Genomic DNA, 57,671 nt, shown 5'->3' on the forward strand with positions numbered 1-57,671 from the left:
GGGGGGGGGGGGGGGCGGGGCGGGCCCCCCGGGCCCGCGCGCGCGGGGCCGCCCGGCGGGCGTCAGTGCGACAGGGTCGCGGTGGCCGGGGTCCAGCGGACGCCCTTCCAGGTGCCGTCGGCGGTGGTGCTGCGACCGACCACGACGCCGTGGTTGTTGATCGCGACCGGCGTGCTGTAGGCGCCGCCCAGCGAGTCGAGGTAGGTGACCTGCCCGTCGCGCCAGATGAACGCGCGGGTCGACGAGTGGTCCGGCGACGAGGTGTGCCCGAGGATGTCGCCGCGCTCGTTGATCGCGGTCGCCACGGACGGCGCGGGCACGCCGAGGTCGACCTGCTTGCCGCCGGCCGGCCACAGCACCGCGCGGGACATTCCGTTGTCCAGCACCCAGCCGACCGCGTCGCCGCGCTCGTTGAGGGACTGCTCGCCGTGGGCGAGCCGGCCGCTCTCCGACAGGACGGTCAGCTCCTCGCCGTCCCAGCGCAGCGCCACCATGCCCCGGTTGGCGACGATCACACCGGCCTCGTTGATCGCCTCCGGGCCGTACGTGCCGTAGCCCGGACCGGGTGCCAGCTCGGTGCACACGCCGTCGGTGCAGCGGAGCGCGGCGAACTCCTGGAAGGAGGCGTAGGCGTAGCTCGTCGCGACGACACCGGCGTTGTTGATCGCGTACGCCGACACGTGATCACCGGCCACCGGCAGCTCCAGGTGCCGCTCCCCGTCCCACACAGTGGCGTGTTGCTCGCCCCGGGCCGACGTGGCGTACGACATCGGCACGCTGCCGTCGTCGTTGATCACCTGCGCCAGCGCCCACGCGGCTCCGGGCGGCGAGATGGCCTGCCGCTGACCGCCGAACCAGACCCACGGCTTCTGCGTGTCCGGCACGCCGTCGGAGGTCAACCCGAGCACCTGGCCGGCCTGGTTGATCGCGCCGGCCAGACCGGGGCCGAGATCCGTCGCACCGCCGCGCGGCGACCACAGGATCGCGCGCGTCGGCGCGTTGCCCTGCGCACTGCCGACGACCTGGCCGAGGTCGTTGACACCGGTGGGGTAGTAACTGGGGTTGCCGGGCAGGCCCGCGACGCCCGCCAGTTCGGCGATGACGTGCGTGGCGGACGCGACCGCCGCGGGAGTGGTGGCCAGTGGCAGGGCTGTCGCGAGCGCCAACACGGCCAGCGACGCGCGTAAGTCGGGCATGATCGCTCCGTTGCGAGTATGTCCTGAAGTGGTACTGGATCGATCAACAGTAACCCCGGCGCGCCCCCGACGGTGACGGCCGGACAGCGCAACGGTCCACGGAAACCCTTGCGCCGCACGGAGGTTCGCGGATCGCCGAGTCCTGACGCGGCGCTCGGCCGGGCGACGGCGCAGGACCGTCGGATCAATGCCGGTCGGGCGCCCTGATATCGGCGATGCCACTTTTCAAACCTGTCCACCAACCGGCCGTTGACGTTGTGAAAACTTCTCTGCACCAAGCAAGAGGACACACCGGGTTGATCGGTTCAGTTGCTCAAGGAGCCCGCGTCTCGCCTTCGTACCCGCGGTACGTCCGTGCCGTCAGAGGACAGCACAACGTCCTGAAGTAGCCGATAAGAGGACGCAAGCCTCCTGGTTGCAACCGCGCGGTCCGGCTACGGACTGAGAGCCCGTTGTCTATACCTTGCTCGCCACCACCATGTAGTTCTCGGCCTCAAGGTTAAACGTGCTCATTTCCGTCTGGAGTCCGACCCGGTGCAACTCGACTTCGAGTTCTTCGTATCGGTACGGCCAGCTCGACAGCAGTTCCGAGCGGGCAATAACCGACCCAGCCGTATCCACTTGCGCGATCGCAATCTCGATGTGGTGCTCGTCCTCCCAGTTCGGCGCAATGTCCCAGCGGTAGACCACGACGGCATCGCGACCGTTCCGGCGGACGAGTCGGTCACTGATGTCCAGTCGGGAACCTCTGGCCCTCACGAGTTCCCAAGTGCGGGAGGTGAGTACCAAGCGCCCGCCATGGCGCAGAAGCCGTGACATCGACTCCAGAGCAGCAACTCTGCCTCGCGCGCCCTCGGCATGGTGCAGCGAGTTGCCAACGCAGAACACCATGTCGAAGGTGTCGTCATCGAAATGGTCGGGCAACTCATGCCAGTCCGCCCGCACTGTCCGGACAGATGCCCTGAACTCCTCAGACAACTCCGCAGTCCGACGAACCATCGCTTCGCTGGCGTCAGTTGCGACAACGTGCATGCCAAGACCGGCGAGGCCAACCGCCAACTGTCCGGTTCCGCACGAACAATCGAGGACGTGCGCGTTCGACGGCAGGAGACTGAGGACGTCATCGAACGACGAAGCGAACTCGGCCGGAGCCAGCTTTGCATCTGAGATGAGCCACTCGTACACCTCGGCAAGCGCGTTATAGCCACTCACAACTACTACCTCCGTCACGCGGCAGACTCACGGTGGTCATCAGTACATCAGCGGGGCAAGTCGGTCACCAATGGTTTTCGCAAGGGCAACGCGTCCGCGCATGCCGCTGAGGGCGCTTCGCCAGCTCTCAGGCGGATCGTCCCCGGCAGGACTTGGCCAGCCGGGGACGATCGGTCTGGCTCGGTTATTGGACTGTGCCGACGACGGGCATGCCGAGGTCGACCTGGCGGGTGATCCGGGTGAGCCGCAGCGCGTCGGCACGCTTGTCGCGCAGGCACTGGAGCGTGAGGTCGACCCCCTCGATCTCACCCAGCCAACCGCGGCCGGTGCTGCCGATCGTGGCGATCACGAGGGCGGCCCGGTCCGACCGCTGCCCCAGTTCGCGGGCCAGGGCGTCCAGGCCCAGGGCGCCGTCCGCACCGGTGTCGACCGGCACGTGCGGCAGGCGCAGCATCCGGGCGATCTTGGGGACGGAGTAGTGCGCTTCCGCCGAGGCGTACAGCACCGCGTCCGGGTACCGCTCCCGGCCGACGTAGGCGGCGAACAGGTTGGCCTCCGTGCCACCGTGCGCCACGTGCCCCGAGACCTCCCCCGGTACGCCGGCCGCGAGATCGGCGAAGAAGGCGACGACGGCGTCCTCGAACGGCTTGGAATCCAACCCGTACTCGCTGCTCTGGCCGGGACTGCCGGCGTTGTTGAGGTGCAGCGACAGGAAATCGGCCAGAACGCCGTAGTCGAAATCGAGGTTCACCGGGAACCCGAGCATCGTTTCCTGCCGCTTCCGGACCGACTCGGCGAACCGCCGCAGCAGCTCCACGTCGCCGTCTTCCGTGCCGCCGGCGCTGTGCTCCGGTATTCGCAACTCCGCAGGTGTGAGCATGGTGGCTCTCTTCGCGCGGCGGGTGTGTTCGGGGTGGTCACCACGAGCTTGTCGGCGCTTCCCCGCGTCCGACGGTACGAGCACTCCGTCGGTGCCACAACTCGCGTTCTCGATGTGCGAGTACCGTTTCCGGGTGGACGATTCCCTTTCACGGGGAAACGTCGTACCGGACCGCCCGCAGAAACGGGTGAAGCGCGACCGGGTGAACCGCGCAGGGGCCCGTTTCCGCCTCATCGGGCCGGGAACCCGCCCACGGCCGGGCACCGCGTCTACGTCACCGACGAGTCGTCCAACACCGTCTCCGTGATCGACACCGCCGGCAACAACCGATCAGGACCACCAAGGTCGGGAACCCGCCCCTCGATGTCTCGCCCCGGTGGCCGGGCCGACGTCGCCAACACCGGCTCCGGCACCGTGTCGGTCATCGACGCCAAGAGCGGCGAGCCCGCCGACCCGTTCGCCGTCGGCAAGCGGCCCGAAGGCGTGGCCGTCACGTCCTGACCCGGTGCCCGGCTTCCACTTCGCGCTGCCCGCGCCGGTCCTCGGCCTCGCGGCCCTGACGTCCGTACGACCACGCGACCCGCGCCATCGCGCGCCCGACGGGGTCGCGCACTTGGCCTGTCACCTGCACAGGTGCAACAGTCCGACGAGGGAGTCGTTCCGCTTGCGGGCCGGGATCACCGGACCCATGCTCTGTCGGGGAAGACGGCCGGCTGGCAGTCGCGACGCCGGTCGCGTCCGCCGCGCCCGCGACGAATCGGTCTTCTCCACGAGGAGTGACGAGGTCCATGCCCCACCTGGGTCCGTCCGAGCCGCGCGCCGCCGAGGGCGTCACCGTGGTCATGTCCGTTCAGCGGAACGAGGGCGACCTGGCCGCGGCGGTGGACGACCTGGTGTCCACGTTGGACCGCGTGGGTGAGAGGCACTGCGTGCTCCTCGTGCTGGCCGACGACAGCACCGTCACCACCGGGGACGTCGCGGACGGGTTGGCCGACCGCTACCCGGACCGCGTCAAGGCGGTCCGCCACGAGCCGCGGCGGGGCGGGGAGGCGTTGCCGCGCACGGCCTTGGCGGCGGCCCTCGCGGAAACCGATCATCGGCGGATCTTCCTGACCGACGGCCGCTTCGCCGCCGCGCACCTGCCCACCCTGCTGGCGGTGGCGCGCGAGGAACGGGCCGACCTCGTTGTCGGGTACCGGCGCGACCGCGTCGACCTGCCGCGGCGCGGGATGTCGTGGCTGCGGGCGGTAGTGTGCCTGGTCCTGCCTCGCCGTCGCCGCCCGGGTTCGGCTTGTCACCTCGTCGACCGGCGCACGCTGACCGACCTGGACCTGACCGCGCGGTCGGCGCGGGTGGAACTGCTCGCCGAGCTGCGCCGGCGTGACGCGAGGATCCTGACCGTCCCCGTCCGGCACGTGCCGGACGGCGACCACGGTGGCCCGCTCACGGGCCTGCCCGACGTCCGGGAAGGGCTTGCTCCGCCCGGGTCCGGTCCGCCGCGTGGCCGGCACGCCCCGCGACCCGGTGCTGCGCGCGGTGGTGCTGGCCGCGGTGGTGCTGTCGGTGGGCGCGTGCGCCGTGGTGGCCTCGAAGGGGATGACGCTGGCGTATCCGGACGCGGTGTCGCACTTGCTGATCACCCGCCGGGTGCTCGACGGGTCCACGCCGGGCGCCGCCCAGCTCGGCGGGGTCTGGTTGCCGCTGTCGCACCTGCTGGCACTGCCGCTCGTCGTGGACGAGTCCTGGTACCACGCGGGCGTGCTGCCGAGCGCGATGTCGATGTGCGCCTACGTCGCCGCGGCGGGCTGGCTGTACCGCATCGGCCTCGCGCTCACCGGGCGGCGCGGCGGCGGGATGACGACGGCGCTGGTGTTCTGCGCCAACCCCAACGTCCTGTACCTGCAGAGCACGCCGATGACGGAAGCGCTGCTGCTGGCGTGCCTGGCCGCCGCGACCTGGCACCTGCTGCGCTGGTGCCGGGACGACGGCTACCGCCACCTGCTCGCGACCGCCGTCGCCGTCCTCGGCGCGACGCTGGTGCGTTACGAGGGGTGGGCTTTCCTGGCGGCCGTGGCGGTGGTCGTCGGGGTGTGTTCCCGGCGGCGGTCGAGGACGAAGCCGGACCGGTCGGCACTCGTGCGGGCCGACCTGGTGTTCTTCTGCTGCCTGGCGGTCAGCGGCGCGGTCGGCTGGGCGGTGTGGAACGCCGCGATCTTCGGCGACCCGCTGAACTTCGTGCGCGGCGAGTTCGCCAAGCCCGCGCTGTGGGTCCACGCGGACGAGGCGGCGGTCGGTGACTGGGCCGCGTCGCTGTGGACCTACCTGCACGCCATGCGGTACGACCTCGGCCCGGTGGTGCTGGTGCTGTCCGGGGCCGGACTGGTCTGCTTCGCCTGGCGGACCAGGTTGCGCGACGAAGCACTGGCGCCGTTGCCGCTGCTGGTGTTCCTGCCGTTCTTCGTCGGCGCGCTCCACTCCGGACAACGACCGCTGCACGTGCCCGAGATCGGCGGCGACCTCTACAACGTCCGGTTCGCGCTCGTCATGGTGCTGCCCGCCGCGGTGTTCACCGGCTACCTCGTCGTGCTGGCGGACCGGGCGCTGCTCCGATCCCTGCCCGCGGTCGCGGCGCTGGTGGGCTGCGCTCACCACGCACTGACCGGAACGGCGACGCTGAACGAGGCCGGCGCCTTCCGCACGAGCGCCGCCGAACGCGTCAACGCCCAAGCCGCGGCTTGGCTGCGCGAGCACTACGACGGCGGTCGGGTGCTGATGCAGTCGTGGAGCAACGAAACCGTCAGCTTCAAGTCCCGGGTGCCCGCGGACCAGGTGGTCTACGAGGGCAGCTTCCGCCAGTGGGAGGCCGCGCTCCACGACCCCGTGGGGCAGGGGATCCGCTGGATCCACCTGCGTCGCACGCCCGGCGGTGAGGACGAGGTGTGGCGACGCCTGCACGACAGCCCGCTGATGCACGACGAGTACGAGCCGGCCTATGCCGATGACCACCACATCTTCTACCGGCGCGTCGAGGCCGGAGTACCGGGGCGGCACACCCCATGAGCGATCCCCGAGCGGGGCGGCAGACCATCGCCTACGTCTTCCCGGTCTACAACGAGGCGGAGAACATCGAGCTGCTGCACCTGACGGTGTGCCGGGTGACGCAGCCGCTCGCCGACCGCTACGACTTCACGTTCATCTACGTGGACGACGGCAGCAAGGACGACTCCGCGAGCCGCCTGCAGGCGCTGGCCGACGGGGACGACCGCGTCACCGTGATCGAGCTGGCGCGCAACTTCGGCCACCAGACCGCGGTCACCGCGGGCTTGGACCTCGCGGACGCCGACGCCGTGATCATCATGGACAGTGACTTGCAGGACCCGCCGCGGGTGAGCCTGGACCTGATCGAGAAGTGGCGGCAGGGCTACGAGGTGGTGTACGCGCAACGCCGCTCCCGCGGCGACTCGACGTTCAAGAAGGTCACCGCGAGCGCGTTCTACTGGGTGCTGCGCAAGATCGCCTCAGTCGACATCCCGCGCGACACCGGCGACTTCCGGCTACTGGACCGCAAGGTGGTCGACGAGCTGCGCCGGTTCCGCGAGCGCGACCGGTTCCTGCGCGGCCTGGTCAGCTACATCGGCTTCCGCCAGACCGGGGTGCTGTTCGACCGCGACGAGCGGCACGCGGGCACCACCGGCTACCCCCTGGGCAAGATGCTCCGACTGGCCGCCGACGGCCTCCTCGGCTTCTCCGTCGCCCCGCTCAAGCTGATCAGCCGGCTCGGGTACGGCATCTCCCTGCTGAGCTTCCTCGGCATCCTCTACACGGTCGGGGTGAAGGTCCTGGCGCCCGAGACCGCGGTGCCCGGGTGGGCGTTCACCGCCATCGCGATGTTCTTCCTCAGCGGTGTGCAGATCACCATGCAGGGTGTGCTGGGCAGCTACATCGGCCGGACCTACGCCGAAGCCCAAGGGCGACCGCTCTACACCGTCTCATCGGTGCGCACGGCCGCCGGTCGACGCGCACCGGCGCAGACCACGCCGGACCGGGGCGCGCAGTCGGACGACCGGGTCCTGAACCGGTGAAGCCGAGCACCGCCACCCGCCTGCGCTTCGGCGTGGTCGGTGTCGTGAACACCCTCGTGGACCTCCTCGGCTACACCTGGCTCGCGCTGGCGGGCGTACCCCTGCTCGCGGCGAATCTGATCTCCACCTCGACGGGCATGGTGGTGAGCTTCGCGCTCAACCGGTCGTTCACCTTCCACGCCCGGTCCGGCGACCTGCGCGCCCAGCTCGCGCTGTTCGTCCTGTGCACGACGTCCGGGCTGTGGGTCGTCCAACCGCTGGTGATCACCGGGACCGGGCACCTGTTCGCCGGTCCGGGATCCCTGACCGCGGTCACGGGACCCAAGCTGGCGGGCCTGGCGGTCGGGCTGGTGTGGAACTACGTCCTGTACCGCAAGGTCGTCTTCCGCCCTCGGCGACCGGTCGGAGAAGGGAGCCACAGCACGCATGACGACCAGGTCTCCACGACACCGGGCGGGCCGTCCCGTCCTTCCTGAGCGGTACAGCGCCTTCCGGCTCCTCGGCCGCGGACAGGCGATCGCGCTCGCGGTGACATCCGCCGTCCTGGCGTGCGCGCTCCTGGCCGGGACCTTCACCACGACCGCACCCCGACCGCTGTGGTGGGCGCAGGCGTTCGTGACCGCGACGACGGTCGTCTACGTGGTGGTGATCTGCTTCCGGTGCCTGCTGGTGGCCGCCGGTCCCGGCGCGCGGATCATCCGGGTGCGCGCCGAGGACCTGACCGCCGCGCAGCACCTGCCGCCCTACACCGTGCTCCTCCCCCTGCACCGGGAGGAGGTGGTGCTGGCGGGCCTGGTCGACACCGTCCACCGGCTCGACTACCCCGCTCACCGGCTGCAGGTGCTGCTGCTGGTCGAACAGGACGACGACATCACCCGCCCGGCGCTGGACCGCCTGGAGCTGCCGCCGGAGTTCGAGGTGGTGCTCGTGCCCGAGGGCGGTCCGCGCACCAAGCCCAACGCGTGCAACGCGGGCCTGGCCCGCGCCACCGGCGAGCTGTGCGTGATCTACGATGCGGAGGACCGACCCGAGGTCGACCAGCTGCGCAAAGCGGCGGCCGCGTTCGAGGCGCAACCCGACCGGGTCGTGTGCGTGCAGGCCGAGCTGGCCTACTGGAACCCCTGGACGAACTGGCTGACCCGCAACTTCGCCGCCGAGTACGCGTTGACCTTCGCCTTGGCGCTGCGCGGGCTGGACCGCTTCGGGCTGCCGATCCCGCTCGGCGGGACGTCCAACCACTTCCGGGTCGACGCCCTGCGTGCGCTCGGCGGCTGGGACCCGCACAACGTCACCGAGGACGCCGACCTGGGCGTGCGCATCGCGCGCCGCGGCTGGGACGTGCGGATCTTCGACTCGGTCACCTACGAGGAGGCCAACAGCGAGCTGGGCAACTGGATCCGCCAGCGCAGCCGCTGGATCAAGGGCTACTGCCAGACCTGGCTGGTGCACATGCGCAACCCGTGGCGGCTGCTGCGGGAGCTGGGGCCGCGGGGGTTCGTCGGCTTCCAGCTGACGTTCGGCTTCACCACCGTCACCACGCCGGTCAACCCGCTGTTCTGGTCGCTGACGTGCCTGTACCTGGTGGCGGGACCGGAGCGGATCGAGCCGCTGTTCCCACCGGCGGTGCTCTACGCGGGCACGGCCGCCATGCTGGGCGGCAACCTCGCCGTGCTGTACCAGTTCATGGCCGGGTGCATGGAACGCGGCCTGCACCGCGCCGTGCCGACCATGCTCACCGTCCCCCTGTACTGGGCGCTGATGAGCGTCGCCGCGTACAAGGCGCTGGTCCAGCTCCTGCGCCCCGACAAGCGCCACCACTGGGAACTCACGCGGCACGGCCTGGTCGGCGATCACCAGGCCGACCGCGTTCACGCCAACCAGATCCGGTAGGCCACCACCGAGTGGGCGGGCACGCGGGCGCGCAGCTCGTCGCTCGTCGACGTCTCCGCCTTGGTCCACAGGTCGAACACCCGGTACTCCGCCGCGGACGGCAGGCCGATCGCGGCGGCGGTGGTGCCCATCTCGCGCTCGGCCGACGCCCGGTTGAACAGCACCACCGCGGCCGACCCGTCCGACATCGGCTTCGCCCACACCTCCTGCTCGCCGTCGTCGCGCAGCCGGTGCCCCTGCCGCCCGCCCCAGTCCTGGTTCACCGCGATGAGGTCGCGGTTGAGCAAGATCTCCCTGGTCGCCGGGTCCATCACCCTCAGGTCGTTGCCCGCGATCAACGGCGCGTTCAGCAGCGCCCACATGGTGAAGTGCGCCCGGTACTCGTGCCCGGTCATGCCGCCGTTGCCGACCTCGAGCATGTCCGGGTCGTTCCAGCCGTTGGGCCCCGAGTGCTCCTCCAGCCCGACCTGCAGGTCCAGCAACGCCGTCCAGCTCGCCCAGGTGTCGGCGATGTCGCGGGTCGTGCGCCACAGGTGACCGCCCGCCTGGCGGCCCCAGCCCTCCCACGGGCGCTCGTGCCCCCACTCGCAGATGCCGAGCACGATCGGCCTGCCCGACTCGCGCAGCGCGCGCCCCATCTTCCCGTACCGCTCGGCCGCCGGGCTGCCGTCGTTGTTGCAGTTGTCGTACTTGAGGTAGTCGACCCCCCACTCGGCGAAGCTGCGCGCGTCGACCTGCTCGTGCCCGAGGCTGCCGGGGTAGCCCGCGCACGTCTTCGACCCCGCGTCGGCGTAGACGCCGAACTTCAACCCGCGCTCGTGCACGTAGTCCGCCACCGGCTTGAGGCCGTCGGGGAACTTCGCCGGGTCCGGAACCAACAGCCCCCGCTCGTCCCGCTCACGCGCCATCCAGCAGTCGTCCAGGTTCAGGTAGGTGTAGCCGGCGTCCCGCATCCCCGACGCCACCATCACGTCCGCGGTCTCACGGATCATCCGATCCCCGATGTCGCAGCCGAACCGGTTCCACGAGTTCCAGCCCATCGGAGGCGTCGGCGCCAGGCCCGCCGACGCGGAGCGGGCCGCGAGCGGTGCCACCGCGACGACCGCGGACACCAGCAGTCCCGCGACCGCCACCTGGGCCACCGACCGACGCACGACACCTCCGGAGAAGACGACGTGGATTCCATGGAACCAGGAACACCCGGGAGCGGGAACCCGAGGCTCGGATTTTCACCGTGCCGTGGGCATTACCGCCCCGGTGGAACGGTCCCTGCTGGTGGGCGGCGGGCCGTTCGTGCCGGGATCGCGGCGTACGCGCAGCACGACCGGCCGGCGCGGGTCCGCACGGCCGATCCGCCGGGCGGCGATCACCGACCGGAAGCGGGACCGACCCGTGCGGCGACCCGTTGGAGGATGGTGGTCATCCCACCGACCTCGTCCTCGGCCGAGGTGCCGCCAGCTTCCCGTCCCCACACGGCACTCGTCGGTGCCGCACCTCCCGACCATCCACAATAGACTTCGCGGTGAAACCAGCCGCCGGCTCCGACGTCGTGCCCCGCGCCGGCTGAGCCGCCATTGGGGTGATCGTGCCCGGACCCCCGGCGTCGGGAAGCGCGTGCCGGCATCCTGCCCCGGTGCCCGACTCGTGGAGATCCGTGATCTTCGGTCCGAGCCCTCGCGCCCGCCGCGGCGGTGCCGGATGGTGTGGACATGGTGCGCGTCCTGCTGGTCGACGACCAGGTCCCGTACCGCCGGCTGCTGGCGCGGCTGTTGCGGGCCGGCGGGTTTGACGTGGTGGCCGAGGCCGGGACGGGGCACGAAGCCCTCCTGCTCGCGGCGGCGACCGCGCCCGAGCTGGTCCTGCTCGACGTGCTGCTGCCGGACCTCGACGGGTTCGAGGTCGCGCGCCGGCTGGAAGTGGACCCGGCACGGCCGGCGGTGGTGCTCGTGTCCAGCCGGCACCGGGAGGACTTCGGCGAGTTCACCGGATTGGCGCTGGTGCGCGGCTTCATCGGCAAGGACGAGTTGACCGTCGAACGGCTCACCGAACTCCTCGCTGAGGGCTGATGGTCGGACCGTTCGCCCTGTCGTGGGCGTCGTCCGCGCTGTCGGGTCTCGTCGCGGTGGTCGACGTCGTGCTCGCGGCGACCGCCGGGCGCCAGCCCGCCCTGTGGTACGTGTGGGAGATCGGCTCGCCGCTGGTGTGGGTCGGAGTGGGCGTGCTCGCGGTGGTGATCCGCCCCGACCGGCGGGTCGGGCTGCTGATGCAGCTGCTCGGCCTCATCCTGCTGGTCGACGCGCCGGCCGGCTTCGCCCTCTCGACGACGCGGACATGGGCCGCGGTCGACCTCGTCGTCGCACGGGCCGCGCAACCGTTCCAGGTCGTCGTGTTCGCGCACCTGCTCCTGTCCTACCCCGAGGGCCGGTTGCGCCGACCGCTGCCCCGCGCGTTCGTCGCCGCCCTCTACGCCTACGCCGCCGTCGTCGGCGCCGCGGCCGCGGTCACGACCATCCGGACGATCACCGGGCAGCCGTGGACCGGGACGGACCCGGTGGCCGGTTTCGCGGGCGGCGGGTCGTCCACCGCGATCAACGCGGGCTGGCTGGCGTTCGCGGTGGTCTACCCGGTGCTGCTCGGTCTCAAGGTCCGGCAGGCCAGCCCTGGCAGGCGCAAGACTCTGGCGTACCCGCTGACCTGCGGTTTCATCGTGATCACGTTGTTCGCGCTGACCATGGTGCTGGTCGTGGTCGGCTCGGTGCCCGCGGCCAACCCGTTGTCGGACGCGTTGCCCTACCTCGCCGTGCTGACCATGCCCGGCGCGTTCCTGCTCGGCCTGCTGCGCGAGCGGCTGCGGTACGGCTCGGTCACGGACTTCCTGCGCGCGGTCGAGCACACGCCCATCGGGCGGTTGCAGCCCGCGCTGCGCGAGGCCCTGCGCGACCCGACGCTGCGGCTGGTGTTCTCGCAGGACGGCCGGTACGTCGACGAGCACGGCGAGCACGTGCCCATCGACAACGACCGGGCCGTGCTGCCCATCGGGGGCGACCCGCCGATCGGGCTGCTCCTGCACGACCCGGCGCTGAACGACGAGCCGAAGCTGGTGCGGGCCGCGTCCGTCGCGACCCGCCTCGCCCTGGACAACGCCCGCCTGCACGCCGTCGTGCGGCAGCAGCTCGCCGAGGCCCGGGCGTCCCGGCGGCGCATCGTGGAAGCCGCCGCCGCCGAGCGCAGACGGCTCGAACGGGACCTGCACGACGGGGCACAGCAACGGATCCTGGCCGTGGGCATCGCGTTGCGGCTGCTCCAGCAGCAGCTCGACCCCACCGACCGGGCCGTCACCGAGGCGTTGGAGGAGGCGCACCGCGAGCTGGCCGACGCCATCTCCGAGCTGCGCGAGCTGGCCCGCGGCATTCACCCGGCGGTGTTGACCGAGCAGGGTCTGTCCGCCGCCGTGCGCGCGTTGGCGCGACGCCAGCCGCTCCCGGTCGCGGTGGACGACGCACTGCCCCACCGGGTGCCGCAGCCGGTGGAGACGGCAGCCTACTTCGTGGTCAGCGAGGCGTTGAACAACGTCGTCAAGCACGCGCACGCGACCCGGGCGCGCGTCCGGCTCTCCCTGCGGGCCGACGTGTTGCGGGTCGAAGTGGTGGACGACGGCATCGGCGGCGCGGGGCGCGAGGTGGCCGACGGCAACGGCGCGGACACCCGGGCGGGCAGCGGGCTGCGCGGCCTCGCCGACCGGGTGGCGGCGTTCGACGGCACGCTGTCCATCGCGGACGCCGCCCCGACCGGAACCCGGCTGATCGTGGAGCTGACGTGCGACTAGTCATCGTGGACGACGCCTGGCTGATCCGGGAGGGTCTGGCCCGGGTGCTGACCGCCCACGGGCACACCGTGGTCGGCATCGCCGGGCAGGCCGACGACGTGCCGGCGCTGGTCCAGGCCACGTCGCCCGACCTCGTCATCCTCGACATCAAGATGCCGCCCACGTACACCGACGAGGGACTGCGGCTGGCCGGTGCCCTGCGCCGCCGACAACCGGACCTGCCGCTGCTCCTGCTGTCGCAGTACGCCGAGCCCGGCTACGCCACCGCGCTGCTCGACCTCACCGGCTCACGGCGCTGCGGCTACGTGCTCAAGGAACACGTCCTCGACGCCTCCGAGCTCGACTCGACGCTGGCCCGGCTCGCGGCGGGCGAGGTGGTGATCGACGCGGCCGTGATCGAGGACGTGCTCGGCGACCGGTTCGGCGCGCTCACCAAGCGGGAACGGGAGGTCTTGGCGCTGATGGCGCAGGGGCTGACGGACCGCGGGATCGCCGAGCGCCTGTTCGTCTCCCTCAACACGGTCTGCACGCACGTCCAGCGCGTGCTGCACAAGCTCGACCTTCCCGACGGCGCCGCCGACAACCGGCGCGTGCTGGCCGTGCTGACCTACCTGGACCGGATGCCGGGGAACTGACCCGGCCCCGGACATCACGGTTTTCCGGGACGCCGGCACCACCTCCGCGCTGCCACGATTCGGGCTCGTCCCCGCCGGGCAGAAGGAAGCCGCGATGTCCCGCACACCCCAGGCAGAGCAGGCCGCGCCGCCCGAGCCCTCGTCGCGCGCCGTGACGCGGCGGGCGACCGCGCTGGCCGGACTCGGCTCGGTGGCCGACGTCGCGGCGGTGGCCCAGCTCGTCACGACCGGTTCCGCCTCCGGTGTGCTCGTGGCCGGGTTGCTGTCCGTGCTGGCCGGGTTCCTGGGGCTGGTCCAGCTCGCCGGACGCCCGGTCGGCCGGGGCGCGGCGGCGATGGCGCTGGTGATCGCGATCGGGGCGGGCATGGCCGGCGCCGCGGTCCAGGCCTACTGGACGGGTGGGGGCACCACCACGCCGCCGTCCACCACCGCCGCGACCACGAAGGCGCACCCGACCACGACCGCGTCCACGTCGACGGGCGCCGCCACTCCCGGTTCGGCGTCGACTGCACCGGTCACCACCGCCGGGTCCGGCGAGGTCGTGCGCACCGGGACCGCGTCCCTGCGCGACCAGGACTACCTCGACGTGGAGACCGGCGTGATCGGCGAGGTCAAGCCAGGGGCGAGCGACCTCTGGTACGTCGGCGGCTACCGGGAGCTGTGGACCGCCGGCGGCGGTGAGCAGCCCATCGCGCCGATCACCGGCCAACCCGATGCCGCCGCGTGCGCCGACGAGCTGGCCCGGCGCGGTTACGACCAGGTCGCGATCGGTCCGATGAGCCCCGGGGCGTGGGTGTGCGCCCGCACCGCCGAGGACAACGTGGTGGCCGTCCAGGTCACCGCCATCCCCACCGGCGACCAGCCGCTCGCCATCACCTACACCGTCTGGCACAAGTGATCAGGAGGAGCCCCATGGCCCTGTCCCGTCGCCACCTGCTCAAGGGCGCAGCCGTCGCGGGCGGCACGCTCGCCCTGGCCAGGACCGGCACCGCGCTCGGCGGTGACTTCGGTTCCGCGTCGTGGCAGACCGCCATGAGGGGTGTGCCCGTCAACGGCCTCGCCTTCCGCCTCGGCACCGGCGGGGACGACCTGCGCGGCCCGGAGGGACTCGAACCCGCCAGCGCGATCACCGCGTCGGTGGTGATCAGCAGCTTTGCCGGGCGCACCACGATCACCGGGCAGCTCAACGGCGGGGACGAGGGCTGGGCACCGTGGACGGTGCACGACAAGTGGTTGTCCTTCGCGCGGGCCGGTGCCAAGCCGGTGCTGGCGGAGAACGTCCAGAGCGTGCACCTGCACTGGACGCCCAACCACGTCTGGTCGCCGGACAACTGGGACATGGCCGATATCTCGATCTTCCACCCCAGGGGTGACGACGTCGGCGACCCCGCCTTCACCGGAACGATCCCCGTGAGCCGGTTCGCGCTGATGTTCTCCGGCAGCGGCCGGCCGTGGCACCACAGGTTCAAGGAGAACATCGACAGCGAGGGCGGCCCCGACTACTCCACGACGAACCCCGGCTGGAACCCCGTGGGGCCGCAGCGGAACTGGCGGTGGTGCAATCGCTGCCAGGGCCTCTTCTTCGGCGGCAACAACACGACCGGTGCCTGCCCGGCCGGTGGCGGGCACAACTCGGGTGGCAGCGCCAACTACTTCATGACCAACTACGTGGAACCGCGACCGATCAACGTCCAGTCGAACTGGCGGTGGTGCAACCGGTGCCAGGGTCTCTTCTTCGGCGGCTGGGCGGGCCGGTGCCCGCTGGGTGGTGGGCACAACTGGGCGGGCAGCTCCGACTACACGGTGTTCGTCAACGACGGCGTCAACGTCAGCAAGCAGGCGGGCTGGCGATCGTGCTCGAAGTGCGGCGGCCTGTACTTCGCGGGCAACCCCACGGCCGGCGTCTGCCCGGCGGGTGGCGGCCACGACCCCGGTGCCAGTTGGCAGTACGTCATGGCGTTCACCGCACTCGCCTGACACCTCCATCGGTCCCGTTCGAATCCGGCGAGCCGGCTCGGGTCTGCCGCCACCCATTGAGCGGTGAGGGGCAGTCGCGACCGCGACCGCCCCTCACCGCGGTCTGTTACCACGCTCGGCGACGTCGCCGGCCGACGGCCGATCACGCGTGGTTCTGGGCGTTCACCACCTTCACGGTCAGCTCGCCCCGGTCCTGCACCACGTCCTCGTCACTGTTGTGCATCTTGTGCACGAAGGTCCTGACTTCCCCCTCGGGCACGACGATCGAGTGGCTGCCCGTGTGGTCGAGGTCGTCCCCGCTCTCCGTGGTGTCCTCGTACAGCTTGCCGTGCACGGCGACCGAGATCGCCTTGTCGTCCGCCAGCTGCACGACGACCTCGTACTCGACGCGCATCTCGCCGCCCCACTTGTACTCCTCGTCGAGCTTGTTCACCGGCTTGTCCGGGCTCACGTCCAGCTCGTGGTACCTGGGTCCGTCGGAGTAGGTCTCGTTGTCACCGGCGGACTCGTGGTCGCTGCCCCAGAAGTCGAGGTGGACCTGGGCCATCCGGAACTGCTCGGGCGGCGGGTCGAGCACCAGGTCACCGAGCTCGGTGTCCTCCGCCTCGTGGACGACCTCGACCTCCGCCGAGTGGTGGACGCCCTTGACGACCCGCCACGCCGTGAGCGCGTACTCCCCGAACGGCACGTCGGCGAACTCGAACGCGCCGTCGGCGTCGGTCTTGTCCGCGACCGCCGCGCCACCGGGCAGCTCGACGTGCGCCCCGGCCACCGCTTTCCCGTCGAGCAGCACCCTGCCGCGCACGGTCCCCCTGCTCAGCACCTTCTGCCAGCGGCTGATCCGGCGCACCTCCGTGCGCGCCGCCCGGTACTGCACCGGTTCGACGTGGCCGTAGAGCCCGCCCGTGTCCGGCCCGTCCCACCAGAGGAGGTCGTCGGGGGACACGGCGTTGGCGTCGCCCGTGGTGCGCCAGAGCTCAGAGTCCTTGCCTCCGGCACCGTCGTTGGCGAAGGCGTTCAGCAGCTGGTTGGCGACGTCGTCGGCGCCGTCGGTGAGCAGCACCCCGAACCACCCGCCGTCGTCGTAGGCCAGGTTGTAGATCGTGTCGTAGAGCCACTGCCCGGCCTTCAGCCGCTCCGCGGCGGTGTACTCGTACAGCCCGTCGACGGTGTCGTGCCGCACCTGGGCCCCCGTCTCGACGTCCTTCGGCTCCAGGTCCGCCTGCTGCACGAGTGGTCCCGGGCCTTCCAGCCGGGTCTTGGCCTTCCGGTGGGTGAGCCAGATGAACGAGGAGCACACGGTGGGGAAGGTGCCCGCGGCCCATCCTGCCTCGGGCGGTGCGATCTCGGTCAACCCGATCTCCGCGTTGGTGTAGCAGTAGAACCGGTAGTGGCTCTTCGACTGCTTCAGGCCGCTGCTCTGATCGGTCTCGGGCGCGGTGACGCCTGCGGCGCGGGCCTGCTCGGCGACGTCTCGCAGCGCCTGCCGCACCGTAACGTCCTCCGCCTCGGGGTCCGGCTTGACCACGAGGGGCGGCACGATCTCGAAGTTGCCGTCGAAGGACGCGCCGACCTGGTGCGGTTCGAAGGACGAGATGCTGTAGGGCATGCCTTCGGGCGAGATGAAGTCCTCCCCGTGGATGGCCGCCCCGACACCCTGCGTCACCACGCCGGGCCACAGGTACTTGAGCACCTCGGGGTCGAAGCCGTCGCTGCCGGCGTTGTTCAGCAGGCGTTCCTCGCTCGCGGTCGAGTGGGTCACCTCCTGGTAGTTCCTGGTCATGATCCCGGAGTGGCTGTACTTCTGCGGCAGGCTGACCTGGCGCATCATCCCGCCGATCAGACCGGTGCCGCCGGGGGAGATGACGAGGTCGCCCTTGAGCGCGTTGACGAACCGCTCCGGGATCTTCACCTCTTCGGTGTCGTCGGTGAGCATGCAGACGAGCTGTCCCGCCTCGGCCTGCTCCCGCTCCTCATCGGTGATGTTCTCCGGGTCGCACCAACTCCCCTCGGCGACGCTCCGCGGGCCGATCAGGGCCTGCACCGACGGGCGGGAGCCGGAACCCCGCTGTTGCTCCAGCTCCCGCACCGGGCCGAAGACCGCGTCCAGCACTCGAACGACCGCAGCGCGCGCCTGCGGCGGGTCCAAGGCCGTGGACACGGTCTTCAGGTCGACGGCGAGCGTGCCGGTGACCCCGTCCAGCATGATGTCGGACAGCGGAACGTGGCCCATCAGCCCGTCACGCGGCACGACCCGGGCGAGGTAGGGGCGCACGAGCTGGTCCCACGGCCAGGGCCGCGCCCAGTCGTCGGGCACCACGGGCAGCACCGCGGGGGTCGCCCGTTCTCCCAGAGGCACGTCGAAGGTGGCTGAGAGCCGCACCGGCAACTCGCCGACGTGCCCGGCGTACCAGACCGTGAAGCCCGGGGCGCCGGCAGGCACCACCCCGTCGATCGGGGTGTGCACGCCCACCTTGGCGCTGGATCCGGGCGACACGGTGACGGGTGCCCGGAGCGGGGTGAACGGAGGAGGGACGACCAGGGCGTCCGGGTCTTCGTGGAGCGGCGCGACCGCCATCCGGTCCAGCACAGCTCGCCGTCCTCGACGTTGAACACCGTGAAGCTCGCGGCGAACAACGTGTAGACCTTGTGCGCGAAGACGTCGGCCTTGACGTGCGGCACCGCGGTACCGCGGCGGCGGCACAGGTGGTACGCCGAGTGCACGGTCAGCGTCCTGGCCACCTCGACGCCCGAGTGGGCGACGGCGCACCGCACGTGGAACTGCCCGATCCCCGCGCCGACGTGGTCGATGCCCGCGAAGAAGTCGTGGCGCACCACCGACGACCTCGTCACCAGGAGGTCCGACCCGTCGCCGAAGTCCCACTCGTACCGGGGCTCCCCGGACAGCTGCTCGCCCGCCGTGTGTTCCGGGGCGTTGTCGAACCCGACCGCGAGTTCGACCTCGTAGGGGTTCTCCAACGACTGCCGCGCACGGAGCAGCGGCAGGTGCGGCCGCGCGCCGTTCACCGGCACGAACGACAGCGGTTGCCCGGCCACCTCCAGGTGCACCGTCCGCTGCTCGGTCCGGCCGTCCCGCTCGGCGGTCACGGTCACCCGCCGGGTGCCCTCGCCGGCGAACTGCAGGTACCTCACGTCCCCCGGCAGACCGCGGATCGCGACCCGCGCACCCGTGGTCTCCAGCGGTCGACCGTCCGGGTCGAGCACCCGGACCTCCACGCATTCCCCGGGCCGCGGTTGCGGCGGCGTGCAGGTGATCGAGCCGATCATGTTCTCTGCCATGCCTCTCCCCTGTCCTGTCCGTCTTCTCGGCCAGGGAAAGGCTGCCCGCGCCGCGTCCGCCGAACATCCGTGCGTTCACGGAGATGTGTCGGCGGGGACGCGCTCACCCGGGTCGGCTCCTCGGACGCCCACCGCGGCGAGCTCGACCCGGCCCGACACGCCCAGCTTGGTCAACACGTGCTTGAGGTGGGTCTCGACCGCGCCTCCGCCTCGTCCAGCCGCCCGCACAGGACCAGCAGCGGCGCGAGGTCGGTCGGCATCCCGCTCGGCCGGGCGCAGCGTCGCGACCACCGGCAGACCCGCGAGCCTGCGGCAGAAGCCGCGCAGCGCCAGCAGCGCCGCCGGGTCCGCCCGGTGCAGGTCGTCGACGGCGATCAGCATCGGCCCCGCGGCCGCACGCGCACTCACCGCCGCCACCAACGACTCGACGACGCGGTACGCCCCCTCACCTCCGACCGGATGCCGCGGCACGGGCACCACGGCGTCCGCTGGCACCGCGGCCAGCGCCCCGAAGGGCACGGGCCGTCCCAGTTCGGCGGCCGAGCCGCACGAGGTCCGAAACCCCAGCCGCACGGCTTCCTCGATGATCTGGGCCAGCAGCCTGCTCTTGCCGATCCCCGGTTCGCCGCGGATGAGCAGGACCGCCCCGGCTCCCCGAACCGCGTGATCAAGCACGTACCGCGCCCGCAATGTCGCTGTCCCGGCACACGAACGGCCCGGCGCCCGACTGCGGCGCTCCCCACCTGAGTGCGTCTCCGTCACGTCCGTTCAGGGAGGGCGGTCACCGCTCCGGATACGTCTTCGCCCAGCGATCACCGGTTCGACTGATCGGCCGCCCGGCCGACCTCACCCGGCCGCACCACACTGGGTCACCTGGCACCCGATCGGGCGACGCTCGACCGGACGCTGCCCGGCCGGCATCCGCAAGCGCCACGCTGATCAGCGAGGTGTCGCGCGGTCGGGGTTCGCGCCCGGTAGCCGAACCCTGCGACGCGACAGGCGTGACGGCCTCACCGACAAGCCCTCGAGCAGAGGGCTACCAGGCGTCTCTCAGCAACGACGGTCCCGGCTCGTCATCGTCGTCGTCCCGGGCAGTCCCGCACGGCGGCGGTGTCGGCTCGGCCTCGACGTCCAGGTTCGCGAGCCCGGCGATGTACTCGTCGAGGAATGCCGCCCCTTGCCCGACGAGCGCGGCGCGTTCGGTTTCGGGCAGGCGTTGGAACTCGTCGATCGCGGCGAAGGCCTTGTCCGCCACGGACTCCACCGCCCACTGCTGGGTGAGCAGGTCGCGCGGGGCCGAGCGGCCGGCGACGACGTCCTTCGCGAAGTCGGAGATGGCGCCGTCGTCCGCCGCGGCGAGCACGCGGAACATGTTGTGCTGCGCCTGCACGCCGTCTGCGGTCGCGAACGGGTTCGTCATCACGCTCCCGGGTGGTCGAAGTGGGACCACGGCCAGATCGCGCGCACGCCGTCGCCCTGCGCCCGTGCGGCCTGCACGACGGCGGCGAACCCGTGCACGAGTGCCCGGACCTGGTCGACCGCGGACTGGATCTGGTTGGCGATGCCGATGATCGAGCCGAGGAACTTCGCCGCGCCACCGGTCGCGACGTCCGCGATCGTGCCGATGAACTTGACCACCGCGTTGCCCCTCATCGCGGTGAGCAGCGCGACGATGGCGTCGATCAACGTTTCCAGCAGGACGCCGATCGTCTGGTACAGGTGGAAGGCGGACTCGGCCAGCAGCGAGACCTTCCTGGCCACGTCGTGGCAGTACTTCGCGTGCTCCGCGCAGCCGAGGGCGAACTCGTCGAGCCACCGCTCGGCCGCCGCCGCCGCGTTGCCGTCCCAGGCGTCCTGGATGGCATAACGGCCGCGCTGGACGTTCTTGGCGATGCCGTCGAACGCGGTGCCCGTGTCGGCGATGACGACGCTCTCCCGGTAGATGCCGTTCCAGTCGCCGCTGTAGACCTCGGTGATGCGGTCCAGCGGGCTCCACCCGAGGATCTTCTGCGCGATCTTGTCGGCCGTCGCGGCCACCGAGCCGAAGTCGCCGACCTCGAGCCACTTGCCGAGCTTGTCCTCGACCCCCATCGGCCACTTGTCCCGCAGCACTTCGTTCTCGATGCTCGTCTCGCCGGGGCCGTTGTAGTACCTGGTCTCGACCACGTCGCCGAATCCGCTGGACGCGACGCCCGGCGGCAGTTCGCTCGCCTCGACGTTCCTCGGGTACGTCGGCACCGCCGGGTACACCCGGTCCAGCCGGCCGGCCTCGTCGCGGTCCGTGGTGCGGTAGAACTCGGCCGCTTTGGTCAGTTCGACCGCCGACGAGCCGGCGAGGCTCAGTGCGCGCCGGGTGTTGTCCTGCGCGTGGAAGCGCAGGTTCTCCAGGTGGCCGGAGAGCTCCAGGAAAAGCCCCTGACCCAGGTCGTCGACCTGGTTGTGCTCCAGTGCCTTCAGGTGCGCGGCGATGCCGGAGCTCTGGCGCTGCACGAGCCCGCCCAGCAGCTCGACGGCCTTAGGTGCGACCTTGAAGGAGTCCCCCACAGCCAGATCATGGCACAGCGGCGACAGCGCGTGCGCGTGCAGCACCGGATCACCGCCCGGTGCTCTAACCGCAGGTCGGGTCGTGCGGCCGGCTCTTGGCACCCCACAGGGCCGCTCCGGTCTTCCCGCACGGCGGGAGACATGATCGTGGAGCCGAGCGTGTTCTCCACCTGCTCCCGCCGCGTGACCAGGTCCGACATCACCAGCACCAGCACGTCGGCGAAGGCGTCGTAGTGGCCGAGCACGGCCCCGTGACCCACGATCGCGCGTTTGTAGACGCCGTCCAAGTCGACCCCGACGTGGCCGTACGCGACGAGGCGTGCGCGGGGTCGTCCTCGCGGCAGATGGCATCGCCCGCGGTGAACGGGATCTCGTCAGGCCGGACTCGTAGGCGCTGTGCGCGCTGCCCCAGTGGTAGGGATTGGTGCCGGCGTAGGTGGCGACCTCCCGGTCGGACCAGGTCTCCGCCTCGCGGCCGAGCGACGCGCCCAGCAGCATCACCAGGACCGGCTTGCGGTGGGACTTCCCCATGCTCCGGCACGCCGACGCGCGGCGGCTGCTGCCACCGGAGCGCCCCTGCCCCGCTCCCCATCGCCCGCCGGATCCAAGCCGACGCCCGACTCCTTGGAGGCCCGCGTCGAAGCCGCCGCGGGTGCGGCCCCGATTCCGCCGCGGAACACGGGTTGACCTGGAGCGCGCTCCAGCCACTAGCGTCGCGGCCGTCGATGGCGGAGCAGGTGGAGAACGGAGCACGACGTGCGACTGGGTGTGCACATCAACCGGTTCAACCAGGGTGCGGCGCGGCTCGGTCCCGAGTTGGCCGCCGCCGGCGCGGCGGCCGAGGAGGCCGGGGTCGCGTGGCTGTCGGTCATGGACCACTTCTTCCAGATGGAGCACAACGACGCCGCCGAGGACCCGATGCTGGAGAGCTACACCACGCTCGGGTTCCTCGCCGCGCACACCTCCACCGTCCGCCTCGGCGCGCTCGTCACCGGCGTCACCTACCGCCACCCCGGCCTGCTGGCGAAGAACGTCACCACGCTGGACGTGTTGTCGGGCGGTCGCGCGACCCTGGGCATCGGCGCCGCCTGGTACGAACGCGAGCACCAAGGGCTGGGCGTGCCGTTCCCGCCGTTGGGCGAGCGCTTCGAGCGCCTGGAGGAAGCGCTGCGGATCTGCCTGCGGATGTGGGACCCGGCGGACAACGGCCCGTTCGAAGGCGAGCACTACCGGCTGGCCGAGACCCTGTGCGTGCCCGCGCCGGTGAGCTCGCCGCACCCCGAGGTCATGATCGGCGGCAACGGCGAGCGGAAGACCTTGCGACTGGTCGCCCGCTACGCCGACGCCTGCAACCTCCTGCTCGCGTCACCCGCCGAGGCGCCGCACAAGCTCGACGTGCTGCACCGGCACTGCGACGACCTGGGTCGCGACTACGACGCCATCCGCAAGACCGTGGTGCACCTCGGGGACCTGCCCGAGGACGCCGAGGCGTGTGCCCAGACCGTGGCGGGCTACGCGGGCATGGGCATCGACACCGTCATCCTGCGATCGCCGGACGGCGACCAGGCGGCGTGGATCGAGCGGGTGATCGCCCCGACCACCGGCCGCCTGGCCGAACTCGCCTGACGGGTCACGACCGCCGAGGGGCGGCGGCAACGCCGCCCCCGACGCTTACGGACGTCAGCGGCGGGGTTCGATCTTCAGGTCGCCCGCGGTCACCGCGCGGACGTGGTCGCCGGCGAGCGGGTCGTGCGGGTAACCGAGGACGGGACGCGTCGTGCGGGAGGTCGCCGCGGAGCAGGACCGCACGCCCGGGCCAGGTCACCCTGGCGTGGACCCCGCGGAACCCGGCCGTGGCCGAGCCCTGCCGAGGCCTCCAGCGAGGAATGACCGAGTTCGACGAGCACTTCGACAAGCGCAAGGTTGGACTCGGCTCCTGCGGGCGCCCCTACAGCACGCCCTGCCAGCACGAACACGCCTGCTTAACCGAAATGATCTTGATGTTGATCACAGTTCCACTCGACGGACCTTCGTTACGGAGCGTTACTGGAATCTGACGACAGCGTGAGGCTTGGGCGTGTCGCGGCCCCCATGCACGATGAAGGGATGCCGTCGGTGGGGATCGTTTGCGATGATGCCCCGGTGGACCAGGTGGTGGTTGGTCGAGATGGGCACGCCCTCATCCTGCGCGATGTCGTCCGCGGAAGCGGAGGGGAGATCTGGTCCGTGGACGTCGAGGTCGTCGACGCCGGACTGCGCGCCGAGTCGACTGTGACGTCCCACTATGCCGTGGGCTTCGACGATCTCGTCGAGTTCTTCGCCGGAATGATGGAAAGCTGGCGCGGGTGGGACGGCGACCGGGTTTACGAGTCTCTTGAGCATGAACTCCGGCTCGTGGGACAACATCTCGGGAGCAGAGTCCGCATAGGTGTCGAACTAGCCCAGGCGTCCGATCCCGACGGCTGGTGCGTCCGAGCGACCTTCACGGTGGACGCAGGTGAACAACTCAGCACCGCCGCCCATGACCTCGCGACGCTCCTCGGACCACATCCCTGAACATCGGCGACGCACCGGTCATTTGCGTAGGTTGGATCATCCGAGAGCAGAGTGGAAGTCGGGAATTCCCAGATGGACTGACGTTTGTGGGTCGTCATCGCGCGCATGGCTTCGAGTTTCTGGACGGCGGCTATCGTGGTCTCGATCGCGGCGACTTCCCCCAGCCAGCCCTGCTCTTTGGCCTCCTGCAGGCGGTCGACGAGGTTGACGTGGATCTTTTCCAGTCGCGGCAATCGGGTCGGGTCAACCCGAAGGAGTGGGCACCTGACACAGGCTTCTCTGAACTGACGTCGGTGCACTCAAACGACGACCGCCGGCCGTCCGAGATCGGCAGAACGAGCTGTCTGCGGCGTGTAAGGATGTCGTGGGAGGTCAGATGGAGCCACAAGCGCGGCGCAGGTACGACGTCGTTCACTGCTCGGTGGTCGGCCATGCTCGGTACGGGCTTCTGGTCGAATCCGAGGACGGCGAGCACGGATTCGTGGACAGCTCGTACATCACGGACAAGCCGGGCGAGCCGTGGCCCGCAGTGGGTCGGCGGTTGCGGTGCGTGGTCTTGGGCTATACGAAGGACGGCAGGCTCCGAGTCGCGGCGACGCCCCTGTACGTTGAGATGGTGGCCGCAGCAGACGACCCTGTGACGGCAGTGGATGAGTGGAGTCTGCTGACGGATAGGGGGCGGCGGCACGAGTGAAGTGTCCGCCCCCGTCCGGCATGCCGGTGCATTGTGTGTCGTCAGCTCTGCGTTGATGTGGATGTTGTTCGGCCGGCGAGTGAGGTGAAGTCGGGCATGCCGAGCGCGACCGCGCCGGTGGGGCGTTGGAGCGCGGTGTCAATCTGGGAGATCTTGTCTCTGGCTCCCGTCAGGCTGACTTGCGGTCCTTCGACCTCCCCGAGCCATCCTTCGCGTTTGGCCTCGATAACACGGGCCTCCAGATTGTCACGGATCTCCTCCAGCCGTGATCGTTGCGCCGGGTCAGGCCGTGGTAGTGAAAATCTGACGCAAGCATGCTCATGGACGCAAGGCGATCCGAATGCTCGCGCGCAGATCCCGACGGACACCTTCTGTTTTTCGAAGTGTGCGAAGAAGGAGTCCCGTTCTGGATCGGTCGGGGTCCGAGTTCTGGGCTCACGAGCAGAAGTCGCTCCGTGTCGGTCTTGGACGGCGCGATCTGGAGCAGCGGCACGAGTTCGCCGGTGGAGGGCAGGCGGTATTCGGTGATGCTGTGGTGGCTCAGCTCCAGCATCTCCTCGCAGCGGATCCCGGTCAGGCGCAGGACTTCGATGGTGAAGAAGGACCAGAACGACTCCTCGTCCTCGAAGGACAGGTTGCGCCGCTTGCCGGTGGTCGTGTCCTCGGCCCAAACGTGCCGGCCGATGGATGTGGGGGCGATCGCCCTGCGCAGCGCGCCGTCGGTACCGGGGATCGGTGGGCCGGGCCGGGTGTCCTGGGCTGCCCGCAGCCGTCGCTCCGCGGCGAGGCGGCGTTCGTGGGCCGTTCGTGCCAGAACGGGCAGGACGGGCAGGACGGGCAGCCGCTCGCGGGTGCGCTGGTCCATGCGGGCCTTGCGGTGCTTGAGTTCCTTGGCGCGGCCGATCTCGGCGTCGCTGATCGGGCAGGACACGGCCCACGGCGCCCAGTGGGCGATGTCCAGGTAGAAGGCCCGCACCCGGAGCAACTCGTCCTTGGCGTTGATGCGAGGGCTGGAGATCTCGATCTGCTCGCCGGCGGCGTTGGTGGTGATGCGTTTCTTCGTGCTCAGGTCCTCCTTCCAAGCCCGCATCGTCTCCGGTGGCAGGCGCAGCGTGTCGATGCCCGGCGCGAGGGCCTCGATCCGGGCCCAGAACAGGCCGGCCAGGGTCCGGGAGATCGCATCGATACTGGCGAAGTCCAGAGACGGCTGCCGTTCCCGCAGGTAGTCCACGATCAGGTCACGGACCGGCCCGCACCGCAGCGGATAGCGGTCCACCAACTCCTCGATGCTCAGCCGGCCCGCCGCCAGCCCGAAGGCGCGGACCGCGTGGGGTGCGTCCTCGGGGAAGATGCCCAGCGCACGCAGCCGCAGGCAGAAGTCGACCTTCTTCTGGCCGCCGCGCACGTGCACGCGGCGTTGTGTGTCGGCCAGCTCGACGCAGTCGCCGACGGTGGACTCGTGTCCGGTGAACAGCAACGCAATGGACAGCCCGCGGCCTCGGTGTCGGACACTCCATCGGTGGCGCAGAGCCGGGAGATCACGTCGTCGCCGGGGTCGGACCGCTTGCGGAGTGATCTAGGCCGCCCACCCCGACTGAACGACCTCGCCACGACGCCGGGCCGGCGGTTCACCCAGGCGCGAATTGTCCACTGAGGACGCACCGGTGTGCCCGGCGGACCACGCGGTCCGCCGGGCGCACCCCGTGCTCACGGGTTCGGGACCAACGCCCACCCGGTGTAGTAGTCGGCGGCGATGGCGGTCGCACCGGACAGCCCCTGCACCGGAACCGGGACCGTCGAGTGCGTGTACGTCTGGTCGTTGGCGAGCGTTTCGAAGATGTCCTCGCCCCAGCCCGCGACGGTGCCGCCGGCACGCAGCGCGAGGGCGCCGCGGCCGAAGCTGGCGATCTGCGTCACGTCCGAGAGGTTCGACACCTGGACCGGGACCGCGGACGCGCACGCGGGCGAGAAGTCCGTGCACGCGACCCCGTTGCCGAGGACACCGCCGTAGCTCGAGCCCCAAGCCCACACGGTGCCGTCGCCGCGCAGCGCGTAACCGTTGTAGCGGCCCGCGTCGATCCCCGTCACGCCGGTCAGCCCGGAAACCCGCACCGGGACGCGGGAAGCGCAGAGCCCACCGCCGGACGGCTCGCACGGCTGACCGTTGCCGAGCTGCGCGTAGTAGTTGGAACCCCACGCCCAGACCGTGCCGTCGCCGCGCAGGGCGTAGACGCCGTCGCTGCCGCTGTCGCCCGACACCGCGGTGACCCCGGTCAGCCCGGACACCTGGACGGGCACCAACGAGTGCCCTCCGCTCGAACCGTTGCCGAGCTCGCCTTGGCTGTTGAAACCCCACGCCCAGACGGTGCCGTCGGCGCGGACCGCATAGCCGGTGCCCCAGGAGCTGCCGATGGCGACGACGTCGGTCAGACCGGGGATCGGCGCGGCCACCGAGGAGTCGTCGGTACCGCCGTTGCCGAGCTGGCCCGTGCCGTTCCAGCCCCAGGCCCACACCGTGCGGTCCTCGCGCAGCGCGTAGCCGGTGAGCTGACCGGCGGCGATGGCGGTGACGCCGGTCAGCCCGAGCACGCGAACCGGCACCGCGGACCCACCGCCGTTGCCGGCCTTCCACCCGTTGCCGAGCTGCCCCGAGTCGTTCTTCCCCCACGCCACCACCGTGCCGTCGGCGCGCAACACGTACTGGGTACCCCACATGCTGCCGGCGATCGCCCGTACCCCGGTCAGCCTCGCCCGAGTCGGCACGGACGTCCGCGCCACCGCCTCCACGGTGCCCAGCGCGCGCTCGGCGCCGTTCCTGCCCCACCCGTAAACGCAATCGGTCGTGCAGGTCGGGGCGTCGAGCACCGCGAACGCGCCGGCCAGGTCGGCGACGAGGTGAACGCTCCCGCTGTTGTTGTACAGCTGGAGGTCACGCGTCATGCCGAACCCGACCACGGCGGCGTTCGGCACGGTCTGCCCCGGGGACAGGTTGAGGTTCGAGGCGTTGGTGTACTGCCCTGCCCCGTACGCGGACACGTACGTCGCGGCCGTCGCGTCGACGCCGGTGATGTTGATCACCACGGCGGTTGCCGTGATCGGGGCCTTGGTCGTGAGACCCAGGTTGACGACCTGCCGGGCGCCGACCGCCCCGGTCGTGCCGCCGGTGCCGTCCCTGGTGTCGAGCACCCGTGCCGAGCTCAGCGGCAGGAACAGGGCGCCGTAGTCGGGGGTGTAGAAGCCGGTCAGGTCGGCGATCAGGTCGATGGTGCCCGCGTTGTTGTAGAGGTTCACCGTGCGGTTCGCGCCCACGGCGACGGTGACGAGGTTGGGGCGCGTGTCGCCGGGCGGCACGTTCAGGTTCGACGCGGTGGGCCGGGACGTTCCGGCGGGCCACGCGGTGACGAACGTGTCGGCGGTCGCGTTGGTGGCGGTCAGGTTGACCGTGACCGCCGTGGCCGACGCCGGGATCCAGGCGGACAGGTCCACCGCACGCGTGGCGCCGGGGCCCACCTGCGCGTTCTCCCGGGTGTCCAGCACGCGGTTGGCCGCCAGCGCGGTGAACTTGGCCCCGGCGCCGGTGCTGTAGTGGCCGGCGAGGTCGGCGACGAGGTGGACGTTCCCGCTGTTGTTGTAGAGGTCGACCTTCCGGTCGGCGCTGAGCGTGACGGTGACCTGGTTGGGCCGGACGTCCCCCGGCGTCAGGTTCAGGCTCGACGCGACGGGCCGCGCGCCACCGCTGGGGAACACCGTCACGAAGGTGGGTGCCGTCGGGGTCACCCCGGTGACGTTGAGGACCACGGCGGTGGTGGCGGCGGGAACCCGGGCGGAGAGGTCGACGGTGACGGTGCCACCCGCCCCGACCGGACCGCCGGTGTTCCTCGTGTCGAGCACCCGGACCGGGGACGACGAGGTGAAGGTCGAACCGGTCTCGCCGGCCTCGCCGGCCTGGACGGTCGGCGAAGGCGCCGCCGACGCCGTCCCGCCGGCGAGCAGCAGCCCACCTGTCAGCAACGCACTCAGAGCAACGGGTAGTACACGACGCACTGCGGTCCCCCTCAAATGATCACGGTCCTCCGACCCCCGTTCAGAGTATTGATCAGCCGGTCGCCCGACCAGCGCTTTCGCCCACGTGCAACTGGACCAGTCGCAGGACGCAGGCCACGGCGGGACATAGGCGAAGGACGCGGCGACCAGGTCATCGCCGTCGACGGCGGCATCTCGGACCTCACGGGCGACGAGAACCGTTCCGCGCGACGGCACCCGGCCCGGAGCACGTTCGCCGGATCGACCTGAACCGTCCGGTCTGACGAACGGCCCGGTGTCAGCGGCTTCACCGATCAGAAATGCGCCGCCCCGTCGTCAGTTCTGCCAGCCCGTCTCCCCGGTGGAAGGATTGATGACCATGGCCGACGACAGACTGCCGGGTGGCGACGAGGCCACGTTCATCGCGGCGGTCCGCTCAGACGACACGGCGCGGTTCGCGCTGCTCACAGAGCGCTACCGGCGTGAGCTGCAGGCGCACTGCTACCGGATGCTCGCGAACTACGAGGACTCCCAGGACCTCGCGCAGGAGACGTTCCTGCGGGCGTGGAGGAAGCGGGAGTCGTTCAGGGGGCACGCCGCGCTGCGGACGTGGCTGTACCGGATCGCGACGAACGCTTGCCTCGACTTCCTGGAGAAGCGCAACGACCGCACACCCGTGCCGGTCGAGCTGCCGGACTCCGGCTCCGAGCTGCCGTACCTGCAGCCGTACCCCGACCGGATGCTCCCCGAGGACCCGCAGGAATCGGTGGTGGCCCGGGAGACGATCGAGCTGGCGTTCATCGTCGCCGTCCAGCACCTGCCACCGCGACAGCGGGCGGTGTTCATCCTGCGCGACGTCCTCGGCTGGCCGGCACCGACGGCCGCCGACGCCCTCGACCTGACCGTCGCCTCGGTGACCAGCGCCTTGCAGCGGGCGCGCGTGACGATGCGGGAGCAGCTGCCCGACCGCCGCCTCGACTGGCGCAGCCCCGCCACCTACGAGCTGTCCAGCGACGAGCGCGGCGTGGTGAAGTCGTACATCGACGCCCATGAGCGCAACGACCTCGACGGGCTGATGTCGCTGCTGCGCGACGACCTGCGCTTCGCGATGCTGCCCGATCCGGGCACGGTGACCAGGACGGCCAAGGACGCGGTGGACGGCTGGGTCTCCGGTGGGCTCTTCCAGCGCGGCCACGACGACTGGCGCGGTATCACCACGACGGTCAACCGCATGCCAGCCGCCGCGCTCTACCTCCGCACCCCCGACGACCCGGAGTACCGGTTGTTCGCCATCGCGGTCCTGCGCGTCGTCGACGGGAAGATCGCCGAGCTCACCGGCTTCGACGCCGCCGACAAACCATGGCTGGACCTGCCCCCGACGCTGTGATCGCCCATGTCCCCACCGTCGACGAATCCAGCGCGCGGGCCGCCGTCGTCCTCGTCTCCGGCGAGTCGGTCAACGGCTCATTCGGAACGCAACGAAGTGGCCGGGGAAGGGTTGCCTCATCGCCTCGTCTCGTATCGGGTCAGCACCACGCCGCCGGGAAACGTCCGCGTCTCCACCAGGTTCAGGTTCACCCAACCGTCCAGCGCGGTGAAGAACGGCGTGCCGCCGCCCACCAGGACGGGGTGGGTCGCCAGCTGGTACTCGTCGATCAGCCCGGCCCTCATGGCCGCCCCGGCGAGCGTCGCGCCGCCGATGCTCATCGGACCGCCGTCCTCGGCCTTGAGCCGGGTGATCTCGCCGACCGCGTCGCCGGTCACCAGGCGGGTGTTCCAGTCGACCTCGTCGACGGTCGAGGAGAACACCACCTTCGGCGTGTCCCGCCAGTTCCGCGCGAACTCGACCTCCGCCGGGGTGGCGTCGGGCTGCTGGTCGCCCGTCGGCCAGTGGGAGCTCATCGTCTCCCACAGCTTGCGCCCGTACAGCGACAGCTCACTCTCCCGCTCCCGGTCGAGCCACCACTGGAACAGCTCGTCGCTCGGCGCGCTCCAGCCGATGTCATCGCCGGTCGCGGCGATGTAGCCGTCCAGGGTCACGTTCATGCCGAAGATCAGTTTGCGCATCGTGCCAGCCTTCCGTGAGTCGATCTCACACATACAGACGGGCGCGGCGGGGAAACTTAATCGGTGTGCGATCTGCACCCACAGACCGTCCCCGGGTGACGTCGAGTAGTTCTCGTCACCAGTGGCGTTGGGGTCCCTGGTCCAGGTGTGGAACGTCGGAGCCGCAGAGGGTGGCCTGGATAACGGTCGGTCCTGTCCCTGATTGCGTGATCAACCTTATCGTGAAGGGGTTGGGTCGCGCCGGGTTGACGCCGCAGCAATAGCTGCAACGGCTGAAACAACGGACGAAGACAAGGACACTGATCGCCCGCGGCACGATCATGACCACGACGAAGGGGTGGTGCGCTGACCGCGGGTGCGACCTTTGGTCGGACTGGTTGTCCGACACCCGTGCCGATCCGGGCATGCGACGGCGGCGTACTCGCGATCCGCCGATGCGAACTCCAGGACCACATCCTGATCGTGGCAGGAAGCCCACGCGGGGCAGATCCTCACAACCTGCGAAGAACCACTCAACCGACCTCGGCACCCACCGACTGCATCGGACCGGCATCCTCGACGGCTCCTCAACGAGTACCGAGATGCCGCTTGACCAGCAACGATGACTTTTGAGCAGGGACGCGGACCACCTCAGGCCCGCGTCCCGACCACCCGGTCAGTTCACCGTGACGTACCCAGAGTCGCAGTTGGTAGGCGTCGCGGTAGGCCCGTTGCGCCGGCACACCTCGATCTCCAGTCGGTCGCCCGGCGCGTAGCCGCCGGAGGCGTAGGCATAGCCAGGCGTGCCGTTGCTGCCGTTGGCGTCCTCACCACTCACGATGTGCAGGCCGCCCAACGAGAGGTTCCACACCGACGAGACGACGCGGCGGCTGTCACCGTAGGTGTCGTTGACCGTGAGGCGTCCCGTGCTGGTGTTGAAGGAGGCGTTGCCGTAGTAGCTCGGACTGGTGTAACCGGTGCCAGTCGCCGCCTGTGCCGTGCCCGGCAGCACCGTGAGCGAGGCGAGCACTAGAGCTGCGACCCCCGCCGCAGTGCCCATGAGTCGTCGCATGTCGTCGTTCCCCCTTTGGACGTTCTGCCGTATGCGGGGTGTCCCCGCGACAGTCACGATCCTGACCGGTCGGCCTGGAGGAAAACTTGTGCCGATCTAGGAGCCGCCTCCACAGTCGGTCCCGATTCCACTCCGCCGACCACAACGGGCCGAACAGCACCGGTGTCGGTCCCGTCCCGATGAGCTGGACGGGAACACTGCGCGTGTCGGCCGCGCTGTCCCACCTCGAACCTGCGCGCCGGCGACCCAACCTCTTCCTGCGGTCGAGGTCGAAGTCGCAGGGCAGCTCGAACGGGTGTAGGGCGCCCACGTCACGGTGTCGGCAGGCGTGATCGACACACCCGCGCTGCTGCTGCGCTCCGGTGTCGGCCCGGAGCCCCGCTTACGGTGGTCGGACGTGCCGGTAGTGCTCCCTCACCGGGGTCTCGGCCGGAAGGTGATCGAGTACCAGGAGATCGCCACAACGAGACGCGCACCGGGACTCCGACCTGGGTCATTGCCAGGTCTACGGCGAGCTCCCAGTGCTCGGCATCAGGATCGCCGGGTCCACCGCCCGGCAGATCCTCAACTGCCTCCGGAGTGCTGAGTGGTGGCTCGGCGTCGAGTGGCTGACCGGCCAGTTCTACGCACGCCAGCGGACCGGTCCGCTGGCGTGCGTTGATGAGGCGGGCCGCCGGAGGTGCATCCAGGACTGGTGGCCTCGGCACGGCCCAAGCTAAGGGCGAGAGCAGGATGAGCCTTTGTATGACGTGCACGCCGCGCGGATACCGGGGCAGCACCTCGTGCGACGACGGAACGGTCCGGGCCTCGTGTCCACGCGGCCCGCACCCGAGGCAGGCACGGCGCCACTGCTGCCAGGAGTCCGACGCCTCGTGGATGTCGCGGCTGACGGTGGTCAGACCGACGCCGAACCCTGCGGCCAAGCGGTATCGCCACAGCGGGAGTGCGCCAGCACCCAGCAGGGCTTGACATCCGGAATCCAGGCGCGGCCACCTGCTGCCGATCCGGGCACCGGTGCGCGGTCTGTTCCCTGGCCAGCAACTGAAGATGTGAACCGGACAGGTCGCTCGCGGATGGGCAGACAATCACTCGAAGGTCGCGGCGATGGCCTTGTCCGCGGTCGAGAAGCCAACTACCAGGAGCTTCGCCATGTCTGCACCACGGCCCTCAGCCCAGGCCCACCAAGTTGGGAAGGGCTCGTGGATGCGGGTTGACCAGCGATCGACCAGTTGTGGATGTCGTCTTTGTCGCCGGTTTTCCTCATTCGAAGTGGTGGATCTCCGGCAAGGTGATGGACCAGTGAGGTAGGTGGTGAGGCCTGGTCTAGAAGTTGTTGCGGTCCGGTCGAAGCGCCAGCGGTGACGGGTGACCCTGATCAGAGTGGGCTCAGCGCCAAAGTTCGAGGACTACAGCACGAAGCCTTGATCGTTCAGCCGGCGACGCGCGGTGGCCGCCCCGTGAACGGGCCGACGTCCGGCCCTCCGGAAGCCGCAGGGCCGCCCGGATCGGTTTCCCGATCAGGGCGGCCCCCGACCACCAGCGGGGATTCACGTCATGGTGAGGCGTTCTCCAGCCCGTTCCCCGAGCGACGGGATCGGCTACCACCAGGTGGCGGTGCAGCCGGATTTCGCGGTGACATTGCCCTCGCAGAGCTTGAACTCGATCGAGGTGTTGTGTTCGACGGTGATGTAGGCGGCCGACCCGCGCTGCACGCCGGCCGGGGGCACGTACCGGACACCGTTCGGGGTTCGCACCGCGAGCACGGCCGAGAAGAACGGGCTGCTCGTGTTCGTCACGATCTTCGCTTTCGCGGTCCACTCACCGGTGGGCAACTGGTACTTGGTCACGTACGCGGTCGCCCCGGCCCGTGCGGTGGTGACGGTCTTGCTGCCCGTGTAGACCGGGGCCATCGCGACGGAGGACAGGAACGGGCTCCTGGCGACGTTCGAGTTCGGGTTGTTCGCCAGCCAGGTACCGGCTGCGGGGTCGGTGTTGAAATAGTCGTCGTTGTTGCAGTCGACGAGGTCGGGCTCGCTCGATTTCGGGCACAAGTCCTGGAGCGGATACGTGCCGGGCGCGCCGTCGTCGTCATAGCACATGATGTCCGCGTCGTCCCAGCAGTGCCCGCCTGGCGTGCCGTGCGGTGCGTTCGAATTGACGGCGCCCAGCGCGTGCAGCAATTCGTGGCCAGCGGGATTCCACTCCCAGCAACCGGTGCCGACCATGGCCCACGACGGGCCGGCTGTCAGCGTGCCTCCGGACGCGAGACCGCAGAAGGCGGTCGTCTGCAAGAAGATCAGGTACTTGCGGTCGACACTGTCGTACCCGCGCGACACGAGGTCTCGTTGCACTGAGTTGTAGTCCATGATGTTCGTGCCGGACGCGAGGACTACGTTGTCGATCCTGGGTGAGCAGTCGGCGTTGCTGACGTAGCGGATTCCCCGTGAGCCGCCCGTTCGCAACGCCCCGTACTGGACAGCGAGGTTGATCTGGCTCGACATGGCCTCGATCTTGGGCGCCATCTCGGCGTAGCGATCGGCGCCGGCCGGCGAACGCACGTAGACGAGTTGAACCTGCTTCGTGCCGCCGTCACACGCGGTGATAGCCGGAACTGTCGCGCCGGGCACCCCGGTCGCGGCCTCACCCGTGTCAGCCGAGACGGGTGGACCGAAACCGGTCAAGCCGACTGCCACGGCGAACCCGACCGCCACTGTCACCGTCCTGCGGAGCAGGGCTGATTTCATCCTCGGTCCCCTTCTCGAACTCTTCGGCAACAGGCCCTTGAGCAGGCTCGCCGGACTCCGCTGCCACACCGGCCGTGATCGATTTCGACCGGAACCACTGTGACCGAACGGTCTCGGACAGATCTGGGGACGATCTGGGATTCGGCGTTCCGGACCAGCACGCGGCTCTGGACGTTCTGTCACTGGTTCAACGAGTGGTCGTCCCGATGATTGTGGCCGATGTCAGTCGCCGAGGCCCTGGATGAACGCCGTGTGGCGGGGCGTCGACGGGTCGATTGCCAGGTGCACCGTCCACGTCCGGGTGCTCTTCCCGTAACGGTCGTAGTTCGTGTCGTCTTGGATCGGCCACTGGAGTTCCGCGACCACCGGTGGGGAGAAGGGGAGGTCGCGGCCTTGCTGTGCGCGCTTCTCCGAGGCTTCGACGCCGTTGACCTCGATCACCGCGTTCAGGCAGTTGTCCGGGAAGCCGTAGGTCAGGTACAGGCCGCTGGACATCGGACCGCCGGCGTCGGCGTACCGCAGGTCCGAAACGTCGCACGACGGCAGTTCGAGCTCGAAGTGCGCCAACAACTCCTCCAGGGAGTGCCCGCCGGTCGAATAGGGGTGCTCGCGGGGATCGCCGCCACACGCCACCAGGACGACGCACGACATCACGGCGATGAGCTTCCGTCCGACCCTCCGGACGCCGGCCGAACGGAAGCTCATCGTCACCCTCTCTGCCTGAATCCTCTGCGCGACCGGACGACCGTGGTCAACGTCGGTTGGACGGTCCGGTCGAAGCCGTCGTAGGAGCACGACTCGATGATCTGCCCGCCGCCGGTGACGGTGTCCAAGCGGCCGAAGGGTCGTCGTTGTAGGCGCCGGCCGGGGCGGGACGATCCGGCCGGTGTCGCGGGCGATCAGTCCCGTGAACCCTGCCGCATCGCGTACGAGCGCAATGCACGCAGGAAGTCCACCTGCCGGAACGCGGGCCAGTAGACGTCGCAGAAGTGCAGCCGGGAACCGGCGGCCTGCCACAACAGGAATCCGGAGAGCCGGCGTTCACCGCTGGTCCGGATGACGAGGTCGGGGTCCGGCCGACCGGCGGGGTCGAGGTGCGCGGTGATGTCCTCCACGGTGAGCGTGGCGGCCAGTTCCTCTGCGGTGACCCGCCGCTCGGCGGCCTGGTCGAGCAGCGAGCGGACCGCGTCGACGATCTCCTCGCGGCCGTCGTAGCCGACCGCGACCGTCAACTCCGAGTCGGTCGCCCGCTCCAACGTCAGGTCCTGCGCCCTCTTGAGCGCGTACGCGGTCGAGTCGGGGAGGAGGTTGAGCCGCCCGGTGACGTTCAGGCGCCACCTCTCCGACCGCGCCACCACTCGGTCGACCACGACCCGTTCGACGACCTCCATCAGGAAGGCCGTCTCCTCCGAACCGCGCTTGCGCAGGTTGTCGCTCGACGCCAGGAACACGGTCACGTGCCGGATGCCGAAGTCGGCGCACCACCCCAGCACGGTCTCCAGGTGCTCACCGCCGTGCAGGTGGCCGATGCTGGGGTTCGCGTAGCCCTGCTCGCGGGCCCAGCGGCGATTCCCGTCCATGATGAGCGCGACGTGGCGGGGCAGCGGACCGCTCGCCACCTGACGGCGAAGCCGTCGTGCGTACAACGCGCGCAACGACTCGACCAGTCCCACGGAGGAAAAGGTACACCGGGTCGAACCGGCCGGGTCGCGGAACCGGCCCGTCCACACCGCGATTGTCGGTCAGATCGGTATCCTCGGCGGCCGTTCGGCGGGCTCCTGCTGCCGGCGGGCATCGTCAGCTCGACCGGCCCGCCACTGAGCAGGAGCGGGGCCGGGGCTGAGGGTCTCAGTGGATTCTGAGATCGGGTCGCTAGCTTCGACCGAAGCGCCGCCACTCCAGTTCAGGAGGGATTCGGTGAGAGTGATGTTGCGGATCGCCAGGTCGATGCTCGCCTTGGTCTCGGTGCTCCTGCTGTCCCTGCTCGGCTCGCCGGTCGTCGCGTCGGCCGCCTCGCAGGACCACACGTGGCACTTGGAGGACTTCGGCACCCCACATCGGATGTGCGTCCAGTACGGCCCCGAGGGGAGGATCCACCAGTCCTACTTCATCTTCGCGGTGACCGGGAAATGGTCCACCGACCTCGACTTCGGGATGCGCGACCTGCCTCCCGGCTGGACCGCCACGGAGAGCCACCTCCCTCCGGGGTCCAACTACCGCGACCCCTACGACGGCTCGGTCACGATCAACGGGTTCACCCTCGTCCAGGGGTCCGCCATGGTGCCGTTGGCCACGTACCACGCGCAGATATGGGTGTCGGACGGCACGGTGACCGAGACCCACGCTGCCGACATCATCGTCACCACCGCGTCCTGGGTCGACTGCATGCAGGGCCGGGGATGACTCCCCGGTGCGAACACGAGACACTGCGGCTGGTTTCCGAACTGCGGTGATCTCGCGGTGAAGCGCTCACGCCCGCCCGAACCCGGTTCGGCATCCCGACCGAATCTGTCCAGTGCGTGAGCGAGGTGGGCGTCCGACGGGGTGTATTCCGTCATCCTCGGTGACGCGGACGTGATGGCGTGAGCGGTGTCGGCTGCCGCCCACGCCATCACGCCGCCCGCCCGCAGCACACCCCGACCCGCGTGAGGGCCCATGAACAGCGACAGCGGACTGCTCGCTCCCGTCCCGGCACGCCACCTTGGCGACGCGGACGTCGACCGCCGCGCGACCTCGTGAACGCACCCGTGATCCACTCGGTCGCCGACGCCGAGCGCCTGGCAGCCGAACGGCTGGCCCCCGACGTCCGGGACTTCGTCTCCGGTGGAGCGGGCGACGAGGTCACGCTCGCCGCCAACCGCGCGGCGTTCGAACGGGTGTCCTTGGTGCCCAGGTCGCTGGTCGACGTGTCCCAGTACGACACCGGACGCGATCTGTTCGGCGCCTGGTCGTCGCTGCCGTTGGCGATCGCGCCGATGGCGTACCAGCGCCTGCTTCACCCGGACGGGGAGAGCGGGGTCGCGCGGGCGGCGGCGGAGGCAGGTGTGCCGAACGTGTTGTGCACGATCGGCGCCGAGTCGATCGAGGACGTGGCGGCGGCCGGTGGCGCGCACTGGCTCCAGTTGTACTGGCTCAGGGACCGCCAGGTCATGGCGGACCTGCTCCGGCGGGCCGAGGGTGTGGGCTGTCGCGCGGTCGTCCTCACCGTCGACGTGCCGGTGATGGGGCGACGTGTCCGGGACCTGCGCAACGGGTTCGCGCTGCCGCCCGGCGTGCGGCCGGTCAACATCGGCGGTGACGTCGGTGAACGGCGAGCCGGCGACTCGGCGGTGGCCCGGCACACCGACGCCGTCTTCGACCCCTCCCTGACGTGGCGCGACCTCGAATGGATCAGGGAGCGCACGCGATTGCCGCTGGTGCTGAAGGGAATCCTCGACCCCGAGGACGCCCAACGGGCCGTGGAGTCCGGTGTGGACGGTCTGGTGGTCTCCAACCACGGCGGGCGACAGCTCGACGGCGCAGTGCCCTCCCTCGACGCCCTGCCCGACGTGGTGGACGCCGTGCGCGGCCGGTGCCGGGTGCTGCTGGACAGCGGGGTGCGCACCGGGGTCGACGTCCTGCGGGCGCTCGCGCTGGGCGCGGACGCGGTCCTGCTCGGCCGCCCCGTGCTGTGGGGCCTCGCGGTGGCCGGGCGGCACGGCGTCACCGCGGTGCTCGACGTCATCCGGCAGGAGTTCGAGACCGCGCTGCGCCTGGCGGGCTGCCGGGACGTCGAGGACGCGCGCCGGCTGCGCACGGTCAGGGCGTGAACCGCGCCCGCAGGTAGGCGGCGACCTCGGTATGCGCCTCGCGGGCCGCGTCGAGGACGTCGGTCATCGCGAAGAACCCGTGCGCCATGCCGGGGTAGCGCGTCGAGACGACGTCCACGCCCGACGACGCCAGCCTCCGCGCGTACTCCTCCCCCTCGTCGCGCAACGGGTCGTGCTCGGCGGTCACGACCAGCGCCGGTGGCAGCCCCGACAGGTCGTCGGCGCGCAACGGCGACGCCAGCGGGTCGAGCCCGTCCGCCGGGTCGGCCAGGTAGTGCGACCAGTACCACGCCACCGAGTGCCGGTTGAACAGCGCCGGGTCGTCGCTGTCGCGCAACGAGGGCGTGTCCGCGCGGTAGTCGGTGTTGGGGTACACGAGCACCTGCGCGGCGAGCGACGGGCCGCCCCGCTCACGGGCCAGCAGCGTCACGGCCGCCGTGAGGTTGCCGCCCGCGCTGTCACCGGCCAGGGCCAACCGCCCGGCGTCGACCCCGAACTCGTCGGCGTGCTCGGCGATCCACGCCACGGCCGCGTAGCTGTCGTGCACGGCCGCCGGGAACCGGTGCTCGGGCGCGAGCCGGTAGCCCACGGTGATCACCTGGCACGGCACGGCGTTGGCCAGCGACCGGCAGATCCCGTCGGACGTCTCGACGGTGCCCAGCGCCCACCCGCCGCCGAACAGGTACACCAGCGTCGGCAGCGGACCGGTGTCGTCGGTCGGCCGGTAGACGCGCACCGGCAGGTCGCCGCCCGGTCCGGGCACGTGGCGGTCCACCACGTGCCGCACCGGCTCGGCCACGCCCGTCCGGACGGCGGCCAGGTCGGCGGCACGGGCCTGCTCGACGGTCAGCGTGTAGAGCGGCGGCACGCCGTCGGCGACGCGGCGGGCGCGCAGCTGCGCCATCTGGGGGTCGAGCGGCACGGCGGGCCTCCCACGGTCAGTCCTTGAGCACCTTGCGGATCGCGGTCGCGAGCTGGTCGCGGTCGGGCTGCACGGCCCGGTCGAGCGCGGGCGCGAACGGCACCACCGCGCCGTCCGGCCGGGTCACCCGCACGGGCGGGGCGGTCAGGTCGAACCGCTCGGCGGCGGTGGCCAGCACCTCGGCGGCGACGCCGCACATCCGGTTGGCGTCGTCCACCACGACCAGCCGCCCGGTGCGCCGCACGGAGTCGGCCAGCCCGTCCCAGTCGAACGGGTAGACGGTGCGCGGGTCGAACACCTCCACGGACGCCTCCCCCGCCAGTTCATCCGCCACGGCCAGCGCGTCGTGCACGAGGTGGCCGATGGCCACGACCGTGACGTCCAAGCCCTCTCGGTGCACGCGCCCCGCACCGAGGGGCACCGGGGCCAGCGTGGAGAAGTCGACGTCCACCCGCACGTCCAACGCCCCGGCCGGGGCGAACACCACCACCGGGTCGTCGTCGCGGATCGCGGACACCACCAGCCCGTAGGCGTCCTCGGGCGTCGCGGGCACGACGGTCTTCACGCCCGCGTGCGCGAACAGGCCGTAGGGGTGGTCGGAGTGCTGCCCGGCCCAACCGACGCGCGACCCCGAGCCTGGCACCAGGTAGGTCACCGGCACGGCGGTCTGGCCGCCGGTCATCAGCGAGAACTTGTGAGCCTGGTTGACGATCTGCTCGAACGCCAGGAACAGCAGCGCCGGGATCTGGAACTCGACGACCGGTCGCATCCCGGCCAGCGCGGCCCCGGTGGCGAACCCGGTGAACGCCTGCTCGGACAGGGGCGTGTCGACCACGCGCTCGGGCCCGAAGCGGCCGAGCAGCCCGGCGGTCACGTTGGACACCGCGACCCGGACGTCCTCGCCCAGCACGAACACCGCCGGGTCGCGGGCCAGCTCGTCGCCCAGCGCCCGGTTGAGGGCCTTGCGGTAGGACAGCCACGGCATCAGCGGCCGTCCCCCGGTCGACCGCGCAACCCGGTGGCGTACAGGTCCTCCAAGGCGCCCTCCGGGTCGGGGTGCGGGCTGCTCAACGCGAACTCCACCGCATCGTCCACAAGAGACTCGACCTCGGCGTCGACCCGTTCGCGGTCCGCATCGGACAACCGGGAACCCTGAATCTCCAACGGGTCTCGCGATCGTCCTTTGAGGATCTCGTCTTCAGAACGATACCGAACCCGCGCACGGTGTTCCCACGTGTGATGGGCGTCGAACCGGTAGGTCACGCACTCGATCAACGACGGTCCGCCGCCCGCGCGGGCGCGGTCCACGGCGGTGCGCGCGGCGTCCAGCACGGCCACGGGGTCCATGCCGTCGACGGTCTCCGACGGGATGCCGAACGCCTCGCCCCGCCCGGTGATCGTGCCCGCGACCGCGTCCGCCACCGTCAACGTCGTGGCGTAGCCGTTGTTCTCGCAGACGAACAGCACCGGCAGCCGCCACAGCGCGGCCAGGTTGAGCGACTCCAGCAGCACGCCCTGGTTGACCGCGCCGTCGCCGAGGAAGCTCACCGCGACGCGGCCGTCGCCCGCCCGCTTGGCGGCCCACGCCGCGTCCGCCGTGATCGGGGCGTTCGCGCCGAGGATGCCCAGCCGGAAGTCCGCGGCGTGCATGGACCCGCCGCGGCCGCGGTTGAGCCCCGTGGCGCGGCCCGCCAGCTCGGCCAGCAGCCGCTTCGGGTCGGCGCCCTTGGCCAGCACGTGCCCGTGCCCGCGGTGCGTGCTGGTGATCAGGTCGTCGGGCCGCAGCGCCGCGCACACCCCGGCGGCCACGGCCTCCTGCCCGGTGTAGGGGTGGATGCCGCCGACGACGTCGCCCGTTCGGACCAGCTCGACCGCCCGTTCCTCGAACCGGCGGATCAACCGGACCACGCGGTACAGGTCGGCGTGCGCCGCCGTGCTCAGGAGCGCCACAGCGGCGGGCAGAACTCCGGGTCCGCGTAGTCCGGCCTGCCGTCGGGCGTGCGGCGCACCAGCGAGTCGTGGTTGTAGAACGCCGAGGTGCCGTCGGAGAGCCGGAAGTCGCGGAAGGCGTTGTCGCCGTCCTGCAGGTGCAGCGAGATCGCCTGGCGCGGCCGGGTCGACCGGTTGGCGGCGCTGCCGTGGTAGGTGCGGCAGTGGTGGAAGCTCATGTGCCCCTTGGGGATGATCATCGGGATCTTGGACACCCGGGCGCCGTTGTGGGCGGCGTTGGCGGAGAGCAGGTCCTCCAGGTGGTCGTGGTCGCGGTCGGCGAAGTGGCGCGTGGTGCTGTCGTCGAACCCGACCTCCTCCCAGCGGTGGCTGCCGTCCACCATCGTGATGGTGCCCAGCTCCTCGTCGCAGTCGTGGAACGGGATGAACGCGGTCAGCATCCGGTCGGAGGACGACGACGACCAGTAGTGCTTGTCGAAGTGCCACGGCACGACGTTGGACGGCTCGTCGGCGATCGGCGGCTTGTAGATCAGGGTCGACTGGAACACCCGGATCTCCGACGCCTCGGCCAGCCTCGCGGCCACCGCGCCGATGATCGGCTTGAGCAGCGCCTTGGCGATGCCGTCGCTCTCGTAGTGCACGTAGTCGTTGTGCCGCTGCACGTCGCCGTGCGCGGGCTCCCAGTAGGCCAGGCGCGGCGGGCGGGTGGGCAGGTGGCGGCTGCGCTCGCCCTCGTAGTAGCGGTCCACGGCGGCGGTCAGCTCGTCCACCTCGTCGTCGGACAGCAACTTCCTGGACAGGTACCAGCCGTGCTCGGCGAAGAAGCGGACCTCGTCGCCGGTCGGGAGCAGCTCCCGTTCCCGGTCGGTCAGCGCGAACGCCTTCACCTCGGTCACTCGTCCTCCCCAGCGGTGGTGCCGGACAGTTCCCCGCGCTTGGCCTCGTACAGGGCGCGGATGTTGCCGCTGCCGAAGGTCAGCGCGCCGCGGCGTTCGATGATCTCCAGGAACAGCGTGCGCCGGACGTGCACGGACTCGGTGAAGATCTGCAGCAGCTGGCCCCAGTGGTCGCGGTCGACCAGCACGCCCAGGCGGCGCAGCTCGTCCAGCGGCGCGTCCAGGTGGCCGACGCGGTCCTCCAGCGAGTCGTAGTAGGCGCCGGCGTGCCCAGGAAGCGGACGCCGTGCTCGGACAGCGTGCCGACCGCGCGCACGATGTCGTCGGTGCTGAACGCGACGTGCTGGACGCCCGCGCCCGCGTGCCAGGTCAGGAAGTCGTCGATCTGGCCGGGGGTGCGGTCCGGGTCGGGTTCGATCAGCGTGAACGTCACCTGCCCGGACGGGCTCTGCACCACCTTGGAGTCCATGCCCTGCCCGCCGACCTCCACGTGCTCCTCGAAGATCTGCTCGAAGCCGAACACGTCGACGTAGTAGCGCGCGGTCGGGTCCAGCCGCCCGGCGGGCACGCAGATCGCGAGGTGGTCGATGGCGCGCAGCAGCTTGCTGTCGCTGTACGGGTCGGGCTCGTCGACGACCAGCGCGCCGGGCAGGAACTCGCGCCGCGCGCCGTGCCGTTCCACCAGCCGGTGCGTGACGTCGGAGAAGCCGGAGACCTCCGCGACGACGACCCGCTGCTCGCCCTCGCCGTAGGCCTTCGGCGGTGACAGGGGTTGCGCCCCGCGCTCGACCAGCAGCCGGTACGCCGCCGCCGCGTCGTCCACGCCGATGCCGACGACGGCCACCCCGTCGCCGTGGCGGCGCACGTACTCGGTGACCGGGTGCTCGGCGTCCAGCCCGGAGGTCAGCACCACCTGGATGTCGCCCTGGCGCAGCAGCAGCGAGCGCTGCCCGTCCAGGCCCGTCTCGGGCCCGCCCTGGCCGCGCACCTGGAACCCGAACGCCGTGCACAGGTAGAACGCCGACTGCTTGGCGTCGCCTACGTACAGTTCGATGTGGTCGATGCCGGAGATCCGCATCAAGACGCCCCGATCGCTTCCCGCAGCACGTCGACCGCGCCGTCGATGGTGGTCATCCGGCCGTACTGGTCCTCGTCCAGCTCCACGCGCGCCCCGTAGCGCTGCTCGACCTGGTGCAGCAGCCAGGCCAGCTCCATCGACTCGATGCCCTCGGGGACGTCCCGCACCGACCTGCCGTCGAGGCTGGCGAGCATCGCCACGACCTCGTCCCGGCCCGGCGCCGGCCCGCTCACGCGGGCTCCCCGAGCCGCGGCGGGGTGGTCTCCGTCCTCATCGGATCACCTTCCTTCTCGCGGGGCCTGGCGGAGCACCGACCGGTCGCGCACGAGCTTTCCCGTGGTGGTGCGCGGCATCGCCGTCAGCACGTGCAGCTGCCGCGGTCGCTTGTAGGCGGCCAGCCGCTCGGCGAGACCGGCGCGGACGGCGTCGACCGACGCGCCCGGCGCGAGCTGCAGGTAGCCGGTGATCACGTCGTCGTGCAGCACGACGGCGGCCTCGACGCCCGGCAGCGCGGTCAGCGCCTCCTCGACCTCCGTCAGGTCGACCTTGAGCCCGCCCACCGAGACCTGCGAGTCCAGCCGCCCCTTGATCGTGACCAGGCCGGTGCCCGGGTCGACGACGCCCGCGTCCCGGGTGTGCAGCCACCCGTCGGACCAGCGGGTCGGGTCGGACAGGCCGACGTAGGGCGATTGCGGCCTGCTCACCAGCAGTTCGCCCGCGCGCTCGACGACGGCGAGGCCGGGGGCCGGGGTCAGCGCGGGGCGGTGCGCGCCGAACAGGTCGGTGGCGATGACGCCGACCTCGGTCATGCCCCACATGTTGCCCAGCGGCACGCCGTACTTGTCCAGGAACGCGGTGGCCGTCGCGGCGGGCACGAGTTCGCCGCCGGTGGTCATCCGCTTGAGCTGGGGCAGGCGCGGCGGTTCGGCGACCGAGGCGAGCAGTCCGATGTGGAACGGGACGCCGAGCACCGTCGCCGGACTGCTCTCGGCCGCCACGGCGTCCAGGACGCTGTCCCCGGTGAGCCGTTCCGGCGGCCTGATCTGGACGCCCGCGTGCAGCCCGTAGAGCAGCGCGCCGACCAGGCCCAGCACGTGCACCACCGAGGCCAGCACGACGATCCGCTCGCCGGGCAGGGGCACACCGTCGATGCGCGTGTAGCGCTCGACCTCGGCGATCAGGTCCGCCGCCGTGCGTCCGATCACCTTGGACGGTCCGGTCGAGCCGGAGCTGAGCTGGATCACCGCGTGCGGTGTCGCGGCGGGGCGACCGGGGTGCGGGGTGACGGTCTCCTCGACGTCGGCGAAGGCGCGCAACGGCTTGCTGCGCACCGCGCCGGGCGCGACCACGACCTGCGGCGCCAGCCGTCGCAGCGCGGCGTCGACCTCGAACGGGGTGAGCCGGTGGTCCAGCAGCGCGACCTGCGCGCCGATCCGCCAGCCCGCCAACAGGTTCGCCACGTACGCCAGGGACGGCGGCAGGCGCAGCACGAGCGAACCGCCCGCGCACAGCCCCGCCGCTTCGAGCCGGGCGCGGCGCTCGGCGACCACGCGGCGCAGCGCGGCGCGGTCCACCGGGCCGTCGACCTGCAGGCACACCTGGGCGTCCGGGCCGCGCAGCAGGACCTCGTCCACCCACTCGGGGCCCACCACCGGAGCGGAACCGGCCTCCGCGAGATGACGTGTCACGAACACCCCCGCCCGATCGCGCGCCTGCGGTGAACGAATGCCGAACTGGTACGAGGCAGGGAAATGAACGTGGTGAAGCCTACGTCACCGCTCACCCGAGGCACCATCGGCCAATCGGTCGCGGCGGTCGTCGATCAATGCCGCCAGCCGGTCCAGCCCGGTGTCGATCAACCGCGCGGAAACCGCGCTGATCGAAAGCCGCAGCGCGGGTACGGGCGGTGCCCCGTCGTAGAAATGACCCATAGGCGTCCACAACACCCCGTAGTCGCGGGCGGACCGTTCCAGCAGCGCGTCGTCAACCGGAAAGGGAACGTCCACGACCACGAAGAATCCTCCCGCGGGCGCGGTCCAGGTGACGTCGCCGCCTTCGGGGAACCGCGCCGCGAGACCGTCCAGGACGCGGCGCAGGTTGCCCGCGTACCACTCGCGCTGACGGGCGGTGGCGTCGGCCAGGCTCCCGCCGTGCTCGACCAGCGCGCCCCCGATCACGGCCTGCGCGATGGGCGAGGTGTTCACCGTGACCATGCTCTTGATCTTCGACAGCTCGTCGGCGAGCAGCCCCACCCCGCCGGCCGCCGAGGCCACCCGCTGGTCGGCCACCACGTACCCGACGCGCGCCCCGGGCAGCACCGTCTTGGCGAACGACCCCAGGTAGATCACCCTGCGGTGCTCGTCCAGCGCCTTGAGCGTGGGCACCCGCGCACCGCCGTGGAACAGCCCGTACGGGTTGTCCTCGACCAGCAGGACGTCCTCCTCGCGCGCCACCTCCAGCAGCGCCCGCCGCGTCTCCAGGTCCATGCTCAGGCCGGACGGGTTGGCGAAGTCCGGCATCACGTAGCAGGCGCGCGGACGGCGTCCGGCGGCGCGTTCCCGGCGGATCACGGCCACCAGGTCGTCCAGGTCGACGCCGCGCGCCGAGGTCGCCACGGGCCGCACCGGCAGGTCGGCCAGCCGCGCCGCGCCGGTCAGCCCGACGTAGGTCGGCGACACCGCGAGCAGCACGTCCCGGGCGTCGGCGCGGAATGCGCGGGCGACGAGGAACATCGCCTCCTGGCACCCCGCCGTGACGACGACCGACTCGGGGTCGACAACGGTTCCCTCGTCACGCCGGAGGTTCTCGGCGACCAGTTCGTGGATGATCCCTTTGGTACGCCCGTACTGCAATACGGTGCGCCGCACCTGGGCCGGTGTCAGCCCCCGTTCGCGTTCCAGGTGGTCGCCGAACAATCGCAGATATCGCGGCACGTCCGCCAGGTCGAAGAACTCCTCGGTGGGCCGCCCCGCGGCCAGGGAAATGGCTTCGGGATATCGCCCGGCGATCTCGTTGAGGAAATTCATCGAGTTCGCCGCCGGGTCCTCCAGACCGCCGAACAGCGCCGCGGTGGCCAGGTCGGCGGTCTCCACGCTGCTCACGTCGCCTCCCCGCGCGCGGCGCGGCGGCGGTCGCGCGCGGCGAGCACCGACCGCAGCAGGTCGTCCAGCTCGGTGTCGGACAGCCCGGCCAGCCCGTCGTCGGGTTCGGGTTGCCGCTCCGCGGTGACGATGGCCGCGAGCGCGGCGATGGTCGGCGTGGCGAAGATCCGGTGCAACGGCAGGTTCACGCCGTAGGCCTCGGCGACCTTCGCGGCGAACCGCATGACCGTCAACGACCCCGCGCCGCGCCCGAACAGGTTGTCGTGCACGGCGATCCGGTCGGTGGTGCGCAGCAGGTCGGCCCAGATCCGCGCCATCGTCCGCTCGACGTCGTCCCGGGGCTGTCCCCAGTCGGGCTCGGGCAGGGTGTCGGACAGCTCGTCCAGCGCCACGAACAGCTCGGGGACCATCCACGCCGGCAGCGTGGCGCGCAGGTGCCGCCGCAGGGCTTCGCCGCTCTCGTCGGACACCACGTACGCGACCAACGCCGTCTCGCCGTCCTTCGGCGCACCGGTCACGACGGCGTCCCGCACGGCCGGGTGGGTTCGCAGTTCCGCGGCGACCTCACCGCGGTCCACCCACCTGCCGCGGACCTCCACCCTGTCGTCGGTGCGCCCGACGAGGTCGAGGCGCCCGTCCTCCCGCCACCGCGCCAGGTCGCCGGTCGCGTGATCGCCGACGTGCACCTCGCCGATGGCGCCGATCGGCACGGGCACGCCGCGCTCGTCCAGGATCACGGCACGGGAGCGGTTCGTCGCGGGCCAGCGCCCCGCCACCGGCCAGAGCGCCGACTCCGCGTCGCCGTGGAGGTGCCACAGCTCGGCCCCCGGAATGTCGAGCGCTTCGGCGAGATCCGGTGTGAGGCCGGTGCACAGCCGCAGTCGCACGCTCTCCGGCACGGTCGGCAGGTGCCGACAGGTGTGCGCGGACGCGTGCATGGCGGTGATCCCGTCCAGGTCCTTGCCATCGGTGACCACCACGTCCGCGCCGCACACCAGGGGCAGCAGCAGTTCCATCAGGGCGACGTCGACCGCGGTGCCGATCGCGGCGAACCGATCTCCCGCGCCCAACGGGAGATCACGGCGGAGCACCGCGAGCACGTCGGCGACCGCCCGATGCGTGACGTCACGACCATCGACGACGTAGGCGGCCGGATCCGGCGCCGCGGGGTCGATCGGTTCGCCCTCCGCCGACGTGATCACGGTCGCGCCGCCGATCGAGACGTGCTCCTCGTCGCCCACGACCAGTTCCAACCCGGCGGCCCGGACGCGCTTCTCCAGACCGGGCAACGGGAAGTCCGGATCCAGCAGCACGGCCGTCCGGCCCGCCCACCACGTGCCCAGCACGGCCACGAGCAGTCCCGCACCGCGCCGGACGCACACACCGACGCGCCGGTCCGCGCCCCGCTCGGCGATCACCCGGGCCAGGACGGCGGCGCGCCGACACAACTCGGACATGGGCACGGTGCCGGAGCTGTCGGTCACCGAGGCTTCCGACTCACGCAGGGCGCGCACCACGTCGAGGTCCGGCACCGTCGGGGCGACGGCCTCCGGTCCTGGCGGCAACGGAAGGTCCGCGACCGGCGTGCGCGGGTGCTGTTCGGCGTGTTCCAGCACCGCCACGACCGAGCGCAGGAACCGTTGGGCGAACGGCGATCCGTACACGTCCGCGCGGTAGGTCAGCCCGAGGACGCCGTCCTCCCCCGCGTTCACCTGGAGATCGGCGCACTCCTGGCCCGTGGTGGTGAAGCCGACCGCGGGACGGGCCACACCGAGTTCGGCGGCGAGCTTGTCGAACGGCAGCTCATCGTGCGAAAGCGCGACCGCGGCGGAGTCACGCACCCGCGCGCGCAGTTCGGCGAACGTGCCGGTGACGGACACGCGCAGCGGCACGATGTCGGCGAACGGCCCCACGATCGGCTCCAGCTCCGCCCGGACGCGCCCGCTGACGGGCAGGGCGATCACCAGGTCGCGCTGCCTGGCGTAGCGGGACAGCACGACCGCGTACGCGGCGAGCGCGGCGGACGGGTCGCCGGGGGCCTCGGCCGTGACTTCACCCCAGGACGGAGTGGACGGCGGATCGGCGGGCAGGGACAGACCGGCGGGTGCGTCGCGCAGCGGTTCGCGCCACGGCGCCAGTTGCCGCTCCAACTCCTCCCCCGCCAGGCGTTCGCGCTGCCACACGGCGTAGTCGCCGTAGTCCATCCAGAGTTCGGGCGGCACCCCGCCCGCGGTGGTCAACTCGTCCAGCAGGAGGTCCAGGGCCGGACCGTCGGCGACGACCCGGTGCGCGGACACGACGAGCGACGGCCGTTCCGGCGTCCCGACCAGCGCGACGCGCACCAGCGGCGGCGTGGCGAGGTCGAACGGCTCGGCCGACTCCTCGTGCGCGACGGGCAGTTCGGCGGTGTCCGCCACGACCTGCTCCGGCTCGCCGTCGACCGTGACGACCGAGGTGCGCAGCGCGGCGTGCCGGACGACCGCGCGTCCACGGCCCGGCGCAGGGCATCGGGGTCCACCGGGGCGTCGAGCCGGCAGGCGCGCCGCACCACCGCCGCGGGGCCGTCGAGCGACCGAGCACGGAGCTGCGCGAACGAGAGCGGGTACCGCAAGCGTCACCTCCCGCCGGTCGCGTCCGCCAGGAGTCGCTGCCGCATCAGGAACTTGCGCACCTTGCCGGTCGGGCCGAAGGTGACGCCGTCGTCGGGGACGGTCTCGACGCGCCGCAGCGTGCGGGCCGCCGCCTCACCCAGCGCGCCGCGCACGACGTCCTCGTGGTCGGCGTCCGGGTCGACGTCGTCGCGCAGGATCAGCAGCACGTCGGTCACCACCGTGCCGTCCGGCTGCCGGGCCGCCAGCACCGTGCAGTCGCGGACGTCGGGGCTGCGGGCCAGGATGCGCTCCTCCGTGAGGGCCGTGTAGATCCAGTTCCCGTCGCCCAGGTCGACCGCGTCGTTCACCCGGTCGACGTGGTAGTAGTAGCCGTCCTCGTCGCGGTACATGAGGTCACCGGTGAGGTAGTAACCGTTGAGGCGGGTCCGGTAGGTGGCCGCGGAGTCGTTCCAGTAGCCCAGCGCCAGGGTGGGTGACTTGAGGCCGCACTGACCGACCTGCCCGACCGGCACCTCCTCCCCCGTCGTCACGTCCAGCAGCGCCACTTCGGCGAACGGGTACGGCTTTCCCACGCAGCGGTCGTAGCGGTCGCTGCCGAGGCGGTGGGCGATGGCGAACGCGCTGTGCCCCATCTCGGTGGAGCCCAGCGTGTCGATGAACTTCGAGCCGGGCACGTCGACGACGCCCTCGCGCGTCCACGTCGGGTGGCTGCCCACCGCGACCAGCCGCCGCACGTGTGCCTCGTGCGCGCAGTCACCGGTGCTCGACCAGTTGCGCACCGAGGACAGGTCGCGGGTGGACAGGTCGAAGCGGGCCAGTTCCGACCACGTCACGGCGAAGCCGTGCACGCCTGTGGGCCTCCAGCGCTCGATGGCGTCGAGGACCACCTCGCCGCTGCGCTCCAACGGGCCGCCCTGGTTGGACAGGCACAGGATCTCGTAGCCGTTGCACAGCGCCTGGTTGAGCACGATGATCCCGGCGGCGTGGGCGGCGGGCAGCGCGGTCAGCTCGCGCACCCGCCCGTGCGGCCGGGCTTCGGTGAGCCGCACCGCGCGCACGGCGGCGAACAGGCCGTGGTGCGAGTGGACGACCACCGTGGGCATGCGGGTGGTGCCCGAGGAGTGCGTGATGGCCACCGGGTCGTCGCCATGGTGGCGGTAGTGCTCGGGCGCACGCGTCGGGTCGCCCGTGCCGATCTCCGCCGCGTCGCCGAGGATCGGCACGCCCAGGTCGTGCTCGCGCAACCGGGCGTGGTCGTCGTCCACGACGACGCCGACGCCGCGCAGCTTGCGGATGAACTCCGCCGCCACGTCGATCGGCATGTTCGGGTTCATCAGCGCCGGGATCGCGCCCAGCCGGTTGAGGGCGAAGAAGTTGAGGAACACGTCCGACGCCGCGGTGACGAACAGCGCCACCGGGTCGCGCCGCCCGATCCCCCTGCGGGCGAACCACTCGGCGCGCGCGGCGACCCGTTCGGTCAACTGGCGCAGCGACAGCGGCGTCCACGCCGGGATGCCGTCCACGTCCACGTCGAAGCTCACGCGCGGCGCGTCGAGGTCCGCGCCGTGCTCGACGAGCATCAGCGGCACGTTGCCCGCGCCCACGCGCAGGTCCCGTGCGAGAGCCGTCCGCAGCTGGGCAGTGCTCACGAGACCTCCCGGTTGAACAGGCGGATGGACCAGCCGACGGCCAGGCCGCAGGCGGCGAGCATGACGACACCGCCCTGCCAGACCGCGGGCGCGGTGAAGTGGCCGGTGAACAAGGCGCGCAGGGCGTCGGTGGCCCACGCGAACGGGTTCCACAGCGCCACGTTCTGCACCCACAGCGGCGCCAGGGTCAGCGGGATGAGCACGCCGGCGAGCAGCGACACGGGCTGGCCGACGGTGTTGATCAGCACGCCCAGGCTGTTCTCGTTGCGCACCAGCAGGGCGATGGCGTAGGAGATGGAGATGCTGAGCAGGATCACCAGCGACAGCAGGGCGTAGGACACCACGAGGTCCAGCAGGTTCACCCGCAGCCCGAACGGCAGCGCCGCGACGGTGATCACCGTCGCCTGGAACTCCAGCAGCGCCACGTGCATCAGCGCCCGGCCCAGCAGCAGGCCGGTGCGGCTGACCGGGGTGACCCGGCAGCGGTCGATGATGCCCGCGCGCAACGCGCTGAGCAGGCCGTAGCCCGCGTACAGGCCGCCGAGCAGGCCCATCGCGACGAACAGGCCGGGCACGTAGACGGCGTAGGCGTCGCCGTAGCTCTCCACGCCCCGGCCCGCCATCGCGACCTTGAGGAAGGGCGCGAACAGCACCAGGAACGTGATCGGCTGGGCCAGGGTCAGCGCGACCACGGTGGGGTTGCGCGCCATGATCCTGGTCTCGAAGGTGAAGATCAGCCAGGTGTCGCGGAGCACTTTCACGCCGGCCGCCCTTCAGTCGTCCAGGGTGCGGCCGGTCTTGGCCAGGAACACGTCGTCCAGGCTGGGCCTGCGGGACTCGATGGCGCCCGGTTCGACCCCGGCGCGCAGCAGCGCGGCCATGATCAGCGGGATCGCGGTGGCCGCGCCGTCCACGTACAGGCGCAGGGTCGTGTCGACCGCCTCCACGCCGCGCACGTAGTCCTGCGGGGTCAGCACGTCGGCGGCGCGGCGCAGCTTCCCGGCGTCGGGCTGGCCCGCCTCGTCGGGCGCCGCCAGGTCGACCGTGACGACGTCACCGGAGATCTCCCGCTTGAGGTCCGAGGGCGTGCCCTCGGCGACGATCAGGCCGCGGTCGATGATGGAGATGCGGTCGCACAACGAGTCCGCCTCGTCCAGGTAGTGCGTGGTGAGGAAGACCGTCATGCCGTTGTCGCGCAACCGCCGCACCTCGCGCCACATGCGCGCCCGGCTGGGCGGGTCCAGGCCCGCGGTGGGCTCGTCCAGGAACATCACCGACGGCCGGTGGATCACCCCCAGCGCGAAGTCCAGCCGCCGGCGCTGCCCGCCCGAGTAGGTGCGGACGCGGCGGTCGGCGAACTCCTCCAGGTCGAACGTCGTGATCGCGGCGGCGGCCAGCTGCTCGGCCTCGGCCTTGCCCCGGCCGTGCATCCGGGCCTGGGCGACGAGCTCCTGCCGCGCCGAGGCGTCGTCGTAGGTGCCGCTGGACTGGGCCACGAACCCGATCACGTCGCGGACGCGCGCGGGCGAGCGCAGCAGGTCCACGCCGCCGATGCGGGCGCTGCCGCCGTCCGGGCGGACCAGGGTGGCCAGCATCCGCAGCGTGGTCGACTTGCCCGCGCCGTTGGGCCCGAGGAACCCGAAGATCTCGCCCTCGCGCACCGCGAAGTGCACGTCCCGCACCGCTTCCACGGCCTTGGCCTTGCGCCCGCGCTTGCGATAGGTCTTGCGCAACCCGCTCGCCTCGATGACCAGGTCCCGCCGCTCGCCGGCGTCGGCTCGGTCCGGCGCGACGGGGTCGCGCGCCGACAGCGTTGGGCGGGAGGTCATCCGCTGAGGCTAGGTTAGTTGCGGTGCAACGACAATCACGCTTTCGGACGCGTCGGCGCACCGCCGCGGGGAGTCATCCGCGCGCCGACGGCCGCGCCGATCGCCGCCACCGGGCGCGGCAGCAGCATGTGCTCGTGCTCGCAGTCCACTTCGACCACCTCCACCGGACCGTCCAGGTGGCCGTCCCACGCCGCGACCTTCGCTTCGGTGCTGCGCCGCGACCGGGTGGCCGACAGGAACAGCACCGGGCAGCGCACCAGGCCGGCCTCGTGCCGCTGCGCCACCGCGATGGAGTGGCGGATGACGCGGGGCAGCGCCCGCAACCGCCGGTCGGGCCACTCCGACAGGCCCAGCCCCGGGCGTCCGCGCACCGCCTCGACCAGCCGGCCCACCGGGTCGGGGTCGTCCGGCTCGACCACCGGCTGGTAGCCGAACTCGCGCAGCACGAAGTCGCAGAGCAACCACAGGTTGTCGTCACCGACGCCCAGGCCGTGCGGCAGGTCGGGCGTGGCGTCGCCGACGACCAGCAGCGCCACCTCGTCGCCCCGCCGCTGCAACTCCTCGGCCACGGCGTGCGCGGTGTTCGCGCCCAGGGACCAGCCGAACAGGTGGTGAGGGCCGGGGCTGGTGGCGCGGATCAGGTCCGCCCAGTCGCGGGCGACCTCGGCCAGGTCCACCGGCAGCGGTTCGGGTCTCCGCAAGCCGCGCGACTGGAGCCCGTACACCGGGTGGGCCGCGTCCAGGTGCGGCAGCAGGGCCAGGTAGCACCAGCTCGCGCCGACCAGCGGCGGCAGGCAGAACAGCGGCGCGCCGTCACCGCCGTCGCGCAGCGGCAGCACCAGGTCCAGGATGCCGCCCGCGGCCCTGATGTCGGCCCGCCGCTGCCGAGCCCACGCGAACTCGTCGGTGGTGGGCAACGCGTTCGCTCTCAGCCCGTCCACGGGCCCATCCTCGCGGCTGGAGGCGGTCAGCCGCCAGACGCCAGCGCGACGAGGTGCGCGGCGGCGGGCGCGCCCCCCGCGGCGGCGAACTCGTCGCCGATCCGGCGGGCGCCGTCCCGATAGGCCGGATCGTCCAGGACGGCGCGCACGGCCGCGTCCAGCTCGGGCACCGTCACGCCCAGGATCGGCACCTCGATGCCCGCGCCCGCCGCCGCGACCCGGTGCGACAGCGCCACCTGCTCGGCCCGGACCGGGGCGAGGACCATCGGGACCCCGTAGCTCAACGCCTCGTTGACCGCACCTCCCGCGTGGCAGACCACCGCGTCCAAACGGGGCATCAGGTCCAGCATCGGCACCAGTTCGGCGGCGATGGCGTTGTCGGGGAACGACTTCGCGTCCACCCCGGAGGTGACGAACACCGCCTGCACGTCGTCGGCCAGCGGCGCGAGCACCGCGCCGGCGCGCTCGTAGAAGTCGCCGATCATGTGGCCGACGATGGTGCCGACCGTGACCAGCACGTGCCGGCGGTCGTCGTCCCAGTCGTGCCAGGGGAACCCGGGGGCGTTGGGCCGCGGTCCCAGCGCCGCGCCGACCAGCACCGTCCGGGGCGGCAGCGCGTCGGGCGGGGTGAGGCCGGGACTGGACAGGGCGATCACCAGGTCCGGCGAGAACCTCGGGTCCAGCGGCTCGTCGGCGGGCAGTCCGGCCAGCTCCAGGGCCCGCGCGACCCGGTCGGCCACGAAGTCGTCGAACCCGGCCAGCTCGGGCGGCGGCGCGAGTTCCAGCAGGCCGGTGCACAGGCTGGCCCACCGCACGCCCCGCCGGTGCGCCACCAGGCCCCCGGCCAGCGCGTACTGCTCGGCGACCACGACGTCGGGCCGGTGGCGGACCACCGCGTCGTCCACCGCGTCGAGGACGAACCGGGTGAACGGCAGCAGGTAGCCGTCCCACAGCGCCCGGACGCCGGCCATGCCGGTCTCGGCGTAACGGCGGTAGGCGCGTACCCCGGTGGGGTGCACCGTCGCGTCCGGACCGACCAGTGGGCGCAGCGTGTCCTCCGGACCGCACCACACCACCTCGTGTCCACTGTGGAGGAGTTCCTGGCCGATGGCGAGCATCGGGAACAGGTGGCCTTGCAGCGGCAGCACTACGAGCAGGAACCGCGACACCGGACGATGATGGCACACATTGACGTCCGACAGGGCGCGTGGTGTGATCTGCGACTGTGACCGCGCTCGACGCGGTGTCGGTATACACGCCGACTCTCCGCGTTCCCATCGAGAACCTCGCCGAACCGCTGGGGTTGACCGACATCCAGGTCCGGCTCTTCCGGCGGTTCCACGGGCTGGGGGAGATCAGCCTCGACCCGGAGCGGTCGCTGGCCGACCTGCTGCGCGCGGCGATCGACGGCATCGGCTCGCTGCGCGGGCGCGAGCACCTGGTGCGGTACGTGGTCTACGGGCGGGCCATGCCCGTCGTGGTCCCGTACCCGCGCAACCCGCTGCACGAGGTGTGCCGGGAGGCCGGGCTGGGCCACGCGCTGGCGTTCACCGTCACCCACCAGAGCTGCGCCAGCGGGCTGCTCGCCCTCGAGTCGGCGGGGCGGCTGCTGGCGGCCGACCCGGACCCCGACGCGCTCGCGCTCGTCCTCACCGGCGAGAAGGCGTTCTCCCGCGACGCGCGCCTGCTGCCCGGCACGTCGATCTTCGGCGAGGGCGCGTCGGCCAGCCTGGTCAGCGCGCACGGCCCGCGCGACCGGGTGCTGTCGTTCGCCTGCGCCCAGCGCGGCGAGTTCGACACCGAGTTCGGCGAGAGCGCCGAGCGCTTCCAGCGCGAGTACCGGCCGTTGCTGGCCGAGGTGATCCGCGAGGCGGTGGCAGGGGCCGGACTGGAGCTGGACGACATCGCCCTGGTGCTGCCCCACAACGACAACGTCGTGACCTGGCAACGGCTCTGCCTGCTGATGGACTTCCCGGTGGAGCGCGTGCTGCTGTCCAACGTGCCGGTCAACGGCCACCTGTTCTGCTCCGACGCGTTCGCCAACTACAGCACGGCGCGCGAACGCGGGCTGCTTCGCGAGGGCGACCGCTACCTGGTGGCCGCGGTCGGCGCGGGCGCCGGGGCGACGTTCACCGCGACGGTGTTCCAGCACTGAGTCCGTTCCACCCAGGAGGCCGCCATGACCGCACCCGACGCCCAGGTCGACACCGAGTTGCGGCCCCGCGTGGTCGAGGCGATGACCGAGGTGATCGCGCGGCTGTCCGAACGGGACGGGCCGGTCACCGAGGACATGGACATGGCCGACGAGCTCGGCCTGAGCTCGTCGCTGGGCCTGGAGCTGCTGCTGGAGGTCGAGGAGCGGCTCGGCGTGCAGATCGACGTGGAGAAGATGCGCACCGACGAGCTGCGGACGGTGGGCCAGCCGGCCGCGATCATCGCCTCGCACTGCAGGCCCTGGTAGTGCGCGTGCTGCGCGCCGAGCGCCGGGTCTTCCCCAGCCCGGCGGTCTTCCTGGCCGACGACGCGCACCGGGCCGTCGTGGCGGAGTACTTCGCGGACCTGGCCGGATCGGCGCAAGCGCCGGGGCTGACCGGATCCGCGCGGACACCGGAGTTGTCGGGATCGGTGCGGGCGCCGGAGCTGTCCGGCCAGTCCTACGGCGAGATGGCCGCCGCGCTGGTGGCCGCCGTCGCGGACGGGCCGGTGGACCTGCCGGTGCTGGCGTTCTCCATCCACGACCTGTGGCCGGGCCGCGCCACGGCCACCTACCTCAGCCACGTCTGCCCCGGCACGCCGCTGTCCTTCGCGGTCTGCGACCAGGGCAGCGCCGCGCCGTTCACCGCGCTGCGCCTGGTCCGCGACCGCGCGCCGCGGCGGGCGCTGGTGGTGGCCGTCGAGCAGGGCGGGCTGCCCTACGACTCCACGGCGACGCCGCCGCGCGAGCACCGCGGCGTCGCCCTGCTCTGCGGTGACGACGCGGGCCACCGCGTCACGGACCTCCACCAGTTCCCGGACGTGGCCCCGGAGGCCGTGCCGGACCTGGCGGCCCGGACGATCGCCGACCTGTCCGCCGGTCACGACCGGGTGCGCCTCGTGCTGGGCGAGGCGTTGTCCGCGGTGTGGCCCGAAGGTCCCGACCGCGCGCCCGCCGGTCAGCCGCTCACCGGGGTGTGGTGGCGGCTGGCCGACGCGCTCGCCGAGCCGGGCGGGTTGGTGGTGGTCGGCGAGTACGACCGCGAACTGCGCTACCTCTGCCTGGTCGGGATCGAGGTGCGCTGAGGCGGAAACCGGCCGCACGACGAAGGAGCACGCATGATCCCCCTGTTCAAGGTCGCGATGTCCGGCACCGCGCCGGCCCTCGTCGAGAAGGTCCTGACCAGCGGCTTCATCGGGCAGGGCGCCAAGGTGGACGAGTTCGAGACCGCCCTGGCCACCCGGATCGGCAACCCGAAGCTCGCCACCGTCAACAGCGCCACCTCGGGCCTGCACTTAGCCCTGCACCTGGTCACCGGCGGCGTGAGAGGCGACGGTGGCGAAGTGCTGACCACGCCGATGACGTGCAGCGCCACCAACTGGCCGGTGCTGGCCAACGGCCTGCGCCCGCGCTGGGTGGACGTCGATCCCGCCAACCTCAACATGGACCTGGACGACCTGGCCCGCAAGATCACCCCGCGGACCAAGGCGATCATCGTGGTGCACTGGGCCGGCTACCCGGTGGACCTGCGGCGGTTGGCCGAGGTGCTGGACCAGGCGGAGAAGGTGCACGGCGTGCGCCCCATGGTGATCGAGGACTGCGCGCACGCCTGGGGCGCCACGTTCGACGGCAAGCACCTGGGCAACCACGGCAACATCTCGGTGTTCAGCTTCCAGGCCATCAAGCACCTCACCGCCGGTGACGGCGGCCTGGTCGTGCTGCCGGACAAGGAACTGGCCCGCCGGGCGCGGCTGCTGCGGTGGTACGGCATCGACCGCGAGACCAACGCCCGGTTCTCGTTCCTCAACGACATCCCCGAGTTCGGCTTCAAGTTCCACATGAACGACATCAACGCCAGCATCGGCCTGGCCAACCTCGACCACGTGGACGAGATCGTGGCCAAGCACCGGCGCAACGCCGCGTACTTCGACGCGGAGCTCGCCGACGTGCCGGGCCTGGAGCTGACCGAACGCGCGCCCGACCGCGAGTCGTCGTTCTGGATCTACACGATCA

General features: G+C 71.3%; 52 protein-coding genes and 1 pseudogene (1 of these 53 running past the window's edge). 20 read left to right on the plus strand and 33 right to left on the minus strand.

Annotation, left to right across the window (positions count from 1 at the left end; translation table 11 throughout):
• Window positions 1–62: 62 nt before the first annotated feature.
• The 3 genes from ABTZ99_RS13715 to ABTZ99_RS13725 all read right to left on the minus strand — a co-directional run bounded on the left by ABTZ99_RS13715 (window position 63) and on the right by ABTZ99_RS13725 (window position 3,288).
• Window positions 63–1,196 carry a hypothetical protein gene (locus ABTZ99_RS13715; RefSeq protein WP_498779110.1) on the minus strand — a complete coding sequence of 378 codons (1,134 nt, stop codon included), beginning with the start codon at window positions 1,194–1,196 and terminating at the stop codon, window positions 63–65.
• Between the two features lie 456 nt (window positions 1,197–1,652).
• Window positions 1,653–2,408: a class I SAM-dependent methyltransferase gene (locus ABTZ99_RS13720; RefSeq protein WP_498779112.1), complete on the minus strand. Its 756-nt coding sequence runs from the start codon at window positions 2,406–2,408 to the stop codon at window positions 1,653–1,655.
• Between the two features lie 184 nt (window positions 2,409–2,592).
• Window positions 2,593–3,288, minus strand: coding sequence for a PLP-dependent aminotransferase family protein (locus tag ABTZ99_RS13725; protein ID WP_498779114.1), 696 nt, complete (start codon window positions 3,286–3,288; stop codon window positions 2,593–2,595).
• Window positions 3,289–3,402: 114 nt separating this feature from the next.
• Here ABTZ99_RS13725 and ABTZ99_RS13730 point away from each other — a divergent pair.
• Window positions 3,403–3,609 (plus strand): annotated as a pseudogene (locus ABTZ99_RS13730) (hypothetical protein); the annotation flags it as partial.
• Window positions 3,610–3,651: 42 nt separating this feature from the next.
• Window positions 3,652–3,789 (plus strand): hypothetical protein, encoded by a 138-nt coding sequence (locus ABTZ99_RS13735; RefSeq protein ID WP_498779143.1) that lies wholly within the window; start codon window positions 3,652–3,654, stop codon window positions 3,787–3,789.
• Here ABTZ99_RS13735 and ABTZ99_RS13740 read toward each other — a convergent pair.
• Complete coding sequence (locus ABTZ99_RS13740; RefSeq protein WP_498779116.1) at window positions 3,779–3,901, minus strand: hypothetical protein; 123 nt, start codon at window positions 3,899–3,901, stop codon at window positions 3,779–3,781. The two genes, ABTZ99_RS13735 and ABTZ99_RS13740, sit on opposite strands and share 11 nt — an antisense overlap.
• Window positions 3,902–3,965: 64 nt before the next feature.
• On the minus strand, window positions 3,966–4,721 hold the full coding sequence (locus ABTZ99_RS13745) for a hypothetical protein (protein WP_499611305.1): 756 nt from the start codon (window positions 4,719–4,721) through the stop codon (window positions 3,966–3,968).
• A gap of 67 nt (window positions 4,722–4,788) precedes the next feature.
• Here ABTZ99_RS13745 and ABTZ99_RS13750 point away from each other — a divergent pair, with 67 nt between their 5' ends.
• Genes ABTZ99_RS13750 through ABTZ99_RS13765 form a run of 4 tightly spaced genes read left to right on the plus strand, consistent with a single transcriptional unit; the run spans window position 4,789 to window position 9,260 of the window.
• Complete coding sequence (locus ABTZ99_RS13750) at window positions 4,789–6,348, plus strand: hypothetical protein (protein ID WP_499611308.1); 1,560 nt, start codon at window positions 4,789–4,791, stop codon at window positions 6,346–6,348.
• Complete coding sequence (locus tag ABTZ99_RS13755) at window positions 6,345–7,370, plus strand: glycosyltransferase family 2 protein (RefSeq protein ID WP_499611311.1); 1,026 nt, start codon at window positions 6,345–6,347, stop codon at window positions 7,368–7,370. The genes ABTZ99_RS13750 and ABTZ99_RS13755 overlap by 4 nt, the downstream gene beginning before the upstream one ends.
• Window positions 7,367–7,846 (plus strand): GtrA family protein, encoded by a 480-nt coding sequence (locus ABTZ99_RS13760; RefSeq protein WP_499611314.1) that lies wholly within the window; start codon window positions 7,367–7,369, stop codon window positions 7,844–7,846. Before ABTZ99_RS13755 ends, ABTZ99_RS13760 begins: the two co-directional genes overlap by 4 nt.
• A gap of 52 nt (window positions 7,847–7,898) precedes the next feature.
• A complete protein-coding gene (locus tag ABTZ99_RS13765; RefSeq protein ID WP_499611316.1) occupies window positions 7,899–9,260 on the plus strand; it encodes a glycosyltransferase family 2 protein in 1,362 nt (453 codons plus the stop codon).
• On the opposite strand, the gene ABTZ99_RS13770 is transcribed toward ABTZ99_RS13765, so the two are convergent.
• The gene (locus ABTZ99_RS13770) at window positions 9,239–10,414 is read right to left on the minus strand and encodes a glycoside hydrolase family 27 protein (protein WP_498779126.1); all 1,176 of its coding nucleotides are present in this window, start codon (window positions 10,412–10,414) and stop codon (window positions 9,239–9,241) included. The two genes, ABTZ99_RS13765 and ABTZ99_RS13770, sit on opposite strands and share 22 nt — an antisense overlap.
• Window positions 10,415–10,969: 555 nt before the next feature.
• Here ABTZ99_RS13770 and ABTZ99_RS13775 point away from each other — a divergent pair.
• From ABTZ99_RS13775 to ABTZ99_RS13795, 5 genes are all read left to right on the plus strand, one after another.
• Window positions 10,970–11,326: a response regulator gene (locus ABTZ99_RS13775; protein ID WP_499611319.1), complete on the plus strand. Its 357-nt coding sequence runs from the start codon at window positions 10,970–10,972 to the stop codon at window positions 11,324–11,326.
• Complete coding sequence (locus ABTZ99_RS13780; RefSeq protein WP_499611322.1) at window positions 11,326–13,086, plus strand: sensor histidine kinase; 1,761 nt, start codon at window positions 11,326–11,328, stop codon at window positions 13,084–13,086. The genes ABTZ99_RS13775 and ABTZ99_RS13780 overlap by 1 nt, the downstream gene beginning before the upstream one ends.
• Entirely contained in the window at window positions 13,077–13,721 is a 645-nt protein-coding gene (locus ABTZ99_RS13785) for a response regulator (protein ID WP_499611325.1), read from the plus strand. The genes ABTZ99_RS13780 and ABTZ99_RS13785 overlap by 10 nt, the downstream gene beginning before the upstream one ends.
• Window positions 13,722–13,815: 94 nt before the next feature.
• Window positions 13,816–14,619, plus strand: coding sequence for a hypothetical protein (locus ABTZ99_RS13790; protein ID WP_498779133.1), 804 nt, complete (start codon window positions 13,816–13,818; stop codon window positions 14,617–14,619).
• Between the two features lie 14 nt (window positions 14,620–14,633).
• Window positions 14,634–15,698: a twin-arginine translocation signal domain-containing protein gene (locus ABTZ99_RS13795; RefSeq protein ID WP_498779135.1), complete on the plus strand. Its 1,065-nt coding sequence runs from the start codon at window positions 14,634–14,636 to the stop codon at window positions 15,696–15,698.
• Window positions 15,699–15,840: 142 nt separating this feature from the next.
• Here the strand turns inward: ABTZ99_RS13795 and ABTZ99_RS13800 are convergent, their stop codons facing one another.
• The 4 genes from ABTZ99_RS13800 to ABTZ99_RS13815 form a co-directional block, all read right to left on the minus strand.
• A complete protein-coding gene (locus tag ABTZ99_RS13800) occupies window positions 15,841–18,057 on the minus strand; it encodes a carboxypeptidase-like regulatory domain-containing protein (RefSeq protein WP_498779136.1) in 2,217 nt (738 codons plus the stop codon).
• A gap of 1,016 nt (window positions 18,058–19,073) precedes the next feature.
• Window positions 19,074–19,673, minus strand: coding sequence for an AAA family ATPase (locus tag ABTZ99_RS13805; protein WP_499611330.1), 600 nt, complete (start codon window positions 19,671–19,673; stop codon window positions 19,074–19,076).
• 361 nt (window positions 19,674–20,034) lie between these two features.
• Window positions 20,035–20,418 (minus strand): hypothetical protein, encoded by a 384-nt coding sequence (locus ABTZ99_RS13810; protein ID WP_498779138.1) that lies wholly within the window; start codon window positions 20,416–20,418, stop codon window positions 20,035–20,037.
• Window positions 20,418–21,542 (minus strand): hypothetical protein, encoded by a 1,125-nt coding sequence (locus ABTZ99_RS13815; RefSeq protein ID WP_499611333.1) that lies wholly within the window; start codon window positions 21,540–21,542, stop codon window positions 20,418–20,420. The genes ABTZ99_RS13810 and ABTZ99_RS13815 overlap by 1 nt, the downstream gene beginning before the upstream one ends.
• A gap of 756 nt (window positions 21,543–22,298) precedes the next feature.
• On the opposite strand from ABTZ99_RS13815, the gene ABTZ99_RS13820 reads away from it, so the two are divergent.
• Window positions 22,299–23,168 (plus strand): LLM class F420-dependent oxidoreductase, encoded by an 870-nt coding sequence (locus ABTZ99_RS13820; protein WP_498786806.1) that lies wholly within the window; start codon window positions 22,299–22,301, stop codon window positions 23,166–23,168.
• 54 nt (window positions 23,169–23,222) lie between these two features.
• Here ABTZ99_RS13820 and ABTZ99_RS13825 read toward each other — a convergent pair whose 3' ends face one another.
• The gene (locus ABTZ99_RS13825; protein WP_498786807.1) at window positions 23,223–23,351 is read right to left on the minus strand and encodes a hypothetical protein; all 129 of its coding nucleotides are present in this window, start codon (window positions 23,349–23,351) and stop codon (window positions 23,223–23,225) included.
• A gap of 333 nt (window positions 23,352–23,684) precedes the next feature.
• Here ABTZ99_RS13825 and ABTZ99_RS13830 point away from each other — a divergent pair, with 333 nt between their 5' ends.
• Window positions 23,685–24,098 (plus strand): DUF6228 family protein, encoded by a 414-nt coding sequence (locus tag ABTZ99_RS13830; protein ID WP_498786808.1) that lies wholly within the window; start codon window positions 23,685–23,687, stop codon window positions 24,096–24,098.
• An 863-nt stretch (window positions 24,099–24,961) separates the two neighbouring features.
• Here ABTZ99_RS13830 and ABTZ99_RS13835 read toward each other — a convergent pair.
• Window positions 24,962–26,269 carry a hypothetical protein gene (locus ABTZ99_RS13835; protein WP_499611338.1) on the minus strand — a complete coding sequence of 436 codons (1,308 nt, stop codon included), beginning with the start codon at window positions 26,267–26,269 and terminating at the stop codon, window positions 24,962–24,964.
• 230 nt (window positions 26,270–26,499) lie between these two features.
• Window positions 26,500–28,803 carry a hypothetical protein gene (locus ABTZ99_RS13840; protein ID WP_499611341.1) on the minus strand — a complete coding sequence of 768 codons (2,304 nt, stop codon included), beginning with the start codon at window positions 28,801–28,803 and terminating at the stop codon, window positions 26,500–26,502.
• A gap of 391 nt (window positions 28,804–29,194) precedes the next feature.
• On the opposite strand from ABTZ99_RS13840, the gene ABTZ99_RS13845 reads away from it, so the two are divergent.
• Window positions 29,195–30,202 (plus strand): RNA polymerase subunit sigma-70, encoded by a 1,008-nt coding sequence (locus ABTZ99_RS13845; RefSeq protein ID WP_499611344.1) that lies wholly within the window; start codon window positions 29,195–29,197, stop codon window positions 30,200–30,202.
• A 116-nt stretch (window positions 30,203–30,318) separates the two neighbouring features.
• Here ABTZ99_RS13845 and ABTZ99_RS13850 read toward each other — a convergent pair whose 3' ends face one another.
• The 5 genes from ABTZ99_RS13850 to uppS form a co-directional block, all read right to left on the minus strand.
• The gene (locus tag ABTZ99_RS13850) at window positions 30,319–30,882 is read right to left on the minus strand and encodes a dihydrofolate reductase family protein (protein ID WP_499611348.1); all 564 of its coding nucleotides are present in this window, start codon (window positions 30,880–30,882) and stop codon (window positions 30,319–30,321) included.
• A 655-nt stretch (window positions 30,883–31,537) separates the two neighbouring features.
• Entirely contained in the window at window positions 31,538–31,933 is a 396-nt protein-coding gene (locus ABTZ99_RS13855; protein ID WP_499611350.1) for a hypothetical protein, read from the minus strand.
• Between the two features lie 1,598 nt (window positions 31,934–33,531).
• Window positions 33,532–34,677: a hypothetical protein gene (locus ABTZ99_RS13860; protein ID WP_499611352.1), complete on the minus strand. Its 1,146-nt coding sequence runs from the start codon at window positions 34,675–34,677 to the stop codon at window positions 33,532–33,534.
• Window positions 34,678–34,899: 222 nt separating this feature from the next.
• A complete protein-coding gene (locus tag ABTZ99_RS13865; RefSeq protein WP_499611354.1) occupies window positions 34,900–35,382 on the minus strand; it encodes a hypothetical protein in 483 nt (160 codons plus the stop codon).
• A 194-nt stretch (window positions 35,383–35,576) separates the two neighbouring features.
• Window positions 35,577–36,350: a polyprenyl diphosphate synthase gene (gene uppS, locus ABTZ99_RS13870; protein WP_499611356.1), complete on the minus strand. Its 774-nt coding sequence runs from the start codon at window positions 36,348–36,350 to the stop codon at window positions 35,577–35,579.
• Between the two features lie 253 nt (window positions 36,351–36,603).
• Between uppS and ABTZ99_RS13875 the strand changes: the two genes are divergently transcribed.
• Both ABTZ99_RS13875 and ABTZ99_RS13880 read left to right on the plus strand, forming a co-directional pair.
• Window positions 36,604–37,080, plus strand: a complete 477-nt coding sequence (locus tag ABTZ99_RS13875) for a DUF5980 family protein (protein WP_499611546.1) — start codon at window positions 36,604–36,606, stop codon at window positions 37,078–37,080.
• Window positions 37,081–37,424: 344 nt separating this feature from the next.
• Window positions 37,425–38,486: an alpha-hydroxy acid oxidase gene (locus tag ABTZ99_RS13880; protein WP_499611358.1), complete on the plus strand. Its 1,062-nt coding sequence runs from the start codon at window positions 37,425–37,427 to the stop codon at window positions 38,484–38,486.
• Here the strand turns inward: ABTZ99_RS13880 and lipP1 are convergent.
• From lipP1 to ABTZ99_RS13955, 15 genes are all read right to left on the minus strand, one after another.
• Window positions 38,476–39,408 (minus strand): LipP1 family hormone-sensitive lipase, encoded by a 933-nt coding sequence (gene lipP1 / locus ABTZ99_RS13885; RefSeq protein ID WP_499611361.1) that lies wholly within the window; start codon window positions 39,406–39,408, stop codon window positions 38,476–38,478. The genes ABTZ99_RS13880 and lipP1 overlap by 11 nt on opposite strands.
• A 16-nt stretch (window positions 39,409–39,424) precedes the next feature.
• Window positions 39,425–40,393: an alpha-ketoacid dehydrogenase subunit beta gene (locus ABTZ99_RS13890; protein ID WP_499611364.1), complete on the minus strand. Its 969-nt coding sequence runs from the start codon at window positions 40,391–40,393 to the stop codon at window positions 39,425–39,427.
• Window positions 40,393–41,358, minus strand: coding sequence for a thiamine pyrophosphate-dependent dehydrogenase E1 component subunit alpha (locus ABTZ99_RS13895; protein WP_499611366.1), 966 nt, complete (start codon window positions 41,356–41,358; stop codon window positions 40,393–40,395). Before ABTZ99_RS13895 ends, ABTZ99_RS13890 begins: the two co-directional genes overlap by 1 nt.
• A complete protein-coding gene (locus tag ABTZ99_RS13900; protein ID WP_499611369.1) occupies window positions 41,346–42,254 on the minus strand; it encodes a phytanoyl-CoA dioxygenase family protein in 909 nt (302 codons plus the stop codon). Before ABTZ99_RS13900 ends, ABTZ99_RS13895 begins: the two co-directional genes overlap by 13 nt.
• Window positions 42,251–42,388 (minus strand): hypothetical protein, encoded by a 138-nt coding sequence (locus ABTZ99_RS13905; RefSeq protein ID WP_499611371.1) that lies wholly within the window; start codon window positions 42,386–42,388, stop codon window positions 42,251–42,253. The genes ABTZ99_RS13900 and ABTZ99_RS13905 overlap by 4 nt, the downstream gene beginning before the upstream one ends.
• Complete coding sequence (locus tag ABTZ99_RS13910) at window positions 42,334–43,332, minus strand: VOC family protein (RefSeq protein WP_499611373.1); 999 nt, start codon at window positions 43,330–43,332, stop codon at window positions 42,334–42,336. The genes ABTZ99_RS13905 and ABTZ99_RS13910 overlap by 55 nt, the downstream gene beginning before the upstream one ends.
• Complete coding sequence (locus ABTZ99_RS13915) at window positions 43,332–43,565, minus strand: hypothetical protein (RefSeq protein ID WP_499611376.1); 234 nt, start codon at window positions 43,563–43,565, stop codon at window positions 43,332–43,334. The genes ABTZ99_RS13910 and ABTZ99_RS13915 overlap by 1 nt, the downstream gene beginning before the upstream one ends.
• A gap of 45 nt (window positions 43,566–43,610) precedes the next feature.
• Window positions 43,611–45,020, minus strand: coding sequence for a class I adenylate-forming enzyme family protein (locus ABTZ99_RS13920; protein ID WP_499611378.1), 1,410 nt, complete (start codon window positions 45,018–45,020; stop codon window positions 43,611–43,613).
• 84 nt (window positions 45,021–45,104) lie between these two features.
• Window positions 45,105–46,433, minus strand: coding sequence for an aminotransferase-like domain-containing protein (locus ABTZ99_RS13925; RefSeq protein WP_499611380.1), 1,329 nt, complete (start codon window positions 46,431–46,433; stop codon window positions 45,105–45,107).
• A complete protein-coding gene (locus ABTZ99_RS13930) occupies window positions 46,430–49,051 on the minus strand; it encodes a condensation domain-containing protein (protein WP_499611383.1) in 2,622 nt (873 codons plus the stop codon). The genes ABTZ99_RS13925 and ABTZ99_RS13930 overlap by 4 nt, the downstream gene beginning before the upstream one ends.
• The gene (locus ABTZ99_RS13935; RefSeq protein WP_499611385.1) at window positions 49,048–50,694 is read right to left on the minus strand and encodes a class I adenylate-forming enzyme family protein; all 1,647 of its coding nucleotides are present in this window, start codon (window positions 50,692–50,694) and stop codon (window positions 49,048–49,050) included. Before ABTZ99_RS13935 ends, ABTZ99_RS13930 begins: the two co-directional genes overlap by 4 nt.
• On the minus strand, window positions 50,691–51,455 hold the full coding sequence (locus tag ABTZ99_RS13940) for an ABC transporter permease (protein WP_498780286.1): 765 nt from the start codon (window positions 51,453–51,455) through the stop codon (window positions 50,691–50,693). Before ABTZ99_RS13940 ends, ABTZ99_RS13935 begins: the two co-directional genes overlap by 4 nt.
• Before the next feature lie 12 nt (window positions 51,456–51,467).
• A complete protein-coding gene (locus ABTZ99_RS13945; protein ID WP_499611387.1) occupies window positions 51,468–52,523 on the minus strand; it encodes an ATP-binding cassette domain-containing protein in 1,056 nt (351 codons plus the stop codon).
• A 35-nt stretch (window positions 52,524–52,558) separates the two neighbouring features.
• Window positions 52,559–53,464 (minus strand): thioesterase domain-containing protein, encoded by a 906-nt coding sequence (locus ABTZ99_RS13950; RefSeq protein ID WP_499611390.1) that lies wholly within the window; start codon window positions 53,462–53,464, stop codon window positions 52,559–52,561.
• 26 nt (window positions 53,465–53,490) lie between these two features.
• Window positions 53,491–54,633, minus strand: coding sequence for a glycosyltransferase (locus ABTZ99_RS13955; RefSeq protein WP_499611392.1), 1,143 nt, complete (start codon window positions 54,631–54,633; stop codon window positions 53,491–53,493).
• Between the two features lie 56 nt (window positions 54,634–54,689).
• Between ABTZ99_RS13955 and ABTZ99_RS13960 the strand changes: the two genes are divergently transcribed.
• The 4 genes in view from ABTZ99_RS13960 to ABTZ99_RS13975 are tightly spaced (at most 33 nt apart) and all read left to right on the plus strand, a layout consistent with a single transcriptional unit that may run on beyond the window.
• Window positions 54,690–55,619 carry a 3-oxoacyl-[acyl-carrier-protein] synthase III C-terminal domain-containing protein gene (locus ABTZ99_RS13960; RefSeq protein WP_499611395.1) on the plus strand — a complete coding sequence of 310 codons (930 nt, stop codon included), beginning with the start codon at window positions 54,690–54,692 and terminating at the stop codon, window positions 55,617–55,619.
• 24 nt (window positions 55,620–55,643) lie between these two features.
• The gene (locus tag ABTZ99_RS13965) at window positions 55,644–55,925 is read left to right on the plus strand and encodes a phosphopantetheine-binding protein (protein ID WP_499611396.1); all 282 of its coding nucleotides are present in this window, start codon (window positions 55,644–55,646) and stop codon (window positions 55,923–55,925) included.
• On the plus strand, window positions 55,925–56,743 hold the full coding sequence (locus ABTZ99_RS13970; RefSeq protein ID WP_499611398.1) for a hypothetical protein: 819 nt from the start codon (window positions 55,925–55,927) through the stop codon (window positions 56,741–56,743). Before ABTZ99_RS13965 ends, ABTZ99_RS13970 begins: the two co-directional genes overlap by 1 nt.
• Before the next feature lie 33 nt (window positions 56,744–56,776).
• Window positions 56,777–57,671 carry the 5' portion of a DegT/DnrJ/EryC1/StrS family aminotransferase gene (locus ABTZ99_RS13975; RefSeq protein WP_499611401.1) on the plus strand. 224 nt of this gene lie beyond the right edge of the window, so only the first 895 of its 1,119 coding nucleotides appear in the window; it begins with the start codon at window positions 56,777–56,779; its stop codon lies off the right edge, out of view.

The organism is Actinosynnema sp. NPDC002837, assembly GCF_040295345.1.
GTDB lineage: Bacteria > Actinomycetota > Actinomycetes > Mycobacteriales > Pseudonocardiaceae > Actinosynnema.

Excerpts from the sequence above, each read along its gene's own strand:
- ABTZ99_RS13715 (WP_498779110.1), bottom strand. The coding sequence starts at position 1,196 with ATGCCCGACTTACGCGCGTCGCTGGCCGTGTTGGCGCTCGCGACAGCC.
- ABTZ99_RS13725 (WP_498779114.1), bottom strand. The coding sequence starts at position 3,288 with ATGCTCACACCTGCGGAGTTGCGAATACCGGAGCACAGCGCCGGCGGC.
- ABTZ99_RS13735 (WP_498779143.1), top strand. The coding sequence starts at position 3,652 with ATGTCTCGCCCCGGTGGCCGGGCCGACGTCGCCAACACCGGCTCCGGC.
- ABTZ99_RS13755 (WP_499611311.1), top strand. The coding sequence starts at position 6,345 with ATGAGCGATCCCCGAGCGGGGCGGCAGACCATCGCCTACGTCTTCCCG.
- ABTZ99_RS13775 (WP_499611319.1), top strand. The coding sequence starts at position 10,970 with ATGGTGCGCGTCCTGCTGGTCGACGACCAGGTCCCGTACCGCCGGCTG.
- ABTZ99_RS13780 (WP_499611322.1), top strand. The coding sequence starts at position 11,326 with ATGGTCGGACCGTTCGCCCTGTCGTGGGCGTCGTCCGCGCTGTCGGGT.
- ABTZ99_RS13790 (WP_498779133.1), top strand. The coding sequence starts at position 13,816 with ATGTCCCGCACACCCCAGGCAGAGCAGGCCGCGCCGCCCGAGCCCTCG.
- ABTZ99_RS13795 (WP_498779135.1), top strand. The coding sequence starts at position 14,634 with ATGGCCCTGTCCCGTCGCCACCTGCTCAAGGGCGCAGCCGTCGCGGGC.
- ABTZ99_RS13810 (WP_498779138.1), bottom strand. The coding sequence starts at position 20,418 with ATGACGAACCCGTTCGCGACCGCAGACGGCGTGCAGGCGCAGCACAAC.
- ABTZ99_RS13845 (WP_499611344.1), top strand. The coding sequence starts at position 29,195 with ATGGCCGACGACAGACTGCCGGGTGGCGACGAGGCCACGTTCATCGCG.
- ABTZ99_RS13850 (WP_499611348.1), bottom strand. The coding sequence starts at position 30,882 with ATGCGCAAACTGATCTTCGGCATGAACGTGACCCTGGACGGCTACATC.
- ABTZ99_RS13855 (WP_499611350.1), bottom strand. The coding sequence starts at position 31,933 with ATGCGACGACTCATGGGCACTGCGGCGGGGGTCGCAGCTCTAGTGCTC.
- ABTZ99_RS13860 (WP_499611352.1), bottom strand. The coding sequence starts at position 34,677 with ATGAAATCAGCCCTGCTCCGCAGGACGGTGACAGTGGCGGTCGGGTTC.
- ABTZ99_RS13865 (WP_499611354.1), bottom strand. The coding sequence starts at position 35,382 with ATGAGCTTCCGTTCGGCCGGCGTCCGGAGGGTCGGACGGAAGCTCATC.
- ABTZ99_RS13875 (WP_499611546.1), top strand. The coding sequence starts at position 36,604 with ATGTTGCGGATCGCCAGGTCGATGCTCGCCTTGGTCTCGGTGCTCCTG.
- ABTZ99_RS13890 (WP_499611364.1), bottom strand. The coding sequence starts at position 40,393 with ATGCCGTGGCTGTCCTACCGCAAGGCCCTCAACCGGGCGCTGGGCGAC.
- ABTZ99_RS13910 (WP_499611373.1), bottom strand. The coding sequence starts at position 43,332 with ATGCGGATCTCCGGCATCGACCACATCGAACTGTACGTAGGCGACGCC.
- ABTZ99_RS13945 (WP_499611387.1), bottom strand. The coding sequence starts at position 52,523 with ATGACCTCCCGCCCAACGCTGTCGGCGCGCGACCCCGTCGCGCCGGAC.
- ABTZ99_RS13965 (WP_499611396.1), top strand. The coding sequence starts at position 55,644 with ATGACCGCACCCGACGCCCAGGTCGACACCGAGTTGCGGCCCCGCGTG.